Here is a 57,671-nt window from a genome sequence, read left to right as displayed (position 1 = left end):
AGATTCGTAACTGTTGCGAATCGGCGCAAGTTTCGGGCTGTCGCTCTTCACCATACTATGGCAATTCATACAAGTGGAAGCGGCGGGAACATTTGAGTGCTCCGAGCGGTCCACAAAAGTGTGACAATAGAGACAATCCATGCCCAGTTGGTCAACGTGCAGCGAGTGCTCAAAAGCAACGGGCTGTATCGGCTGGTAGCCAACGCGCAAATATTTGGGCGTGGCCCAGTAAGTAACTCCTGCGACTACAGTGCCGACTGTGAGCGCCAAACAGATCAAAATTTTGATCGGCGCAGTGTTGCTCCATTTGGGAAAAATATTAGCCATCGTTCGAACCGAAATCTGCGTTACAACCGCAGGTTAGCGACTTACGCGCTCAATGGCGCGTGGCGCTTTGCGTACTTCCACTGGGAAGTTCGCGCGTTCGGATTCAGCCGACGCTAATTCACGCGCAGGGGCAGCCCCCGATTTACGGGGCAAGAGCAGGACGCCTGCCGCGATCGCAGCTAGTGCCTGCAGAAAAGATTTCCGATGCGTATTCGTGTCAGCCATGAGCAAGAAAGTAGAGCAGTGAAGGATGATTCGTTTTTCTAATCAACCCCAAAATGAACGTAAAAATGGACTTTCCGCCATTAGCGCAAATTCATAAGGTTTTGTTGTCCCGAGCATTAGCTATGCTGCACGACCAATGCTGATTCAAAAATGCCCTCAAAGCCTGTCTATCAAAGGATTAGCCTTCTTACCTCAGGTCATTTCGAGTGATTTTTTCACTGAAAATCTCACGAAACCGACTCAAAAGCCTCTTGAAAAAAAGTTGCCAGCATGAGGCGAATCGCCCTCTACCTGGCCTACCAATCAAACAATGACTCAATAAAGCTCGGTTCTGACTTTTTAAACGAGCTTGTTTGATTAATATTCTGAGCACCTTGCTCTTTATAATCCGTTACTGTGCTTTCTGAACCTTGTATCCGGGCCATCACACGGCGCTGCTCATCACTAAGTTGCGGGCCACTGTTGCTACCGGCCACCTGCACTGGAATGCCATCGTCAGTCTTATTCTGCCAAAATTGATAGCGGTTAACATCCCTCAAAGACACTTCATCGACCATTTCAGAAAATTTGCGGGCATCCGGCGTGTTGAGTTCAGTCCCACTGAACTTGTGTGACATCACATTATCACGAACCCGGTTCCAATTCTGCACACTGGCCATCTTACGCTTATCGGAATCCAAGGATATATGCGCCTCCTGCCGTTCAACCGTGTCGAATTCGACATCCTTCGTTGAAAACTCCTTACCTCCCCGCTGCTTAAGCGAGTTCACCTTCTTATCACCCAAAGTAGAGTATGTCCCGTGCCATTCCCCAAACTTAATACGGTCACTGCCTGCACCGAACATCTCATCTGATCGAGGATTTGAAAAATCGCCCGTGTCGAACTTCTTGTCAGTCAGGTTATTAGTGCCGCCCAGATTGGATAGGCGACGCGGCGTAGCATCCAACGTCACTAGGGAAAAGGTGGCGAGGGCAATCAAGGCAAAGCTGGTCCGGGGAAATTTCATTAGACTAATAATGTATCACATCGCAGCCGAGCTGGAAATCATTTTCTATTGCTGGAAACGGCACAACGGCTTCCAGCGGCCAGTAGAGCCTCGTGGCTCTCATAAGAAACATCTCCCTGCCCCTTTCCCCTCTCGCTTGACTCCGCCCTGCCTCAGCGAAATAGTCGCAGCGTATGAAGGCATATCTCGACCTACTGCGGCACGTAATGGAGAACGGCGAAAACCGCGGCGACCGTACCGGCGTCGGCACGCGGTCCGTTTTTGGCGCACAGGCGCGGTATTCGTTGGCACCCGGATTCCCGCTGTTGACGACTAAAAAGGTGCATTGGAAATCCGTCGTTTATGAGCTGCTTTGGTTCCTGCGCGGCGAAACCAATGTCAAATGGCTTCAGGAACGCGGCGTATCGATCTGGGATGAATGGGCGGACGAAAACGGTAGCCTTGGCCGCGTCTATGGTGCCCAATGGACGGACTGGCAAACCGCTGATGGCCGACGCATCAACCAGCTAGACGAGCTTGTCAACGGCCTGCGCAACAAGCCCCAGAGCCGCCGCCACATTGTTAGTGCGTGGAACCCCGCTGATCTACCGGATGAAACCCGCCCACCCCGCGATAATGCCCGTGAAGGCAAAATGGCGCTGCCGCCCTGCCACGCGCTTTTCCAGTTTTATGTCTCCGAAGACGGCGGTCTGTCCTGCCAACTCTATCAGCGCAGCGCGGACCTCTTCCTCGGCGTGCCGTTCAACATCGCCTCCTATGCCCTGCTCACCTGCATGGTGGCACAAGTCGTCGGCCTGCGACCCAAGGAGTTCATCCACACCTTCGGCGACCTCCACATCTACAGCAACCACTTTGCCCAAGTCGAAAAGCAGCTCACCCGCGAGCCGCGCCCCCTACCCCAAGTCAAACTCAACTCGGCCATCACTCGCCTAGAAGACTTCGACTACGACGACGTTGAGCTTATCAACTACGCTCCCATGCCCGGCATCAAAGCCCCCATCGCCATCTAGGGCAGCATGTCGCTGCCTATAGACGCGAGATCAGCAGTTCGCGTTCAAAGATCAGTTCCTTCGGCAGGTGATCCGAGAGTTGAAGGAAGAGTTCTTCGTGCTGGAGGATGGACATCCGGGTGCGCTGGCGGTCGTAGGACATTGCCTTTTTGAACTTATCTTCGCTGTACTCGATTCCACGCCAGTCGATATCGTCGTAGTGCGGCATCCAGCCCAGTGGCGTTTCTTTGGCGAAGCTTTGGCCACTGGAGCGATCAACAATCCACTTGAGCACGCGCATATTGTCGCTGTAGCCGGGCCAGAGGAAGTTGCCGTCTTCGTCGCGACGGAACCAATTGACGTGGAAGATGCGCGGAGTCTGGTCGAGGCCCTTTTGGAAATTGAACCAGTGGCGGAAATAATCGCCCATGTGGTAGCCACAGAATGGCAGCATGGCCATTGGATCGCGGCGTAATTCGCCCTGTTTACCTTCGGCGGCGGCAGTGCGCTCGCTGCCCATCGTAGCCCCCAAGTAGACACCGTGGCTCCAGTTGAAGGACTGGAATACGAGCGGGATGTCCTTCATGCGGCGCCCCCCAAAAATGATAGCCTTAATCGGCACGCCTTCGGGCTTTTCCCAATCTGGGTCAATCGCCGGGCAATTGGCGGCGGGCGCAGTAAAGCGGCTGTTCGGATGAGCGGCAGGCGTATCACTGGCGGGCGTCCAATCCTTACCCTTCCAATCGATGAGGTGCTTGGGCTTTTCCTTAGTCATCCCTTCCCACCAGATGTCACCATCATCGGTCAGCGCGACGTTAGTGAAAATCGTGTCTTTGGAGCAAGAAGCGATGGCGTTCGGGTTGGTGTCCGGCGAGGTGCCTGGTGCCACGCCAAAAAAGCCGGCTTCAGGGTTAATGCCATATACGCGTCCATCAGGGCCAGGCTTGAGCCAAGCAATGTCGTCGCCGACGCAGGTCACCTTGTAATCGCTCATTTCCTTGGGCGGGATGAGCATCGCAAAATTCGTCTTGCCGCAGGCGCTCGGGAAAGCGGCGGTCACGTAGGTCTTCTTGCCACTGGGCTCTTCGACGCCGAGGATGAGCATGTGCTCCGCCAGCCAACCTTCGTCTCGGGCCATGGTGGAAGCAATGCGGAGCGCGAAACACTTTTTGCCAAGTAAGGCATTGCCCCCATAACCAGAGCCATAAGAAACAATTGTGCGTTCTTCGGGGAAATGGACAATATGCGTGTTATCCGGGTCACAGGGCCAGGCAACGTCCTTCTGACTGGGCTCCAACGGCATGCCGACTGAGTGCAGGCAGGGCACGAAGAAACCATCTTTGCCCAAGGTTTCCAACACGGCGGCTCCGACTCGGGCCATAATGCGCATGTTGACCACCACGTAAGGCGAGTCTGTCACTTGCACGCCGATCTGGGAGATCGAGCCGCCAATCGGGCCCATGCTGAAAGGGATGACATACATCGTACGCCCCTTCATGCAACCGTTGAAGAGGTTCTTCATCTTACGGCGCATCTTACGCGGCTCTTCCCAATTATTCGTGGGACCAGCGTCGTTCTTATTCTGCGAGCAAATAAAGGTACGGGACTCCACGCGGGCGACATCGCGCGGATCGGAGCGGAACAAATAGCTGTTCGGGCGCTTCTCTTCGTTGAGCTTAATGCAGCTGCCCTTGGTAATCATCTCGGCAAATAATGCATCCGCCTCTTCCTGCGAACCGTCGCACCAATGCACCGCATCGGGCTGACACATAGCGACCATTTTATCGAGCCACTTCAGGAGCGCCTTGTGATTTGTTTTCGGTTCAGATTTTGCGAGTGACGATGTCATTAGAAGAACTGTTGTTTGGTGAAGCCAAGTCTTCATGCTGAATCAAGCGGGCCTTTGAAACAACCTTAACTTTAGAAAAATACCCTACTAGCGCCTATTAGAAACCCTAATCAAAACCAAAGTTGTGGTATCTCCTCAAATCTCCCCCCCTCCTCCTAAAGGATGCGGCGGGGATAACGGTTTTAGAAGAACCTCAACAGCATGAATTGACGACTCCGCTCGCATCGCATTCAGTCAATCCATGGATTTTGGTAAACGTGAAGTATTTGCCATCGAGGCCTATGCAACCAAGGTAGATAGTAAGCGACAATGGGTCTTTGGACGCATGTGTTGTTGGGTCAACGGCTTGCCCTTAGGCAATGTCAATCAGCCCATGTGCATGCTCAACGTAACGGCAGATTTCCTTCGCGTGAAGCTACGCACGCTCGATAACCTGTCGAATTCCACGCTCAGTTCGCTAACAGCCCGCATGGCCTTTAAGTGCCTTGATCAAGCGCTTTATACCGAAGGCATTGAACCAATCGATGACCCCCTGGGCGACAATTTCGATTACCGCTATGACTTCCTGACCAATGGCGGCGAATCCTTTGACGGCTCCAAGTCCTTCATTGTACGCGCCGAACAACAGGTCCAGATTATCTTCTGCAATGATGGCGACGAAATTCAATCCGGCACCGTCAGCGTCGATGCATTTCAAGAAAGCGTCAGCGCGTTTTTACGTTGGATAGAAACGCCTGATGAGTAATTGACCGCCCCCCCCTCTTTCCAGTAGCTCGCCAGATTTCCACCGTCTGAAGACCAACGCTAAGGCAGCGTGATGAGTTGACGCGCTCGGGGAATTACTACAACATAATCCCATGGCCACGCCGTTACACGAAAAGTCCACCATTGATGAAATCCGCGGGCGCTTTGACGCCGATGTTGAGCGATTTTCGAATCTCGAAACTGGTCAGGCGGCGACCATTGATGCCCCACTGGCGATGGACCTCATCACTCAAGCAGCAATCGCAGCAACGCCAACTATCCGGCGAGTGCTCGACATCGGATGTGGCGCGGCAAACAACACCATCAAACTGCGGCGAGAATACGGCGAGGACTTCGATTGCGACATTTGCGACCTCAGTTTGCCCATGTTGGAACGCGCGGAAGAGCGCTTGAAAGCCGAGAACGATGGCGTCGTACGTGTTTACCAAGGCGACTTCCGCGACATTGCCTTCCCGACGGCCACCTTCGATGTAGTTATCGCAGCAGCGGTCATGCATCACCTGCGCGACGATGCCGATTGGGAGGCTGCTTTTGCCATGATCTTTAGCCTGTTGCGGCCCGGCGGTTCATTTTGGATCACTGACTTGGTCGCCCATGAATCCGAGCAAGTACACTTGCTGATGTGGCGACGCTACGGCGAATACCTTACAGGACTTGGTGGCGCAGACTACGCAAAGAAGGTCTTTTCATACATTGACCGCGAGGACTCCCCTCGCTCCGTAACTTATCAGATCGAACTGATGCACCGTGTCGGCTTTCGCCCTGTCGACATCCTCCACAAAAATTCCTGCTTCGCAGCCTTCGGCGGCATCAAGCCTATTACCGGACATTGAGCCAGTAGGCTCAGAATCGTGCTAGCCTCGGAGTTACACAAAAAAAGTCAGCACCAAGGTCTAGTGAATGCTTCGCGACCAAGAGTGAAAAACAATCGTGGTGTTCCATACACCGAAAAAACCACCTACATCCAGTCTCGATAGAAATCGTAGGCGTGGTCTGACCAGTTCGGAAGTCCCTCGTGGCCGTAGTCGTAGTATATAATATGGCGCTTGGGGGCGTGGATGTTGTTGTAAGCTGCAAACTGCGTGGATGGCGGGCAGATTTTATCCATCAAAGTAATAGCCATCAGTGTATTGCCCTTAATGCGCGGTGCCAGATTCTTTACATCGATGTAGCCAAGCGTGTTAAACGTTTCTTCCTCCTTCTCGTGAAGAGGATCGACCTGACGGAAAAATGCGCGAAGTTCATCGTAGGCATTCTCCGCGAGGTCCATCTGCCAAACGCGATAGTAGTCCGACAAAAATGGGTATTGTGCAACCACCTTCGCAATACGCGGCTCAAGTGCTGCGCAAGCCAGTGAAAGCGCCCCCCCCTGACTGCCTCCCTGAGACGCCACACGGGTGGCGTCAACTTCGGGCATGTCCATGACTAGCCCAGCGAGTTGCGCCGCATCGAGAAAAATCGAACGAAAGGCCAAGTGCTTCGGACCATTGCGTAACCCGCGGATGATGTGTCCCTTGAATGTGCTAAGGTTTGCGGAAACGATTTCCTGCGACTCACCCGCTTGGCCCCGGCAATCCAGCGCAGCCATGACAAATCCAGAAGCCGCCATCGTCAGCAGGCCAGACCATTCGGTGCTGCTACCACTATAGCCGTGAAACTGCACGATGGCCGGGCAGCCCCCCTTGGGAACGCTCTTGGGTACAACAAGTTTGGCATGCACTCGGGCACCGCCAACACCAGCGAAGTAAAACTCGTAGCAGTCGGCAAAGGCCGTCGAAAAGCTCGCAGCAACGCGTTCTGGTTGGGCGTCCACTGCCTTCATCTCTTCGAGTGCCTCCGTCCAGTAGACGTCAAAATCAGCCGGGCATGGGCTTTGCCCCATGTAAGTTTTTAGTTTCTCAAGCGGATAATCGAATGCGGGCATGGCAGGAAGAATTCAAAATGATCGAGACAAAAGGCAAAACGAAAATGCGGGCAATATCAGTCCTCCACCGTCGGCGATTGCTTGAGCTGGGTATTGGCCTCCTGAGCGTTAGGGAGCGCAGGGGAGGAGGTTGCGTGCATATCCTTAAAGCGGCGCGCAGAAACCAGCACACGGCTTTCAAAGGATGAGACCGCACCATTGTAGGCGCTGGTAGCGTTATCGAGGCCACGGCGTATTTTATCAAAATGCCCGGCCATGGTCGCGATGCGGTCGTAGAGCTCGGCCCCAAGTTCACTGATCTTCTTGGCCTCCTTGGCAATCTCCTCCTGTCGCCAGCCATAGGCCACAGCCTTGAGCAGTGCAATGAGGGTCGTAGGTGTCGCGAGAATCACGCGGTTGTCTGAGCCAAATTCGATCAGCGTTGGGTCCTGCTCCAACGCTGCACTGAAAAAGGCCTCGCCTGGTAGAAAAAGGACCACGAACTCCGGCGTTGCTTCAAACTGGCTCCAGTAGCGTTTTTCGCCGAGTTTCTTCAAATGATCGCGCACTTGGCGTGCATGGTCTGCCAAACGAAGCTTTTGCTCGTCCACATCGGTGCAATTAAGCGCGTTGAGGTAGCCTTCGAGCGGAGCCTTGGCGTCGACGATCATCTGGCGCCCGTTGGGTAGGCGGATGATCATATCGGGCCGCAAGCGCCCTTCATCAGTGGTCACGTTTTCTTGCTCAAAAAAGTCACAATAGTTCAGCATACCAGCAACCTCGACGGTGCGTCGCAGCTGCATTTCCCCCCATCGTCCACGGACCTGCGGGGCACGGAGAGCACGGACTAAATTAGCCGTCTCAGACTCCAAGGAACGCTGGGTGACAAGCATACCCTTGATCTGCTCGTTCATGCCCTGATAAGCCCCCTCGCGCGCCTTTTCAAGCGAGGTAATCTTCTCCTGAACCTTGTCCAGAGATTCCCGAAGTGGTGAAACGAGCTGCTTGATCGAGGTCTGACGTTGTTCGAGATCGCCCTTAGCCCCTTCCTGATAACGCTCCAGATTTTGCTTTGCTTGCTTAAGGAATTCGTCGTTGTTGGCACGGAGGGCATCGGCCGAAAGGCCCTTAAAGGCATCAAGAAGCTTGATCTGGGCTTCGTCGATCAGCCGTATTTTTTCTTCGGCAGACTGGCGCTCCTGCTCTCGCCGAGTCTCGGCCTCGCGCAAACGCAAAGCGCTTTCGTTAGCAGTCTGAGTTCGTACCGCGAGTTCTTTTTCCAGTGCATCAGCTCGGGCGGCATGTTGTTCGCTCTGCTGCTGGGCAAGCGCGAGCTGAGTCCCAGCCTCGGCCTGGCCAAGCTCACGAGCAGCCTTGAAGCCCTTGCTCATCACCACCCACGCGACACCCGCCCCAATAATGAGACCGATTACGAATACGACTATGCCCAATGTTGCATCCATAAGGGAACCTATGCCAATCTACCCCGTCCAACCTTAGCGTTGCTGGCAACGATAAACCACATAGATGAATACCCGATCTCTTTTTTTCTCCGCTTTTTTCTTCATTTGCGTACTGTTCGCTGGCTCTGCTCAAGGCGAACGACCTCGCGAAATTTGGGAGCGCTACACCGTAGCCTTTATCGGCGAAGACACCACGAATCTGATTAATGGTCCAGCTCGACAGGGCGCACTGGACGCCGCTAAGGTTCTGGAACATCAGCATCACTTGGCAATCACGCTTGTCGATCTGACACCAACACCTGGAAACGGCCAGTCATCTGCGCTACGCGAAGCATTTATTAAGGGAGCACACGCGGTCTTGATCAGCGTTTCTGAGCCGAAAACGATCGAAAAGGAGTTCGATCTGATGGCCCGCCAAGGCGTCCACATTGTCACCTTCGACCAAGATGCGCCAGATAGCCCACGGCTGGCAACAGTCTCCACAGACAACGCAGCAATCGGCCAAATCGCCTTCGATCATGCCGCCAAAAAGCTACCACGCGGTGGCAATTTGGCGGTTCTCGTGGGTAACGCCGATGCCCCAGTTAATCAAGAGCGCCTTGCCGCAGTTCAGCTTGCAGCAGAGGCAAATCCTCAAGTTAGCATTCAAGCTGTCTACCCCTGTATCGAGACCGTTGACGGCGCAATCAACGTCCTACGCGAAGTTCAGGCTACAGATCAAGACGAAGCGATCGATGGATGGATTCTATTAGGACCATGGCCGTTGTTGGGCGTAACTCCCCTCCCCTGGAAGCCTGGAGAACAGGTCTGTGTAGCAGTAGATGCGCTGCCCCCAATGCTTGCCTACGTTGGCCAAAAGCAAGTAGATGCGCTTGTCGCGCAGCTTTACTATCGCTGGGGCTATCTCGCAATGGAAGCGGCGATCAATGCAGTCCACCTCAAACAGCCCCCCCCCCTAAGGGTCATTCAAACCGGCGGTGAAGTCATCAGCCGAAACAACTTAAAGAGCTACAGCCAAGACTGGGTTCAGTGGATGCAGTGAGGCAGTTCCCGCACAATGTTCTTAGTCGCCTGTCCTCAATTTGACGAATATAGCATCAATGCCCAGTTGGAGCCGGATTACTGCGGTCCGGATTTTTGCGCATAAAGACGATCAATGGCACAGCAGCTAGCAAAGCTAGGCCGAAGATTGTGAAGATCCGATCAAAAGCGATACTCGTCGCCTGCTGATGCGTGTAGTCATGCAAGAGTTTAAGCGCCGTATAGTGAGCAGTTGGATTGATAACCCCCTCGCTGTGAAGCATGTTCATTACATCTTGGCCTACAATGGTCAGCTCTGGCGAACTACTGGTTGCAGCGTCGATTAATTGCGCTTCAAATTGCCCCTGCATACTACCGAGAACCGCCGCCGCAACCGCGACACCGACACTCGCGCCGAACTGGCGGGTCAGGTTTAACAGCCCAGTAGCAGCAGCTTGTTTACTGGGGGGGAGGTCGGCAACCGCCAACGCATTGAGTGGCACAAAGATCATCCCCAAGCCAATGCCCCTTAATAGTAGCGGAAAGGTAAAGGCAGTGTCCGGCGTCAAAACGTCAAAGTAGCTGTATTTCCACATTGCGTAGAGGAAAATAGCGACCCCGCCCAAGATTAGACCATAGGGGTTACATAAATGCGAAATACGTCCCACAACGAACATCACCAGGCTCGTGCCCACGGCAACTGGCAGCATGATAAAACCAGTTTGCAGAGCACTGTAGCCCATCAGGTCGAGTAACAGTAATGGCGTGACAAATACGATCGCCAACGTGCACAATGCTTGCACAAAAGTAAACAGGCAGCAGGCAGAAAACTGGAGATTGCCAACGATCCGTAAATCCACGACCGGGCTTTCAAAAGTCAGCTCTCGCCAAATGAAAAGTCCGAGGCAGAACAGTGTAAGCCCTGTTAATTCCCAGCCAGCCGCGGACGCAAGCCAGCCGATTTTGTTTCCATCTTCCAACAATAATTGGCAGGCACCCAAACCAATCGCCAAGAGCAACAGCCCTAGAAAATCCACTTTGCGCACCTTTTCGCGATACTTCGACTCTGGCACTAAAAACACCACCAGAATAAGCGCCGCGATACAGACCGGAATATTGATGTAGAAAATCCATGGCCATGACATGGTCTCTGTCAGGTAGCCACCGAGCACGGGGCCCATCGCTGGGCCGACCATGATACCCATTCCCCAAATCGCCATTGCTCGAGAGTGCTCCCGGGGGGGGAATACCTCGTAAAGAATCGCCTGCGATGTGGCGACCAACGCTCCCCCGCCAATCCCCTGCACCACACGCCAGAAAATCAGGGACTCCAGTGAACCCGCGTGTCCGCAAAGGAAACTCGCCAGAGTGAACAGTGCCAATGAACCCGTAAAATACCGTTTTCGTCCAAAGAGCGACGCCAACCAACCCGTCAATGGGATGATAATCACATTAGAAAGAATGTAGCCCGTCGAGACCCATGCGATGGCGTCGAGGGACACGCCGAAACTCCCCATCATCTGCGGCACCGACACATTGACAACCGACGTATCCAAGCCCTCGACGAGCGAGGAAAGCGTCACCGCCAAAGCAATCCAATACCGCTGAGGGTGCCCCTTTGCTTCCTCAGTGGGCATTAGCCGTATCTACGTTTGCGGGGGGGGGGGCAGGCTCCGCGCTGACGGGTGTAGCTGTGTCGACCGGCTTGGCTGTCTTAACCGGCGTGGCGATATTGACGGGTGTAGCCGTGTTAGTGGGCTTCACTGAGGCTGTTGGTGTTGAAGGAATAGGGGTCGGTGTTTCAGGAGGTGCTGAGCTGGCGGCTTTATTACTGTCCTTAGCTGGTGAGGCTTTAAGCGGTTTGCTTGGATCGATAACCGGCTCCCATTTACGCTTGGCATCCACACTGATTGTCACCTCTGCGCTCATGCCTGGGACAAGTTTTTCAATGTCACTGAGTGGTTCCGTAAAGCGAATCACAACAGGGATAAGGGCTTCGACCTTGATAAAATTACCACTGGCTGCATTTCGCGGAATGATGCTAAATTGGTTGCCCGCAGCGGGGGCTAAACTAGCTACTACGCCTTTGAAATCCGTGCCTGGAAAAGCGTCTATCGTGACATCGACCTTATCGCCGAGATAAATGCGTTCAAACAGAGTTTCCTTAATGTTGGCCACAAGCCATTTATCGTCGTCCGAAACCACGGTCATCAGATACTGGCCCTGCTCAACCATTGTGCCGGGGTTGACCTTGAGCTGGGCAATATGGCCGTTGATTGGCGACTTAATTTCCGTGGATGAGAGGTTCAGTTGGGCTTGGGCAAGCTCTGCCTTGGCCTCCTCAATGTTGTAATCGAGGAGCTGGGCACCAGCCATCGCTTCTTGAACCTCCTGTTGGGCGGCATAGGCCTCTTTCTGCAGAGTTAGTAGACGGGCGTTTGCTTGATCCGCACTGCCCTGAGCCATATCTAATTGAGACTGCACAAAGGTCTGGCTGATCTTGTTGGACTGCATGCGCTGAAGCTGAGCAGTGGACTGCTTGGCGGTGGACTGCGCTTCGGAAAGCTGAGCCTGAACAACCTCCAGATTAGCCTGTGCTGTGGCCAATTTAGCCTGAGCTAGTCCGCTGCCATCCTTCGTGCCAGAGGTTCCCTTACGCGCCTGCAACGCATTCAGTTTAGCTTGGGCACGCTCCACCTCCAGTTGGTAATACTGGTTCTCCAGTTCGCCCAGAATGGTGCCCTCTGTAACGGGTTGGTTTTCGAATACCGATACAGTGTTCAGCCAACCTCGTTCGGGTGCCAGAATTTTGATCAATTGTCCCTGCACCTGAGCATTGTCGGTGACAATGTGCGCCTCATCGAATTGAAGCCGCTGATAACCGTAGATCCCTGCAGCAATGAGTCCGATGATTGCCACAGGCCAGATTAACCAGTTAAATCGGCTACGGACCGCTTCCTTTGTTTTCTCCTTTATTTCAGCCATTAATCAATTAATTCGTCAGTTCATATCGTCGTAAAAATGCACGCATAGAAATTAGCGTACCTATTTACTAATGGATGAATGAAACGGCTGACGAACCTATTTATGCAATTCGTCCCCAGAATACACGCGTATCGTATTCCAACGTAACACGGTTGCTGATATGGTGCTGGAGGAATATCTGCTCTAGCCGACGCAGCATCGTTAGACAATCGGGATCACCTGGAGCGGGCACATAGGAGCACGACAAGAGCCGACCACGCAGCTGTTCCCAATTGCAGTCCTGACGGTTTGGAAAAATGCGCGACTCCACATGGCTATCACCAATGAATTCTGCGAAATCTGAGCGACTTGGTCCTTGGTGATCAACTTGATGGTAATCCGTGCCAAATTCTTCCAGCAGGCATTCATACGCGCGTTGGAAAGCCGAGCCCTCCATACGCCGATGATTCCAGATGATGTAAACCCATCCACCCGGCTTCAGAATGCGACGAAATTCGCGGCGGGTCGCGCTTCGGTCAAACCAATGAAAGGCTTGTGCCGCTGTGATTGCCTCCAAGGTCCGATCAGGCAAGCCTGTCTCTTCCGAACGGCCATCCCAGCTCTGATAAAGCGGGTAGCAACGTAATTGACGAGTACCTGCCTCGCGCATTTCGCGGTTTGGCTCGACTCCGATCACGCGAAAGCCTTGGCGCAATAACAGCCGAGAAAAAATACCAGTTCCAGAACCGATATCGGCAATCGGCGCTCCTGGTTCAAGGCCGCATTCATCCCGCAAAATTGCGGCGGCGGCACTTGGATAGCTGGGGCGATACTTGGCGTAATCGTCTACCCGCTGACTGAATCGCTGGGTGGGTTCGCTCATGGGAATATGGTGAAGACTATCATGGATTTCTGGTGGCGCAAGCCAATCGACATCAAAGGGAACAAAAACTTTGCTCCGCATTTTCCATCCACATTTCTCCTAATTATTAGATACCCAAACAGCGCATCTAATTCCCGTATTTTCTCGTTTAGCCCATTAAACGCACTGACCTCGTCGTCGACTGTTACAACGAAATCTGCGTTTAAAAAATCAACACAACAAGCTTGGCCTCAACGCGCACTGCTACACAGGCTTACGTGCCGCCCAAAGTGCGCCATCGACGATAAAATTCCAGACGTGCAGATGTTCATCGTATTCCTCCGGCTTATGACCAAGCGCACAGTAAAAAACTTTACCAATGCCCCAATTCTTCGTCCAGGCAACGGGCATATTGATCGTCTTACCCTCGTAATGATAATCCGTGGCCAACAACACGTCATTGCCCGGATCAACGTGCAGGTAGTATTGCTCGGAATTGTAATTAAACTGTTGAGGCAAATCCGCGGTCAACGCGTGCTCTGCCTGTGTCACCCGGACGGTGTAGTCCCCAACATGAGGGTGGGAGACAAACTGCCCGCCCATCATGTGACAGTAGTTCAAGGCACCACGAAAAGCGTCTCCAGCTCCATGCGTGCCAGCCAGACCAGTCCCGTTATGGATTGCTTGCGTTAGTGCTGATTCGCGCTCCGCCGAAAGCTCCGCCATGGTAACACAGGGTATGATAAGATCAAACTCAGCTAGACGCTCCGCTTCGTCAAGGCAGTCAAGCCCTTCACATAACTCCACATCATAGTCATTGCCAGTGAGTGAATCAGCAAAACGGCGGGCAATGACATCAGGGGAATGGCCAGACCAGCCTCCGTAGAATATTAAGGCATTTTGAGACATGTTTCCATTCATTGCATCTGATTAATCAGTGCAATCAAATTGGTTGATTCCACGTCATAAACGAGGCGCGCAACTCGCTAAAGGCGGAGTGACACCTCGTGCCCGCTGTGATGTTTCGACCCACCTAGCGTTAGCAAGGGAGTGGAAACGTAGCCGTTAGCCGGATCATGTAGATAAGCTAGGAAATTCTCCACGCCGTCGTGGTCGGTGTTGTCCGATGAAATGAGGCAGCCAGACTTCATGTGCGGCTCTAGCACCTTGAGTATGTCGAGATACATTGATTTTTCGCCGTCGAGAAAAACGAAATCCACCTGCCCAGGCAGGGGCTCATTCAACGTCATCAGAGCATCGCCAACTCGAAAATCAATTAGGTCAACTAAATCAGCATCGGTGAGGTTCTTCTTCGCCGTTTCGGCTTTTTCTGGAATGAATTCCGAGGTAATGACTTTCCCCGCCCCGTTGTCACGCACCGCAGCAGCCAGATAAATCGTCGAAATGCCGAACGACGTGCCGAACTCAACAACCGTCCGAGCCTGAGTCGCACGGATCAGCGAATACATCAGGTTTCCGAAGGGCCGATCGATCGGCATGTAGAGGTCTTTACGCGCAGAAAAGCGCTCAAAAGGCGTCTGATCGACTGGCTCGGGCTTAGGCTGATTTTGTGCCGCATCGCGGAACTTGGCCATCTGCTGCTCCGCATCAGCAAAGAGTTTATCCAGCACGTGAGCGGCAGGGGAATCTAGAAGTGTATTGGTCATGGATTTTTGTTTTTCAATTATGATTCAGTCAAAAGCCAATTGAACGTTTACTTTTGTGTCCACGCCCACTTAGTTGACTTTGACAACAATATGAAAAGCCAGAAGGTTGACATTATCAACAAAAAATCTCAGAAAAATGCCGAAGCAGTTTTTGAGGCAATCCACACCCTAATGCATTTGATTCGCTCAGAACAGTATCGGGTGCTGCGTGACAGCCCCTATCAGCTGACACACATGGAGGGCAAAATGCTGGCTTACTTCTCCCAAAATCCCGGGGCAACACTCCGCGAGCTTGTTATCCATACCGGACGTGACAAAGGACAGCTTGCCCGCACGATAAAGACCCTCAAGGAACAAGGTTTGCTCATTGGTGAAGAAGATCCAAACGACCGCCGCAGCCAACTTCTTTCTTTGACTACCGAAGGAACGAAAATCAATGAATCCCTGATTGACCAGCTTAACCACTTGACTGAATTAGCCGTCCACGATCTTTCTGACGCCGACTGTCAGAAATTGCTCCAATTACTCACCCAAATTCGGGCAAATATCCAGCGGTCAAACGACAAAAAAGACAGTAAATGAAACACCCTATTTTCTTGCTTGTTCGGGCAAACGAATTATAACCAAAAAATGCATATAAAACAGCAAATATCTTTAGGTTTCATCTGCGCTAGCCTACTCTCATTGGCATTAACTGGCTGCCAGAAACCCACACCCGAAGAGCAAATGGGCATGGGGGCAAAACAGCTCGTTGAAGGCCACCAAGACCGAGATAATGGTTTAGGCGACATGGAGACCGCACAAGGCACTGAAAACCTCGTCGAAGGCACATTGAACTATCTCGACGAAGGCAGCACCCCAAGCAGCTCAAACTAAGACATTAATAAAAAAGCGCATGGCCAAGTTTAGTTGAACATGCGCTTCCCCCCCCCCCTGCGACTGCATTGGTGGGTAAGGTCGTGATCGTGCCTTAGTCTTCGAGCTTGGTCACCGCGATATGGAGATCGCGAAGCTGCTTGTCGGTCGCTGGACCAGGAGCACTCGTCATCAAGTCTTGGCCCTTTTGAGTCTTCGGGAATGCAATAACTTCGCGGATTGACTTAACATTGCCGAGAATCGCGGCCAAGCGGTCGAGACCAAGCGCAATGCCACCGTGAGGCGGGGCACCGAATTTGAAGGCCTTCAGCATGTAGCCGAAACGGGATTCCACGACTTCTGGCGACATCGCGAGAACGTTCTTAAAGACCTTGTCTTGCAGCTCGGGTTGGTGGATACGAATCGAGCCGCCGCCGATTTCCGAGCCGTTCAGCACGACGTCGTAAGCTTGTGAACGGCAGTTCTTCGTGTCCGTGTCGAGTTTGTCGATATCGTCCGGATGCGGCGCAGTAAACGGGTGGTGCGCAGCAACATAGCGGCCCTCGTCCTCATCAAACAACATGAGCGGGAAGTCCACGACCCACAGGAAGTTATACTGGGAGTCAGAAATTTCCAGCTTACCGCGTTTCTTGAGTAATTGGGCGCTTTCCAAGCGGATACGGCCGAGAATTGCACAGGCTTGCTCCCATTTCGAGGCAGCGAACAAAATCAGGTCGCCGTCTTCGATACTGAGCTTGGTCTTCAACGCATTGAGCTCGTCTTCAGAGAAAAATTTGATGATCGGCGAGCGCCATTCCTTAACGTCGTCACCACGCACTACGATGTAGGCCAGGCCCTTGGCGCCGAGCGACTTGGCCACGTCTTCCATCGCCTTGACTTCGCCTTGGGAAATGTCACCGAGGCCCTTGGCGTTCATGGCCTTGACTACCCCCCCCCCCTTGATGACGGAGGAGAAGACTTTGAAACCAGTGTCTTTAAGATCTTCTGAGAGGTCGACCAACTCCATATTGAAGCGAGTGTCAGGCTTGTCGACGCCATAGCGGTTCATCGCGTCTTTATAGGTCAAACGCTGGAACGGCGTGGGCACATCGACGTTGAGCACGTCCTTCCACATCTTCTTGAGCATGCCCTCAATAAGCGTATACATGTCTTCGCGCTCAATGAACGACATTTCCAAGTCAATTTGAGTAAACTCAGGCTGGCGGTCGGCGCGAAGGTCTTCGTCGCGGAAACAACGTGCGATCTGGTAATAACGCTCGATCCCGGCAACCATCAACATCTGCTTGTATTGTTGCGGACTCTGGGACAGTGCGTAGAAGTCACCCGGATTCAAACGGCTCGGCACGAGAAATTCGCGCGCGCCTTCGGGGGTAGACTTGAACATGGCCGGGGTCTCGATTTCGAGGAAGCCCTCGTCGGCCAAATAGTCACGACAGCTCTTGGCGGCGGTGCTACGAATCGTCATCATCCGACGCATTTTCGGGCGACGCAGGTCAAGGTAGCGATACTGCAGGCGGAGGTCTTCATTGACCTTCTCAGCCTTCTCGTCCTGCAGCGGAAACGGCAGCGTTTCGCATAAATTGTGAATGATGATCTCGCGTGCGGAGACTTCAATTTCCCCGGTAGGCAGGCCCGAATTAACCGTCGACGGCTCACGCAACTTTACGATGCCTGTCACTTGAATGACTGATTCATCTTTAAGACGGCCCGCCTGCGTATGCAGCTCGGGATAGTCTGGATGAAAGACAATTTGCGTGAGGCCTGCGCGATCGCGCAAATCTACAAAGAGCACACCGCCGTGGTCGCGCACTGATTCCACCCATCCAATGAGTGTGACGGTGTCGTCTGCGTTGGCTTTATTTAACTGGCTGCAAGTATGGGTCCGCTTCATGAGAAAAGCCCGCTAAGTAGGCAAAGTCTGAACCGTATGGCAAACGAAAACCAACAGCGTATCAGATCAGTCCGAATTGCCATTGAGACCGAAACGATCGGTGGTAATTAGAACACCACAGCGTAAAAGAGCTGTTTGGGTGTTGATTTTGCCAAGGAACGTCGCACGCTGGCCCGTCATGTCACGATCCAAGCTGCTTTTCGCATTCAGTTTCATGCTTGCCGCCACAGGAATCCTGCGGGCGCAAACGACGACGGGGGGGGTGTCTTTCCTCGACATCATTTCTTCTCAGAAGGAACTGGGCTTTACAATAACTCAGAACTATGAGTACGACTTCGCCTCGGATCTACAGGGCAATTACAACGGAGACCTCGCCTCCAATGTCTTCACTACAGCAATCGATTACGCCACCTACTGGGATCGTGGGTTCTGGCGCGTTGGTTTCGCTTTTGAGTATACGGATTGGCAATGGGGGGGGCCAACTTACCTGAACGACACCTATGAAATGACGCTTCAGACGATTTTTGGTCAGCGTTTTGTTGATTCTGACTGGGGCATGTTTGCTGTGTTGGGCGCGACCTTGGGTGCTGAATATGACGGGGGGAACCTCGCGGGGGGGGGGTCTTATCGCGCTGGAGTCGGCGTCACCTACTTCTGGGGCGAGCTAAACTCCTTTAGTCTCGGAGTAATGGCAATTGGCCAAGAGCAACGCGAAATGTACGCCCTGCCCTTGCCCATTCTCAACTGGTACATTACCGATGACCTCATTCTTCGCACCTTCAACGGCTTTACGCTCAGCTACGACGTTTCGGGCGATATGTCGACCGTGCTAGACTTTACTACCGAATACGAAAACGACCTCTTCCGCATGAAGACCCAGACGCTCGCTCCCGGCCTTACGCGAACACCAGTCGCCGAAACAGAATCCATCGTAGTTGCGGGGGGGGTAACCCAACGTTTTGAAAATGGTCTCTACATCCGCGGTTATTTGAAGGGCATTCTCTATCGCAAATTTGAGTTTCGCCAAAACCAAAGCACCTACCAGTCCATTAAGACCGACCCGGCTCTCGCCATCGGTATCCAAGGCGGCTGGAATTTCTAAAGGTGACAAAAAAGGAGCGAGCGGCCTACGTTGACCAGAGATTGGCGGAGTTATACCCCGACCCGCCGATTCCGCTTGATCACCGAGACCCCTATACTTTGTTAGTAGCGGTGCTGCTCTCGGCGCAATGCACCGATGTACGCGTTAATTTGACCACTCCTGCGCTGTTTGCATTAGCAGACAACCCGGCTGACATGGCCCAACAGGACGTGGATGCAATCAACGCCATCGTGCGTCCCTGCGGCTTGGCCCCACGAAAAGCTCAAGCAATCCAAGGGCTTTCGAAGATCCTCGTTCAGAAGCATGGGGGGGGGGTCCCGGCGGATATTGAGTCACTGGAGGCCCTGCCAGGCGTCGGGCACAAAACAGCGCAAGTCGTTATGGCACAAGCATTTGGCATTCCAAGCTTCCCCGTGGACACGCACATTCATCGTTTGGCGCAACGCTGGGGGCTGACCAGTGGGCAAAGCGTCAAACAGACTGAACGCGATTTGAAGGACCTTTTCCCTCGTGAACGTTGGAATAAACTCCATTTGCAGATCATCTATTATGGACGGGAACATTGCAGCGCCCGCGGGTGCAATGGAACCGTGTGTGAAATCTGCCAGACTCTTTATCCGGCCCGCAAAAGCCCGAAAGCAACGCGCAAAGCGTAAAACTCCAGTAAAAGCGAAACCTGCGACTGGGCGCGAGGTTAATTTGAGGTCCACCAGCGCCGTTATGGCAACGTCGGAGGATTGCATTTCCCGCGGTCTTGCTTTAGATCAATCTACATAACTATGCCCCGAATAGTCACATTACTCGTCATGATGGCCTTCCCCCTTGGGTCATTATTGGGCAATAGCATCATCGATGGCTTTACCAACGCGACCAATGACCGCTTCACTAACGACCCTGCGTTTATCGCAAATAGTTACAATCTTTCGGGCATAGGCCGGTGCAGCAATGACCGATGGGGCACTTTGGTGAGCAGTAATGTCATCATCTCCGCCAACCATTTCCATCCAATTATTGGTCAAAGTATCGTCTTTTACGCCACCAACGATCCGAATGGCGCAAGTGAAACACGCACTGTTGTTGCCGGCGAGCGCTTTGGCGTCTCTGACGTATGGGTTGGCGTGCTCAATGCCCCGCTCCCTGCCAGTTACGAACCGCTGGCCTTTACCACGGATAACATCAACAGCGCCATCCAGTTCAATTTCTCCTCACATCATGACGCCACTGCTTTCCTTGTCGGAATCTCCTCCACCAGCCCGGACGTTGCGCTGGATATGGCCGTTGGCCAAAACATTCTGACCGACTGGTATAGCAATATCACGGTAAACGGCGCGGGTGGCTATTCCGCAACCGGCAACGCCATCCGCGCATTTCAAGACCAGTCAGGGGACCCGAACTTCATTGCTTACGAAGCGTATTTACAGGATCACGACTCGGGCGCGCCCATGATTCGTGATGTGAATGGCGAGCTAACGATCATCGGCCTCAACTGGTTTATCCACAATGACTTGACGGCGCTTGGAACACGTAACTACAGCGCGTTCTCCTACGTGGGCAATTTTGCCACAGAAATCCAAGCCGTAATCGACGCCTTTGCGGGCCTCAACCTGAGCAAAGAATATGGCACATGGATCGGTACCTCATTTGACGGGGAAACTGACCTGACGCTCATGACGCCCAGCTATGACTATGACAACGACGGGATGACGAATTATGAAGAATATGCGCTGGTCTCCGATCCCATTGCCTATGACCACGCCACCGAGACCACCGTTGATACCATCGACGCGGCCGGAACGATTTATACGGAGATAACGGTACAATTACGGGAGGCCGATAATTACATTGGCTACACGGTAATGACCGGTAGCGATTTAGACGGTTGGAACACGACCACTCTGGCCTATACGGGTAGTTGGGGAACTGGCAATGCTGGCGTTGCCACCGTGACTGCCGCGACCGACCATGGCAGCACCTGGACGGTTACCGTGCGCGACGCAGTCCCCATAACATCGGGAGCGCCTCGCTTCATGCGAATTGGTTATTAAAAATCCAACGCTCAGAACAGAAGGTCAGCCGATCCCCCAAGCTGCATTCATATCGAATTGGGGTAATGATCGCCAAGCGCCTAAAAATATTTACGCGCCTTCAATTCACCGCCTAACTATTGCTCATGAATGCCCCGCTCAACGCGATTTCCAAGATAACCGCCCGCCGTAGTCGCCACAATCCGCTAATCACTTTCAACAGCTCCCCTACCCTCGGCCAGAATATCAACGGCCCAACTGCGATCCGAGTCCCCAGTTGGCTACCCAATCCCCTCGGCAAATACTATCTGTATTTTGGGCATCATGGCGGGCAGTTTATCCGTTTGGCTTACGCAGATAATCCACACGGTCCTTGGACAATTTATGACCCCGGCGTACTGCCTGTAGCAAACGTCCCAGCAATTTTCGGTCACCTGGCTTCGCCCGATGTACATATAGATCACGAACAGCGCCAGCTACGGATGTATTTTCATGGCCTCGTCCCAGGTAGTAAGGACCAAAAAACCCTGCTCGCAACCTCATGTGATGGGATTAACTTTACTGCCGGCAAAGACTTTCTGGCATGGTCTTACTTGCGAGTCTTTCAGTGGGACGGTTGGCTCTACGGTGTCGATGTCTATGGTAATCTCTATCGCTCCAGGCACGCTGACAGTGGATGGGAAATGCGGGCAAAAAAAATCGTTTTCCCAGTCATGATTCAGGACAAATTTGGCCAACGCGAAACCAGTATTCGCCACTGCGCCATGCTGCTTAAGGGTGACACGATGATCCTCTTTTATAGCCGTAAACAAGACGCGCCAGAACGCATCCTCGCCACCACTGTGAAACTAACGAACGACTGGGGCGAATGGCTTGCATCTACACCGATCGACGTAATTCAACCTGAAATGGATTACGAAGGTAGCATGTACTCCAATCAGCCTTCCGTCCTCGGCGCTGGCATTGGTGTTCGCCAACTGCGCGATCCCTGTATTTTGGAGGACGAGGGCCTAACCTATCTCTATTACAGCATTGCGGGCGAAGAAGGCATCGCACTGGCGGAGCTAGATATCGAGCTACGTTAAGAGGCCTTCTTGACGCGCTTTTTCTTGGCAGGCTTTTGTCGCTTGAGAGGCGTACCGAGTACCACATTCGGCACCTCTCGCCATTCGCCTTGAAGCAAGACAGCGGTGGCGGGGTCCGGTATGCCGCGCTCATTTCGATGCAATTGCGCCAGCACTAAGTCCACAGCAACACCGGCAATTAAATCGTATCGAGTGCAAATCCCAGGCACAACGCCAGTCTCTCCCCAATTGAGCGTGAAGTAATGTTTTACTGTCGGAAAACACTGTCGGAGAATGCGATAAAATCGATCATCCGCCCCCATTGCCAATAAGATGGCGTCTGGCTGAAAATCCTTGGGCCAGGGTTTTAGTTCCGGCTTTTCGCTATCATCTACATATTGAATCAGAGAATCTGCAATCGACGGATCAGGATGCATCGTACGAAAAGCCGCAAGCTGCATATGGTGCAGGCGATCGTCGATACTCCGGCTCATAATAAATGCTGGCTGCTTTAAGCCCGCCTCGCGCATACGCTGCATACTAATCCAGACACTGCGGTAGTAGTCATGGCCAACCCGGTGTAACACTGGGCTCCACTCTGTCATCCCAATAATAGCGCAAGCAAACGCTGACCAATCCCAGTCAACCGTCATGTAATTGCGCTCCATCTCCGGCGATAAAAGAATGCCAGAAATGCCTCTCGTTCTTAGGATTTTGTGTAGTCGCTTGGGTGTCATGCCTGCCCCATTCAGCCAAAACGGTTCCAAGGAACAGCCCAACTGCTCGGCGCGGCGTTGAGCTCCGGCAAAAACCATTTGGCCAAAATGCTGCTCCGATATTTTTTTCGAGGAAAGCCAAATCCAGCCAAGCACCTCACGCTCTCTTGGCGATTGGCTACGGCGAATCTGCGCCATCAGTGTCGATAAACGCGGGTCTGGACGATAGTCCATTTCCACCGCCAACGCACGGACACGCTCAATCGTAGCATCAGAAACAGAGGGGTGTCCCCGCAATGCATAAGAAACTGCGCCCACGCTTAAACCTGCCACCTCAGCCAGTTCTCGAATCGTGTACGCCTTCGGCTTACTCATTAACTTAACGAGTTCAGCCAGCACTTGATTTTAGGCAAGGCAAATCCCCGTGGAGCGATTCGTTGGCCCAAAGTAGCGCCTTCAGGCCATCGAAGCGTTCCCGTTGAGATGGCTTAATGAAAGCCAGTGCGATAATTTGATCGATCAGTCTCTTCCGAGGAAAATATCTTTCACCGCCGCGTGGGCTAGCTTCGGACGGCGGTATTCGTCGAATGTCCCTTTGTTGTTAAAAGTGCGTGGACGACCAATCGAATAGCCTGCGCTGTAGGTGCGGGCGTCGCTAAAATGCCACAGACAGATTCCGCACATACGTGGATTATCCAGCACTGAACGACAGGCCTCAGCCAAAAGGCGCGCCTGATATTGCTCCGTGAAGAAATCTTCGTGCGCATCACGCCAGCCATAGAGTGCCTCGGCCCCAATCTCAGAGACCATCAATGGCTTGTCAGCAAACCCGCGGCTATTAACCGATTCAATGACGGCCTCAATTCTTGGCGCAACCTGAGAAACTGGATCTTCGACGTCCAAAGCACCATACCAGCCCGGATAAATGTTTATGCTGATGATGTCCACGAGGTCTAACATCTTATCGCCCTCAACAAACATGGTAGCAAAGGTGATCAGTCGTGAAGAATCCAAGGCACGCAGCGTCTGAACACTTTCCTCGAAGACCGGACGAGCGTAGTCCTCATTACTACCGCATTCATTCAGGAATCCCCACATGATGATCGACGGATGGTTGAAGCTCATGTCCACCATCGAGCGAAGGGCTTTGTCATGCTGTGCGGCAAAGTCTGGATGCTTGAAAGTCTTTTCTCGCTGCCCCCAGCCAAGATTTTCTTCCCACACGAGCAGGCCAAGTTCATCGCACAAATCGAGGAAACGCTGGTCCTGATGGTAATGCGACCCGCGGACAAAGTTACAGCCCATGCCTTTCATCAAGTGGATGTCCTGGAACATTTGTAGTTCCGGAGTCGTCGGGCCAAAATTCGGGTGGAACTCATGGCGATTGTAGCCACGCAGTTCCAACGGTTCACCGTTCAAAAAGAGATTCTGGCCGCGTGCTTCAATGCGACGAAGGCCAAAGCGGACTTGGGCGTCGTCATAAGCAGCTTCATTTTCGTCAAGTAGCTCGGCGCGGGCGATGTGCAGGTTGGGAGTTGCCGGCGACCAAATGGTCGGATCGGCCACTTTAGTCGTGAAATGGATCTTGCCGGTCGCGTCAGGCTGGCCGACCTCGACGGGGATCGTTTCGCCATCAATGGAGAAATTGAAACGCTGCTTGGCCGCTGCGTTATCCAGATCAAGATCGACGCGAACTTCACCCTCACGATACCCGGGTAGTGGCGTGATATAGAGGCCACGAATCGAGGATCGTTCAACAGGTAAAATGTGGAGCGTAACGCCGCGAGTAATACCGCCGTATTGATAGAAGTCAAAATACTCCTCGTGCATCGGACGCGCCCCGAAATCGAAGCGATTGTCAGCCAATACAATAAGTTCGCGCGATGCATTATCGCTCATCGGAACGGTGACTTTGAACGGCTCGTATCCGCACTTATTTTCGGCACACAGTTGGCCGTCGATGTAGATGCGACCTGTCATCGAGACTGCCTCAAACATCAAATACGCCGGGCTGCCAGCAGGCACTGAGATCGTCGTCCGATAGCAGCCAATACCGCGGTGCTTTGGATACATCGGCAAAGCGTCGAAGGCCATCGGAACCGGAATACGGTCATTGAAGGCAATATCCGCCAGCGTGATAGAATTGAGCGATTCACGGCAGAACGTAAAGTCCCACAGGCCGCTGAGGCTTGTTGTAGAGCGAAGGGTATGTGTTGTGTTCATTAGAAATTTGTGACTTAGTCAACAATCTCACACGTGTAAGTCAATGACTGTATCGCTCAATGACATGTATAAACGGCACGCTTGCCATAATGAACTTGGATCGCCAACCTACGAGACATTCCTCAACAAACTCGCCTATGAAACCCAACGTCATCGTTTTCTTCACCGACCAGCAACGCTGGGACACCCTCGGCCTCAATGGCTGTCGGGCAGGTCTCACTCCAAACTTTGATCGTTTCGCACGGCAAGGAACCTTTTTTAAGCATGGCGTAACACCACAACCGGTTTGCGGCCCAGCGCGCAGTTGCCTCCAAACTGGACAATATGCAACAACGACAAAATGCTTTGCCAACGGCATAGATCTGAACGACGACTCTCCAAAGCTTGCAGAGTTATTCAGTGGAGCAGGTTACCGGACGGCATACTTCGGCAAGTGGCATCTTTCAAACAGTACCGGAAAACAAGCCGTTCCCAAAGAAAAACGCGCAGGTTATCAGGACTGGCTCGCGGCCAACACCATCGAAACCACCAGCGGCCCTTACTCAGCTCGCCTCTGGGACGTGAATGACAATGAAGTCCAACTGCCCGGCTATCGCTCCGATGCACAAACAGATGCTATGATTCGCTATATTGGCGAACACGCTGCCAAACCAGATGAATCGCGTCAGCCTTTCCTCCTCTTTCACTCCTATATTGAGCCGCATCACCAGAACACGGATGACTCCTACCCTGCCCCTCATGGCTATACGGAGCAATACCGTGATACGCCACTGCCGCCCGACCTCCAAAGCCTGACCGGTAGTGCGCCGGAACACTGGGCTGGCTACTGTGGCATGATCAAACGGCTTGATGAAGCCCTCGGGCGACTAATGGACTCCTTGGAATCCACTGGCTTAGCCGAAAACACCATTGTGGCTTTTATCAGCGACCACGGTTGCCATTTCAAAACCCGTAATTCGGAATACAAACGCAGCCCGCATGAGTCGTCTATCCGTGTGCCCTTTGCGATTTGGGGACCGAAATGGAACGGCGGCGGCGAGCGGCTAGAATCGGCTAGCTTAGTCGACCTGATGCCCACGTTACTCGACAGTGCAGACATCGCCATTCCAGAGGGTGTGGAAGGCCGTTCGCTACTTCCGTTAGCTCGAAATGATAACACCAATTGGCCCGAGGAAACCTTTATCCAGTTTGGCGATAACTTCATGCCTCCAGGCCGCGCAATTCGTACCAATCGCTGGAAATACGCTGTTACTGCACCCGATGACTCTAAGGGCCAACCGAATGCCAGCATTTATCAAGAAACCCATCTCTATGATCTCCAAACGGACTCATATGAGCTGGCAAACCTTGTGGACAAGAAAAGCCATGCGCCAGTCCGAGCGGCAATGCGTGAGCGCCTAATGCGCTACCTACGTGATATTGAAGGCCAATCTCCCACCATCGAACAAGCAGAATCAGGTAATGGCGGTGCGCAACTCACCATCGAATATCCTAACTCGATAACGGTCAGCTACTAAACTGCTTTGGTTTTTTGACAGACTTAATAAACCACAATAATCTGTGCAGTGAACCAATCGACATGAACACAGTGCCTAATGACATTGAGCCGATTTGCTGCTTCACCACTCACTGATTCTAAAGATCAATCATACTACTGACATCGATGACATCTGAAACTCCATCATCTGCTCTGCAAAAAATGCTGGCAGATAACCAAACGTTTGCCGAAGACCTTCCGCCGGATGAATTCGACCACATCCAACATGAGCAGAACCCCTACATCACGGTGCTTACCTGCTGTGACTCACGTGTGCGAATCCGGGCCTTCCTCGCTGACGAGCAACCATCCGATGACGTCTTTGTTATCCGCAACATCGGCAACCAATTAGCCGCCACCTGCGGCTCTGTAGACTTTGGCGTACGTCACCTCCATACGCCCCTGCTCCTCATTCTCGGCCATACCCGGTGCGGTGCGATCAAAGCAGCCTGCTCCGACTATCGCGGCGAATCCCTCCACTTGGTCCAAGAGCTCAACGGCCTTCACCTGCCAGTGCGTGACATCGATCCCAACGGTGATCCCGAAATAGAATGGCTCCGCGCCGTCGAGCGCAATGTCCACTATCAATGTGATTTGGCCATGCAACGTTATCGAGAGAAAGTCGCTGATGGCTCCTTGGCCATTGTGGGCTGTGTCTATGATTTCGCCAACCTCTATCAGCGGGGCATTGGACGTATTATCCTACTCAACGTAAATGGAGAATCGGGCCCCGACATCAGCCGCGACTCGCCGCTGCTGGCACCTCTTTCCAAGGAGATGCTCGATTTATCGCTTGTAAGAAATCCAATCACTTCTGCTTCAAAGTCAACCTAGACCAAAGAGCGATTGCATTGATCACATACAGCGAAACGGTGCTCTCTCTGGGTTACGATCTGTAGGCCATTAAATATGGTGTCACTCTCCGCTGCTATGAGAACGCTACGCTTGCGCCTTTCGAACGTAAGCGCAGCATCAAAAAAAACGCAATTCTCGATTTTGGATCAGGTAAAAATCGCCTTTTATCCTAGATTCGATTTGTACGGGAAAACCACGGATACAGCGCGGGCACGACGAGTAGTGTCAGAATCGTTGAAGAGACAAGTCCGCCAATGACCACCGTCGCCAAGGGGCGTTGCACCTCGCTGCCCGAGCCATCGGCCATCAGCAGCGGGATCAGCCCCAACGCCGTTGTCGCCGCAGTCATCAGCACCGGACGCAAACGTAGGCACGCACCATGAATACTCGCCTCCACCACTGGCATACCGTCAGAGATCAGTTGATTCAGGCAGGTGACGAGCACCATGCCGTTACCCAACGCAATACCGAATAAAGCGATGAAGCCAACACTCGCCGGCACAGACAAATTTTCTCCGGCCAACCAAAGTGCAACCACGCCACCAACCAGCGCCAGCGGTATATTCAAAAGGATCAACGCCGTATTTTTGATCGAGCCTAGGCTCAAGTAAAGCATGATCGCAATCAAGGCCAACGTAACCGGAACAACCACAATCAAGCGTTTGTTGGCCTCCTGTTGGAGCTCAAATTGCCCGCCCCAGGTCAACACGTAACCTGTCGGCAGCGTCACGGATTTATCCAGCGCCTTTTGCGCTTCGGCAACGAAACTGCCAATGTCGCGGTCCACCACGTTGGCTTGGACTTCGATGTAGCGCTGGCTGTTCTCACGAATAATCTGTCGCGGTCCAACGACCTCTTCGATCTCCGCAATCTCATCCAGCGGAATCAACGCGCCATCAGGCGAGCGCACGATCAACTGGCCCAAGTCCTCCACCGTATCACGCGCTTGCTCCTGATAGCGCACGTAAATGTCGTAGCGCTGGACGCCTTCGAATACTTGCCCCGCTGCCACACCACCCACGGCGGCCTCGATCAGCTCTTGGACTTCGGCAAGGTTCATGCCGAATCGCGCAATCGCAGCGCGGTCTGGACGGACCACAATTTGCGGCGAACCAGTCACTTGGCCGGGTTGGACATCTGCCGCGCCGGAGATGTCGGAGACCACCGCCGCAATTTCGTCAGCCTTGGTTTTCAGGATATCCAAATCGGGCCCGAATAACTTGATCGCCAGTTCGGCCTTCGACCCGCCCACGAGCTCATCCACGGTCAGTTGAATGGGCTGCGTCATGTTCGCCAGTACGCCGGGCATGTCCTCCAACGCCTCACGCATTTCATGCTCGATATCCGCCTGCTTCACACCCGCTCGCCATTCATTGGATGGCTTAAGGACGACCATCATGTGCACGGAGTTGATGGGGTCAGCGTGCGCGCCAACTTCGCCGCGCCCAATCCGCGAATGCGTCGAGACGACTTCAGGAATCTGCATGATGCGCTTTTCCGCGAGCATCGTGTTGCGTTTGGTTTCCTCCAACGACACCGAGGGTGCCATCGATAAATTCGCAATGATCGCCCCTTCTTCCAAGCGAGGCGTGAACTCAGAGCCCAGTTGTGGAAAAACCCATGCGCCCAGCCCAAGCAAGGCAAATGCAATCACGATTGCCGCCAAACGAAGCCGCACGAAAAACGAAACGATCGGCCGATAAATGGCCACGAGCACCCGCACGATCAGGATTTCCTTAACCTCAGCCGAGTCGTCTTTCCGCTTGGGTTTTCCCATAAAAACCCAGGCGTAAACGGGTGCCGCAAGCACCGCGTAAAGCAACGAACCCAACATCGCCAGCGACACCGTGTAAGCCAGCGGGCGGAACGTTTTGCCTTCAACTCCTTGTAATGTAAAGAGCGGCAGGAACACGAGGATCACGATCAGGATCGAGAAACTCAGTGGTTTCACGACTTCACTACAAGCGCGGGAAATCACCTGCGCCTTGGTTTCATCACCGTGCGCGGAGCGCAGCATGCGGTCGGTGTTTTCCGTCATCACGATGGCCCCGTCAACCATCATACCGATCGCAATCGCCAGACCGCCCAGCGACATCAAGTTCGCTGAGATGCCGAAAAAATGCATGGCAGTCGTCGCAAAGAGCACCGAAAACGGGATCGATAACGCAACCACCACACTCGGGCGAAACCCGCCCACGAAAACCAGCAAAACCAGCGCCACCAGCACGATGCCCTGCGTCAGCGCAGACGTCACCGTGTTGACCGAATTCTGCACGAGTGTTTTCTGCTCATAGTAAGGTTTGATAATCACGCCTTCGGGCAATGCGGCTTGAATCTCCACCAGCTTCGCTTCGACGGCGTCGATCACGGTCGACGAGTTCGTGCCGTAGAGCTTCACGACCATCCCGGACACGACCTCACGTTCGCCGTTCATTGTCTCAAGCCCTTGGCGAATTTCGCCGCCAATCTCGATGGCGGCCACGTCGCCGAGTAGCACAGGAGTGCCATCCTCATGCGCTACGACGATGGTTTCTAGGTCTTCAATTCGCTGCGCCAATCCCTCCGAACGGACAATGAACATCTCACCGTTGCGTTCAATAAATTGCCCGCCAACGTTCTGGTTATTCGCCTCAATCCGCTCAATAACTTCGTGTAAGGTAAGGCCGTAACGCAGCAAAGCATCAGGGTTGATATTAACCTGAAATTGCTTCACGAAGCCGCCAATACCGAGCACCTCGGTAACACCAGGCACAGTCTGCAAGTTGAACTTCACAATCCAATCCTGCATGGTACGCAGTTCTTCAAGTGAATACTCACCGCTTTCATCAATCAAATTATAATAAAGAACAAGGCCTTGGCCGGTTGAGATCGGCCCCATCTCAGGCTCGCCAAATCCTTCGGGGATCGCCTCGCGTGCTTCAGACAAACGCTCTCCGACGACTTGGCGGGCAAAGTAAATATCCACGCCATCCTCGAAATACACGCTAACTACCGATAGTCCGAAGTTCGATACTGATCGTGTCTCCTTTACCTTGGGCAGGCCGCTCATCGCGGCCTCTACTGGGAAAGTTACGAACTTCTCCACTTCCTCCGGCCCTAGGCCATCGGTCACCGTAAAGACCTGCACAAGCACTGGCGATACATCAGGAAACGCATCCACCGGCAACTGTTCATAACTCCAATAACCGCCCGCCATCACCGCAAGGGTGAGCAGCACAACGATCAACTTATTGCGGAGAACCGCATCGATTAATTTCGTCCACATGGTTGTTATCTCCACTTAATGAGCATGACCTTCGTGGCCACCGAAGGACGCCTTACCCAGCTCTGCCTTCAGCGAGATCGGGTTTTTCGTCGCGATAGTTTCACCGAGTTTGAGCCCACTCAGGACTTCAAAAAACTGCGCATCGCTGTGACCGAGCACAACTGGTCGCGGTTCGAACCCCTCCGCTGTTTGCACGAAAACGACCTTCGCTCCTTCGTGCGTAAGCACCGCGGTGCGTGGCACGATCATGGCCGCCTGATGCTCATCGACCGCCACGTTTCCTTTGATAAATTGGCCGGGTTTCCAATCCCGCTGATGATTTTCGACAATGACTCGGGCAAGCCCTGTGCGCGTATGCTCGTCTACTGTTGGCGCAATGTAAGCGATCTTGCCGCGAAATGGCTTCAGGTTATGACCACCGTCAATAAGTACACTTTGCCCTTTTTCAATCTTGGCCATATCGCGTTGGTAAATGCGTAAATCCGCCCAAACGGTCGACAGATTGGCAATGGTGTAAAGCGGCGTGCCGGCCTCAACAGTTTGCCCCGGCGTCACGTCATAGTTAACGATCGTTCCATCAATCGGGGCCTTGAGGTCAAAGGGCCGCAGCGTGTCCGTGCTTTCCAGTGTGGCGATTACTTGACCAGCCTCCACGTGATCGGCTAGGCGTGCATTGATCTTAGTCAGCACGCCATTGTAGCGCGGCGTCGCATATGCCAACGCCTCTCGGTTAAACTGAATTTCCCCCGGCAAAATGATCTCCTCGTGCAACACTCCTGGGCCAACCTTGCTCAACACTACACCAAACTCCTGTAGGACAGCGGGCGACACGCGAGCAGCGTGATCGGCATGATCCTCGTGGCCATGATCATCGTGGGTATCTTGATCGGCAGACTTGGCGGCGTATTCCTCATGGCCGTGATCCTTGTGATCATCATGGGCCGCTGGCTCCTTTTTAGCAGCATGATCGTGCTCATCGGCGGCTTGTGTTACAGAGCTGATAAAAATGCTGAATACCAGCACTTGAAAGAAACGTTGTCGCGTAAAGTGAATAGAGAAAGGTTTCATTGTCATTGAAGGATTAACGTTATTAATTAAGTTTCGCCGGGCGCGTCAGGGCATCGAGTTGAGCCTTGGCCTCAGCATAGCGCCTCAGGGCGTTCAGATATGTCTCGCGAATATCAAAGAGCATCTCGCGACTTTCCAACACAGCGAGCTGGTTGTATTGCCCACGTTCGTATCCAGTCTGAGTATCAGTCAGACTTTGCTGTGCGGCTTCGAGTAGTTCACTTTGCACGGCAAAGGCTTCCGCGTGTGCGGCCGTTAATGCCTGATAGGCACCACTGACACTCTTCAGCAATGCCCGTCGCGTGACCTCTCGTTCGTGCTCAACAGCACGTAACTGAGCCCGCGCCGTGCGGATATTCCCTTGATTGCGATCGAAAACCGGTATTGGAATTTCAAAACCAGCAATGAAGCCAAAGTCGCCGTCTCCCTCATTGAAGTAGCGCCCACCAGCAAAGATTTCCAAGTCCGGTGCCGCGTTCGACTTTTCCAAGTCCAATACAGCTTCGCGAGTACGCGCCAAAGCAGCGTATTGCGCGAGCATCGCGGTCTCAGACAATCGGCCAAGGATCTCGCGTAATACTGGCAGCTCAGGCTCTAATTGAATTTCGCCATCAACGGTGAATTCCGGAGCGGGCGCGAGCCCCCATAAGACCGCAAGCGCCGTCCGCGTTGCCAGCAAGTCGCGCTCAGCCTGTCCCAAGGCGAAACGCTGTTTGCGTATCTCTAGCTCCGCCCTAGTCTGCTCAAGCAATGGCACCCTCGCCGCTTCGACGAGTCGAGTCGTTTCCCTTGCGCTTTCTTCGGCCAACGCTAACTGCTCTTGACGCAACTCCATCGTCTCTTGAGCAAGCAACAACTGGACAAAACTTGTGCGTACGTCGGCCTCAATTCCGGCTATGATCAACTCATACCGCCAATCGACAAGCTCACGTTCACGGCGAGCTAGCGTAGTGCGGCGCTGCTGTTTTCCCGCCGTCTCAATGACCTGGCTGGCGGCGAATGTTACCTCAATGCCTTCCGCTCCATCAACCGGACCGGATCCCCAGAAGTTCTCCATGTCGAAGCCGAAAATGGGATTAGGCGGGAGGTCTGCCTGCTCGATCTGTCCTTCCGCAGCCTCCGCTTCCTCCCGGGCTAAGGCGACTCGAGGGTCGCGCGCCACAGCCCATTGCACAGCGGTCGCGTAGTTTACCGGATGCGAAAAATCCGGTGGTTCCATCTGGGCGAATAACGCTCCTACGGGAGCTAGAATAAAAAGACAATTTCTTAAAAATGAGTACATGATAAATCCTGATGCGTTGAGTTAAAATGCCAGCCGAGGCTAGCAATCAACCGGCGAAAATCCGCCGATAACTACATCAGGATTTTACAAACGCAGTACCGTCGTCTGTACGACGAGAATCGATTGCGCCAGGGCCAGCGGTGGCCCACGATTTGGCAAGCACTTGATCCACACGCCCTCAAATCGTGGAAGGTGCTCAGGCACGAGACCAGTAAGGGCGCATTGCGATGCCATCAGCACGAGTCGTTCATGCCGCGATGATGTTAACAGATCAACACCAGCTAACTCAAAATCATCGCAATGGCTAAAGAACGCAGTTTCTGCTTCATTTTCCCCATGACAATCAACCATGTATTCACCCACCAAATGGGCGTCACCATCATGATGACTACAAAGCAGCAAATCGCCTGCACCGCCGAGGACGGTGTTCCAGACGATGAAGCTGAACAGCATAAAGCTGATGATGCGCTGGCGAAGCATGATGTGATTGATCAGACACTGACACGCATGAGTCAAGTAAGTTCAATCAAATCGATCTCTCTGATATAAGTTTTCCCGACTCACGCAATCCAATAGAGGTTCGCTTATCGCAACAGCGCACCAGTCTAGATACACATCTACCATCGCCTTAAGCTGCAGTATTTGCTTCAAAGAAGACCGACATTTTTTAGTAAACGTCACGCACATAGCGCTTCTGCTTCCGTAAATCATCGATGTAAGCGGCGGCCTCTTCTTCAGTCTTACGACCCACAGTCTTGACGATCTCGTGCAGAGCGGCGTCTACATCTTTAGCCATGCGAGAGGCGTCACCGCACACATAAAAGTGCCCACCCTCTTCGAGCCAAGTAAACAACTCCTCTCCCTGCTGAATCATAAGATGCTGCACATAAAATTTCTCAGCACTATCCCGTGAAAAGGCTAGATCGAGACGATGCAACTTTTCCGCTTCTTTAAGTTCGTTGAGCTGATCTTCATAGAGGAAGTCGAATGCGCTCTTCTGGTCACCAAAGAACAGCCAGTTCTTTCCCGGCGCATCGACCGCGTGTCGTTCTTCCAAGAAGGCACGAAACGGGGCAATGCCCGTGCCCGGCCCGACCATAATCATGGGGCGATTCGGGTCGGCAGGCGGCTTGAAATGTTTATTGGGGTGGACATACACCCGAACCGGCGTCCCGGCAGGCAGGTCTGCCAGAAAGGTCGAGCAGACACCTTTGCGCGACCGACCATGTGTTTCGTACCGCACCGCACCAACGGTCAGGTGAACATGCCCTGGATGCGCCTTCGGGCTGGAAGAAATCGAATACAGACGCGGGGCCAGCTTCTTGAACATATCGATAAACTCCGCCGCCGAACTCCACTTACCTGGAAAGTCGACTAGCGGGTCAATGATCTGGCGTCCCTTGATGTATTCGTCTATGTTGCCGTTGCCATCCGCAAGTAGCTTATTGAGTTTCTCATGGTTGGAAAATGGTGCCAGATTCGCCAGAAATAGCTTGGACAAATTGGTGATGTCATAGTGCTCGGCGAGCGCTAAACGTAGCGCGACCTCCGCCCCGTCCATTCCTGGAACAGCCTCCTCACCGTCAAAACCAGTGAGGGCAAGCAACTCCTCGACCAAATCCGTGCAATTGACCGGGAACACGCCCAATGCATCGCCGGCCTCGTATTCCAAACCAGAGCCTTCCAAGCAAATTTCCACATGGCGGGTTTCTTTAGCCGAGCCAACCTTGTTCAGGTTGTAGTTCGAAAGTAGTTTGGCGGGAAATGGATTTTTGCGGCTATGACCAGCAGGCGCTTCAACAGCTACTGGAGCTACAGTTTGACTTTGCGTTGCAGAGCTCGTGGTAGCAGTGACGTCTCCTGCAGCGGCCAGTGTGCCCGTGAGCCACGCCTCGAAGTCGTCGTCGAAATCAACATCGCAGTAGACGCCATCGTGCATACGCTGGGCACCTAACTCGGCTAGACGGACGTCAAACTGCTTCGCGCACTCATTGAAATCTGGATAATTGGAGTCGCCCAGACCCAGCACCGAGAAGTGAACATTCTCTAACTTCGGCGCGGCATCAGACAAGAGAAATGCGTGCAGCTCCATGGCGTTGTCGGGTGGTTCACCCTCGCCATAAGTCGACGTGATGATCAATAGGTTCTGCTCTGCCGCAAGATTTTCCTTCGGGTAGGCTTCCATATCGAAGACCGTCGTCTGAAAGCCCTGCACGTTTGCCTTCTTGGCAGCCTGCTTAGCCACAGACTCGGCGTTGCCTGTCTGCGAGCCAAAGAGGATCGTGAGTGGCCGCGCCGGTGCGGAGTCTTCCGCGAAGTCCGACATCGCAGGCGAGCTGGAGAACATGCCAGCAAGCAAGCCGTTGAGGTAAGCTCGCTGATCCGGCGAGAAAGGTGCGTTGTCCGGTAAAAACGGAAATAAAGCCTGAGGGTTAGTTGAGGACATGGTCAGTAAAGATTTGCTTGAGTTCTTCAGTGGTGTGACGACGCGTGAATTCAAGGAAGCTTTCGTCCTCAACACGCGACTGCATGTAGGTTTTCAGAACGCGCTCCAGCAGTGGAGGCACGTCCGCAAAAGGCACGCTTGGGAAAACTTCTTGGCCAATTCCCTGCTCGTTATCAACGCCGCCACCCAAAACAATGTGATATCCTTCGACGGACTCGCCATCCACTTTGACTTTCACGCCTTGCAGACCAATGTCCCCCACGTAGTGCTGAGCGCAGGAGTTCGGGCAGCCGGTAAGGTGAATATTAATGGGCTGGTCGAGATTGACAGTTGAGCGTAGGTGCTCGCCGAGCAGCAGTGACTGCGCCTTGGTGGCGGACGCCGCAAATTTACAACCAGCACTGCCCGTGCAGGCAACCAGACCGTTGGTAATCGGGTCGTGGGTGTAATCAAAACCCATTGCGCGAAGCTCTTCCGTAAAAGCGTCGAGGCTCTCCGTAGGGATGTGTGGGATGATTAAATTCTGCCAGACGGTCAGCCGGATTTCGCCCTTGCCATACTTGGCGGCCAGCCTTGCGGTGCCTTTCATCTGGTCAGGCGTCATATGGCCCACTGGCACCGTGATGCCGACATAGTTGAGCCCTGCCTGTTTTTGCGGATAAACGCCGATGTAGCCGTGGCGAGTGATCGGATGGCGAGGCTCACAGCTTTGCAGTGCAAAGTAACGTAGTTCAAAGGCGAGCTTCTTGCCCACCTCTTCCAAATACTTCTCAACACCCCATTTATCGACGAGGTACTTCAGGCGTGCCTTCTTCCGGTTCGTGCGATCACCGTGCTCCTGAAAAACACGAAGCATCGCAGCGGCGACCGCCACGCATTCGTTCGCCTTGAGCAGAAGCCCGCAGTCCGTAGCGAATTGCTTATGGCCCGTGATGCCGCAAAGTTGCACTCGAAAGTAAACGCCGGGTTCGACATCCTGCCCTTCACCGACTCGCACCGCGTAGAACGCAATGTCATTGGTGTCAGCGCAAACGCTAATCGCGCCCCCATTATCAAAGGCGATATTGAACTTACGCGGTAGGTCATAAAGATCACGATTATTAAGGATGTAATGATGCATCGCCTTGGCCAGTGGCAGCACGTCAGTTAGCTCAAGAGCATCGAAGCCACTCGTGGGCGATGCGGTAATATTACGCACGTTGTCTGCGCCTGATCCTTGAGCCGTCAGACCAACTTCGCGCATTTTCACCAGCACATCGACGCTGTACTTGGGCATAATTTCACGTATCTGAAAATTTCCACGCGTGGTAATATGAGCGTACCCCCCTCCCCAATCTTCCGCAATCTCCGCCAGGCCAATCATCTGCTCCGAGCGCAATACACAACCAGGAATGCGGCAGCGCAGCATCATGGATTCTTGAGCTGGCGTCACAAAGAACAAACCATGAAACTTGTAGCGAAACACGTCTCCGCCTTCGGGGAATTTATTCTTGGCGGCGTTGTCAAGCATCTTGTCCCACACGTCGAGGCCATTCTGTTCATACTTGATTTTCTCTTCCTTACAAAGGTCATCAATTGGCGTACCATGGACGGTCTCCTCGATCATGTTGCCTCCGGCTGAGGAGTTGGGATCGTTGGTATATTGCCCATTGGCAGTCTGTCCGACGAAGAATTGTCCACGCTGGGACACTCCGGCGAAAAAGCCTTGTAGATACTGCTTCTGAACCGTGCTAAATTCCTGATTCGAGCTCATGATTGTCAGTCGTTAAATTTGAAAATTTCAGGCCTTGCAGACCTGCACCGCACAAGCCTTGTAATTTGGCTGGCGCGACTGCGGATCGAAGGATGAATGCGTGAGTTGGTTCACCTCGCGATAATGCATAGGAGCAAATATCGAGCCTACTGGCGTAATTGGCGTGAGGTGAGCGGAGGCAGTGATTTCGCCTCGTCGGGAGCTGATGACCACCTTGCTTTCGGACTCTATACCGAGGCGCTCCGCATCTTTGGGATTGATTTCTATATAGCTTTTCGCGGGATAAAGTTTGCGCAAAACGTCGGACTTTCCAGTGCGTGTCTGCGTGTGCCATTGCGACGAAGAACCGCGACCAGTGAGTAGCGTAAAAGGATACTCTACGTCGGTCGCTTCGGGCAGTTTGCGAGGCGCTTCAAAGATCAATTTTGCTCGGCCACTCGGATAGAAAAATTGACCATCGGCGAAGAGGCGGCGCTGCGTGTCAAATGCTTCTGTGCCTTCGGGTAAAGGCCATTGAATGCCCCCCTCCGACTCGATCATGGCGTAGTCTTTGATGCCCGAAATATCGCAAGGCTGGCCTTTAGAAACCTCGGTTAAAATCTTAAACACCGCCTCGGGCGAGTTCCAACGATTAAACAATTCCCCACAGCCCCAGTAATGCGCCACGAGTTGAAAGATGTGAAAATCCGCCAAGGCCTGCCCAGGTGCGCGACTGACTTTGCGCGTCCGGCCAATGCGTCGCTCGCTATTAATGAAGGTGCCTTCCTTCTCACCCCAACCTGCAGCAGGCAAGACGAGATCAGCCATCTGCGCTGTTTCTGAAGTGTGATACATGTCTTGCACCACCATGAAATCCAGTTGTTCACGGAGCTTGTTCCAGCGGTTCTGGTTAATCCAAGAGTGCGCAGTATTGGTTGCAATAATCCAGAGACCCTTGATCTCACCGCGTTCCACGCCTTCCAGAATTTCATCGTATGCCCAAGAGTCTTCTTGCGGGATGCAGTCTTCCTCAATGCCAAGTATCCCTGCTATTTTTGAGCGATCTTTAGCGAGGGTAAACTTGTGGCCACCGAGCAAGTTTGTCGAATTGCTGAACAAGCGCGAACCCATGGCGTTACACTGACCAGTGATCGAGTTAGCGCCCGTACCGGGCTTGCCAATATTGCCGGTTAACAGCGCCAAGTTAATGATCGCTTGGGCGACCCGGGTACCTTCGTAGCTTTGGTTGACGCCCATCGTCCACCATAGGGAAACGCGCTTACCGCTACCTATCATGCGTGCGACCTCGAAGATCGCGCCTTGATCCAGTCCAGACAATTCCGCCACGGTAGCAAGATCGTATGGTCCGTTGAGGAGGAACTCTTTCAGTTCTGAAAAACCTTCGGTGTGCGCCTGGATAAAGTCGTTGTCCAACCAGTCGTTCTCAACCAACAAACGGGCAAAGCAATAGAGCAGCGCCAAGTCAGACTTCGGACGCAGCGGCAAGTGCTTGGTTGCCGCCATTGCTGTTTCCGTGCGACGCGGATCGAGGACGATGATCTCAGGATTACGGCGATTACGCATGACGCGCTGCCACATGATCGGGTGCGTGATACAAAGGTTCGAGCCGACAAAAACCAGCACGTCCGACTCTTCAAAATCTTGGTAGGTGTAGGGCGGCGCGTCGAAGCCAAACGATTCTTTATACGCCGCCACTGCTGTCGCCATGCACTGACGAGTGTTGCCATCTCCGTGAATCATGCCCATGCCAAATTTGCACAGTGCACCGAGGAAAGCCATTTCCTCAGAGGGAATTTGCCCAGTGCTGAGCCAGGAAAGTGCGCGTCCACCATGGCGCTGTTTGATCGACTTAAAGCGCGTGATCATCTCCAGCATTGCCTCTTCCCAAGTAATCGGGTTCAGTTTGCCGGAAGCATCACGGAGTAGCGGGGTCGTAGCGCGATCCGTTGCCTTAAGCGGTGCGAGGGACTCCCATCCTTTCGGACAAGCCATGCCAAGGTTTACGGGATAATTTGCGTCCGCCGAAAGGTTGAACGCCTCGCTGTCCTTCAAGTGCACTTTTAACGAACAGCCCGTTGCGCAATAGCCGCAGACACTTTCCGTAGTAGCATCGGGCTGTTGCGGGTTAGGTAATTGACCAAGGCCGAACTCCGCCGGACGCAAAACAATCTCTTCGGTCAACGGGCCCGTCCATTGGCGAAATGGCGTGTTCTTATCCGAGCGTGGAGTTAAGCGAGTCTTCATGGGCGGATACCTCCTGGCATTTTCGGTGCTGCGACTGCGCGGAAGAATAGGTAGCGCTCGGAAACTTCACCGCCAATGAGCAACAAAGCACCGCCAATGGCGAAAGCTGAGAGCGGTGACAACGCCACCATGACGGTGCCCGCTACCGTGAGGAGCCAACGCGATATGAAGACCTTGCGTTCGCACTTCATTTGGATCAGCGCGGAATGCTTGTCGGGGGAAAAGTCTGCATTGAAAATCTCGATCATGCCCACGACATCAACAGCCACTTTGGCGATTAAGCCCAAGCCAAGTAAAAGGATCGCCGAGAGCCCGACACCGAACACACAACCACCCGCGCCAAGAGCAATCATCGTAGACCCGAAGAATCGAGAGGCCGTCAGCTGAAAGCGCCAAAACGGACGTGGCGTGTCCGCGTAGATCATCACCGATGTGAAGACGCCAGCGAGACCGATCAAGACGGGCAGCCAGACGGCCGCAGTGGGTAACTCTATCGGCAGAGATATAAATTGAGCAGCAGTTAGGCCGATCAAGATGGGTGCGTAACCACCAAAAGTCACGATCTCACGACTAAGCCAGGAATGCATAATTCCTAGAAAGGCGCGCCAGGCTTTAAGCGGTTGTCCCAAGTGCAAAGCACTTGCACCAAGGCCCATCATGCAGATCACACTGGAGACGAGCAAAAGGAAACGTTGGTGTGCGGGCCAAAGCGCGGCAGCTATTGTAAGGCCAACCGAAATTTGTGTGAGGCTCAGCATGATAACCAGCGGCCAATGTGCATGCTGCGGGCGAAGAACAGTGGCATCGCCAGCTACAGCGTTTTGCGGAATATGTTTGACCGAAACATAAGCAGTCGTCGGCTTCGTGAAAGACTGGTGCGGCGAAGCAGGCAAAAACGCAGGGGTATTTGCTTCTTCAGCTTTGCGTTGTACCGCATCCTTATTGACGGTGACAATACGGATTGCCTCCGTCGGGCAGGACTGCACGCAAGCCGGAGCTTCGCCAACCGAAAGGCGGCTGTAGCACATATCGCACTTGCGGACGATTCCCAACCGCTTGCTGTATTTCGGCACATCGTAAGGGCACTTGAGGACGCAGTACTGGCAGCCGATGCATTGGTCGTCCAAGTGCAGCACGATGCCAGTAACCGAATCTTTTTCGTATGCATTGACTGGGCAACCATTCAGGCAACCAGGGTCAGCGCAATGGTGGCATGCGGTGGTAACCGTCTGCTGATAAGCCTCACCTTCGACAAGCCCTTGAATCAACCCGACATCGCGCCAAGTTTCATTTTCCTCCAGTCCATTTAAGCTGTGGCAGCCAGCAACGCAGGCTTTGCAGCCAGTGCAACGATCGAGGTCGACTTCGAAGGCAAACTGTTCGTCTGCCTTCGGATTCTCCAAAGGAATCAGCTCACGGAACGGACCGCTCACGTCCCCCGCATCATAGCGCCGAGAGAAGTCGGCTACGGGCGTTTGCAAGCGCCCCTGTTCACGAAGGAGCCGATCGATCGGAGTACCCTCGCTCGATGACTGCAGTTCAGAGATCATGAATAGTTACTCTGATAGTTACCCAACTTGGACAACGGCCGGTTCGGTGGGCTGATCAAAACGGATTGGACCCTTGCCATGTTTCTCGGCTTCGCAGTCGTCGAGGAATTGCAGGAGTCGTTGGCGATACTGGTAGAACTCGTCCGTCTCCATGATTTCCTCACGGTTGCGGGGGCGTTCGAAATCAATCGACATTACTTGCCCTACCCGCGCATGCGGCCCATTAGTCATCATGCAAATACGGTCGCACATGAAGATGGCTTCGTCTGGATCGTGCGTGATGATCATCGTGGTAATTTTCTCGCGATCAAGAATGCCCAAGATAACGTCCTGCAGTTCCATACGAGTCAGCGAGTCGAGACGGCCAAAGGGCTCGTCAAGCAGCAACACCTTGGGCTTGAGCGCAATGGCGCGGGCGATGCCAACTCGTTGCTGCATACCGCCAGACATTTCCCGCGGATACTTGTGCATGGCGTCGGCTAGGCCAACGACACTTAACGAGTATTCCACGATAACGCGGCGTTGCTGCTTGGAGGCATGTGGATAGACCTGCTTCACGCCCATCATGACGTTCTGAAAAGTCGTCATCCAAGGCAGGAGGCAAGGTGCTTGGAACACGACTGCACGGTCGGGCCCTGGGCCATCGATTTCCTTACCCGCAACGACGATGCCGCCGTCGGAGATTTCATTGAGACCAGCGACCATCGTTAGCACGGTGGATTTACCGCAACCGGAGTGTCCAATGACTCCGATGACTTCGCCTTTTTGCATGGTCAGGTTAAAACCATCAACAACCCGGATTTCCTCACCGAATGGATTTGGATAGGCTTTTACCAAGTTGGAAATTTCTACGTATCTGTTGTCAATCATAGTGTGTCAGCGTTGATGATTGAATAGGTTGGAGCCGCGATTAAGCGGCGGTAAAATCGAAGGGTTTCACGTCCGGCATGGAAAGGCCTCGGTCGACGCGGAGCATCTTGGCTTCCTTGTTCATAGCGGTCATGAAGTGGATAATCTCATTGCGGAGCTTCTTAAACTCCGGGTTGGTGTTGAGCGATGTGCGGTCCCGTGGGCGTGGTAGCGTAACGGGGAACGACTCGGCTAACGTCGCTGCTGGGCCCATCGTCAAGGGCACTATACGGTCAGCCAGCAGAACGGCTTCGTCCACGTCGTTAGTGATCATCACCACCGTACGTTTGTCCTCCTCCCAGATTCGGACGAGTTCGTCTTGCAGGTTGGCGCGGGTCAAGGCGTCCAGTGCACTTAACGGTTCGTCCATGATCAACACTTCAGGCTGCATACAAAGCGTTCGTGCGAGAGATACGCGTTGGCGCATCCCACCGGAGAGTTCGCCTGGCTTTTTATCGCGGGCAGGCGTCAAGCTCACCATTTCGATATAGCGCTCGATATGTTCCTTCCGCTGGGCCTTGCTATATTCTGGGAAGACCTTCTTAGCAGCCAGCTCGATGTTGCCGTAAACCGATAGCCACGGCAGCAGGGAGTAGTTCTGGAAGACAATGCCCAGATGAGGACCGGGCCGGGTAATTTCTTTACCCTTAAGCTTGATCACTCCCTTATCAGGCCGCAAAAGGCCAGTCAGCATTGAAACCAACGTGCTCTTGCCGCTACCGGAAAAACCGATCACAGCGATGAATTCATTCTCCTCAACCGAGAGAGATGCGTCGCGCAAGACTTCGGTCCGAAAGCCTTCCAGACCGAAGCCCACGCTGACATTTTCCATTTCCAGGAAAGACATAAATTGAAGTGTTAAAGTTGCTCTGGATTGCAGATTATATAGCAGTTGGTGCGCCATCGAAGGAGACCGAGCGCTGGAGCACGATCATGATGCGGTCGAGCAAGAGCCCGATAACGCCCACCACAAAGACCACCACGAACATCTGGGCAAAAGTCTGTGAAGAGCCGTTGTTGAACATATCCCAGACGAACTTGCCAATGCCTTCACTGGAGCAAAGCAGCTCTGCGGCGATGAGCACCATCCAGCCCACACCTAGCGAAATGCGCAATCCGGCGAAGATAAGCGGCAGTGCGGATGGCAGGACGATTTTGAACAATCGGCTGAAGAAACCCAAGCGCAGCACGCGGGCCACGTTGATGTGGTCCTTCTCCACTGAAGCTACGCCGAGAGCAGTATTGACCAAAGTTGGCCACAGTGAGCAGAGCGCCACCGTGATCGCGGAGGACAGGAACGCGGGGTGGACGAACGCGGTTTCCGGATCGGAAATGAAGCCACCTACGATGATGAAAACAATCGGCAACCAAACTATCGGTGAGACTGGTTTGAACAGCGCAATGAGTGGTGTGAGCGCGGCCATAAACACGCGGCTGATACCACAAAGAACACCGAGTGGAATCGCGATGGCTGAGCCAATAAAGAAGCCGACAAAAACGCAGGCGACGCTACGTACGATTTGCCGAGGAAAAGTCCAGGGCCGAGAGTAAGAACTCTCGGCAATACGCGCGATAGACTCTTCTTGCTTGAGCACCTTCTCAGCCGCCTTCAAGGTCGCCTTGCCCCCCTCAGCGGTTAAAAATGCTGATTGCAGATCGACAAGCTCGGATTGTCCTTCGCTGATTTTCACCGACTGGTTGCCCTCGGTCAGGTAATCCAAACGCTTGCTTAGATATTGCAGCTCTTCCTCGTAGGCGTTGTATTGAATGCGAACACTTTCCATCTCCGGGAATTTATCCGCATAGGCAGCGTCGATCGTGGACTTAAAATCTTTCAACGCCTGCTTCTCAGTCCCCGACTTGACTTCGTGTTCAGAAACCTTGGCAAGGAAGGCATCACGGGCCTTGGCATCTCCGATCGGCAGTGAATCGGCCTGAGCAATCAACGCCTCCTCGCGTGCTTTTTCGTCGGCACGGGTTTGCTTACGCAAGGCATTATACTTCTCTTGGAGCGGGCCAACTTGCTGATCGATTTGTGACTTGGATGCTGTTTCTAATTCACCAAGCTTCGTGCGAGCAGCCGAGGCGAGTGGCGTCAGTTCTGCAATTCTCGCTTGGACTCCAGCTAAAGCCTTTTCCCGGGCAGGACCTTCGAGCAGAAAGTCCTCAGCTTTCTGGTTCTCACGCACATGGAAAACCCAGATACCATCAGCAGCATTTTTCACGACACCAGGCGTGGGCACTTCTCCAGCTTTGGTTGTGTGACGCGGTGCCAGATAGGTCCAGATGCCGATGAAGATAAGAAAAGTGATTATCGGAATGCCGATAAACAGCAGGATTTTACGGAACTGCTCAGGTGGATTTTCGCCGCAAATAAGGCGGACGACTGGATCGAAGACTTGTAGGCCTGCGACATCGAGTGCTTTTAGAATTTTGAATTTCATGGAAACGGTCAGCGTTTTATGTGAAATGTCAGGTCAAGGGCCCGGCGGCAGAATGAAACCAACCGCCAGGCTTGGACTATACGGGAAGTTAGTTAGCGGTCAGTCCGGCTGGATCCTTGTTGCCAATTTTATGCGAGTTCAAGTAGCCGATCGGGTCGTGAGCATCATAGACAACGCCGTCAATAAATTCGTCCGTGGCAGGTTTGAAACCATCGCTATCCCACGGCACTTCGGATTTCTCGATGAGACCCTCCTCTAGGAGGAGCTTGGCGGCGTGCAAGTAGATGTCGGGCTTGTAGACCTTCATCACCGTTTCAAGATACCAAGTCGGCGACTTGGCCTCGTTGATTTGGCCCCACCGACGCATTTGCGTGAGAAACCAGATGCCATCACTATACCACGGAAATGTGGCGTAATCATCAAAGAATACATTGAACTCCGGCATCGAGCGTACATCGCTCTTTTGGAAAGTGAACGAGCCTGTCATCGAGCTTTTGATCACGTCATAGTCTGCCCCCACATAATTGGGCTGAGACAAAATGCGGACCGCCTCTTCACGGTTGACAAAATTACCGCTGGCGTCCTTTTCATCCAACCATTTACCCGCGCGGATCAGCGCCTTCACAACAGCGACATGGGTGTTTGGATTGGCATCAGACCATTCCTGAGTTACGCCGAAAACTTTTTCCGGATTGTTCTTCCAGATATCGTAATTAGTGGTGACGGGCACACCGATTCCTTTGACGACGGCCTGTTGGTTCCAAGGCTCACCAACGCAATATCCCTGAATATTTCCGGCTTCGAGCACGGTTGGCATCATAGGGGGGGGGGTCACCGACAGCTCGACTTCCGCATCCGTGCGACCGCCAGTGTCACTTTCGGTATACATTCCAGGATTGATGCCCGAGGCAGCCAACCAATAACGGAGTTCGTAATTGTGCGTGGATACCGGGAATACCATACCCATCTGGAGTTTCTCGCCGGCATCGAGTTTTTCTTTAACAATCGGCTTGAGCGAGTCGGCGGAAATTGGGTGCTTCGGCGTAGGTGTATCGAGGGCCGGATCGTTATACTGCATTTCCTCCCAAATCGAGTTGGAAACGGTGATGCCGTTACCGTTTAGATCCATCGTGAAGGCGGTGATGACATTGGCTTGAGTGCCGATGCCAATCGTAGCAGCAATGGGCTGGCCCGAGAGCATGTGCGCACCGTCTAGGTTTCCATTAATGACATTATCGAGCAGCGTTTTCCAGTTTGGCTGAGCAATGACTTCGGCCTGAATGCCTTCGTCTTCGAAAAAGCCTTTTTCCTTGGCAATGACGAGCGGTGCGCAGTCCGTCAGTTTAATAAAGCCGAACTTGAGCTCATCCTTCTCCAAGTCGAGATCGGCGTAGGCCGGAGATAAACTCAGAGCGAGCGCAGCGGCTGTGTTAACAATAATGCGTTTCATATGCGTTTTTGAGTGGAAGGTGTGCAGATAGTATTTGCGTTCGTCCCCTTACATTGCACTGCACATGCCAAATTGGATTTGTGAGCCCAAATCCACAGGTGATAAAAATCATGCCACTCATGAATTTTATTCATTTATTCAAAATCTAGGCATAAACGTTATGCATGAATGCCTGTGTTTTGTTTTCAGCACATTGATGAAAGGTGCTCATGTGTAATTCCGCCTCAACAGGCATACTGAGTGCCTATTTTTAGGCAGCAGAAACGACAAAAATTGACCGCAGTGGCCATTTATTTGGCTGTTGGATAGACCTTGGAGGCCAATTCTATGATCTCGCTCGCGCTCGTTCCACGCCACTCGGCCAACTTTGTGCTAAGTATTATCCAAGCCACATCCGCCGCAGAAATATCTGTTCCGCCATTGGCACCAAAATCAATCACTGGCTCGGGCAAGAAATCTAAGCCAGTTCCGCGGTCATACTCCCCTCGCAAGATTTTCTCTATGCCTTGCGCCGTTGTTCCGAGGACTTGGGAGCGCCGCATCTGGCGGGCAACGCGTGAATTATTTTCGGGATTTGAGCAAAATTGACAGGCACGCTTAAGCGCTTTAATCAACCCCTCGTACTGATCCGGTCGATCAGCAATCTTGGATTCCAGTGCAATTAGAACTTTCTCTGGATGATTCGGGGCAAGGTCATTGCTCATCGCCACGGTCCAGCCCAATCCTTCACGCACAGCAAGGCTGTTCCACGGCTCACCGACGCAGAAACCGTCCAATGTAGCCGCTCGCAGGTTGCGAACTGCCTGGCCCGGTGGAATCACAACAATCTTAACGTCACGGTCTGGATCCAGCCGGATGCTCGTCAGCCATTGTCGGAGTAAAAAGTAATGACACGAGTCAAGTGAAACCACACCCAGCTTATATAAACGCTGACCGCGCATGGAACGCACTTCGGCGCGAAAATCATCGGAAGAGCTTACTCCACGTTCTCGAATGTTATTTGAAAGTGTAATACCGTTGCCCAATCGACTCGTCACCATCAGCGCTCGGCATGGGCGTGCGGCAACATCATATCCGACCGAAATTGCTAAAGGCTGCGGAGCAAGCGCGTGTGCGGCATCCAGCTCACCATAAGCAATTTTATGCTTTATCGTGGCCCATCCGAGTTCCCAGTGCAGTTGTACTCTTAGGCCCTCTTCTTGAAAATATCCCAGCTCACCCGCCAAAATGTAAGGTGCAGCGTCAAGCAGCCGCACCAACCCGATTTTCATCGTGCTAGTATTATCTGGAGTAGAAGCCATGAATGGTATGGCGAATGCTAGCTATTCCCATGCCATCATGATCGCACCACTAGATACCCGCCAGTTAATGACCGTCGTCGCCGTTGCCCGAACACGAAGTTTTACCGAAGCGGCAAAGTCCCTGCATTTAACACAATCCGCTGTTAGCCATGCAGTAAAAGCGCTTGAAAATGACATTGGCCACCGCCTTTTCGAACGTGAAGGCCGACGTATTCGCCCGACTGAACCCGGAGAATTTATTATTCGTGAGGCGACGGAGATCCTCGCCCGGCTGGAATCCATGCGTGAACGCATTGGCAATTTTGATGGTTGGGGCCGGGGACGCCTGCGAGTCGGTGCCACGCCCGCCTGCGCTCACCTTGTTTTACCCGAGATCATCCGCGAATTTAAGCAGAGTTTTCCAGGCTGCTCGATCAGTATCAGCCCAAGCTCCGGCAAGCAAAACATTGAACGGCTTCGTCGCAACGAGGTCGACCTCGTCCTTGCATTCAATGTTGGTTCCGATGCCACAGACCTCGAATCACTCGAATGGTTTGAAGACGAGCTTCAAGTCGTGATGCCTCCTTTCCATCCCTTAGCGCAAAAGAGTGAGATCGACCTCAATGACCTCAGCGGCGAAACACTGCATTTGCACGGCGGTGGCAATCCAGCGGATGAAATCATTAAAGATAAACTACACAGTCAAGGCGTCCGCCCGGCCGAGTTGATCGAAGTAGGCAGCATGGAAGCCATTTTGGAAATGGTTAAAATTGGCCAAGGCTTGGCCTTTGTGCCCAAATGGGTTGCCGGTCTGGATTTAACCAAAGGAAGCCTGACGCTCCGACCAGTTGTCGATAGTGGCCTAAAACGGAACTGGTCCTGCTTTTGGGCGCGCCAGCATGAACTGACGCTGTTTGAGGAAACCTTTGTCGGCCTCTGTTTGGAGGCGAAAGAACGTCTGCTGGGACGTAATATACTGGAATACGCATAAGAGCGTGGTCAAATCCAAGCTACCTTAATTGTTGACCTTTGGAAAAAAATTGCCGGCCCTCGCAATCATGCAAAGTCCGGCAATAAGATGAAAATATACACCTAGGGCTAGAAGCTGTAGGCGATACTAAACTTCCCGTAAACAGTGTTTTCGGGGCCTAGATCAATGTTCTCGATGCCCCTTGTGCCATCGTTATTGCCGGTGTAGCCAATACCTGCGGCAATCGTGCCGTTCTTGATCGGCGTCCAGGAAATCTCGGCCGTGGTCAACCAATAGGTGTAACCATTGCGCCATTTGCCACTAACCGGCGACTTACTGTCACCAAGGTAAGACTGCGAACTAAGCTGACCAAGACGAGCTTCTGCGAAAAGAGTCCACTCCTCTGCAAGCTTCCATGTTTCCGAAACACCGACGATAGCCTGAACCTGCTCCAGTTGGGAGTCATAAGTGACATATGCCGCAGGGTTCAGCGGAAGCCGACCAATGATACCAAAGAAAAAAGCACTGCGATAGTAAGAACCAAGTTGGCTGGGCTGGCCGGCACCAAAGCTATTCTGATCATAAAGGGCCAAACCACCGCCGACATCAATGTCGAGGTATTCCAATAAGCGATATTTCCAGCCGCCAAGTGTGTTGAACTGGTAAGTATCATCTCCATCAAACGGCAACACGCCTGATAGTGTCAAATAGCCGTCACCGCCAAAGAGTGGGCCGCTGGTTGAAAAGCTGGGCACAATTGTGCTCTTGGACAAACGCTTACCCACAGAAGTATACGATGTGTAATAACTGGCACTCGGCACAAACATATGGTCTGCCGGGTCACCCATGATCCGCGCTCCATTGAAACTGATAAAGCTGTCCCATGCTTCCGTGTTGACCGCAAACTTCTCATCTGGCGGCGCTGATGCCACGTCCCCTGCAGGCTGCAGGTTCTGCGCATAAAGGCTGCTTAGGGTGAGAGTGAGAAGAGCAGAAACAATGAGAGGTTTTTGTATTAACATGCGCGCAGCAAATCGGTTTTTTTTCGTTTTAGCAATCCTGATAACGTCGATAATCTCCCCCCTTCTTGGGGAGTTCTACTTCCGCTGGAAAGGCTCCACGAGTTCCCAAAGCAAGGGATTATCGCCGGTATCCTTAATCCCATCAAACATTTCAGCTTGTGTCGTCTTCAGCTCAATTTTGCGCTCCACGACTTCCTTCAGATATTGTTTCCACCCGCTCCAAGCATCAGCGTAATTATTGTCGAGGCGGCTAAGTTCACCCTGCCAATAATAGACATAGGGCGGCGGATTCTTAAGCTTCAGCAGTTGCTCGATCGTCCAACGCGCACCTTCGGTATCCTGATTGTTCAGTTGAGTCTGCAGAAGAATTCCACCGCGCACGACATCAGTGGTCCGCGATGCAAAAAGTGCCCGTTGTTCGCGTATATCGCGCAACATCAGCGACTCCATTGCGGGAATCTGTGGAATCGGCGCATACTCTTGGGCAAGCTGAATCGCTGCGGGATAGTTACCCATGCGGGCCAATGCGTTGGCCCGGTAATACCAAGAATTCGGCGCAGCGTCGGGGTTCTCCTCAAGAAAACGGATTAGACGACCGGAATCACCTCGTTCCAGCCAGATTTTCATGATGCGTTCGCGCTGTTCAGGGGTAAACCCAGTTAACTGAGGATCACGGCGTAAGTCTTCGCTGAGCGCCCGTAGAAAGTCTTCCTTTTTGAGCGATGCTAGGTAGTTTTTACGAAATTCAGGCGTAATCTGACTGAGTCTGTCCAAATCCCGGGCAAAGCGGGGATTCTTGGTCGATTCCAAAATAATGCGGTGGTGTAGCTCACCGGGGTTCTCCGATTGGCGCGTTAGTGCATCTGCCCATGCTTCGTATGCGTAGTGTGTGCTTCGCGGCAACCACACCTGGCCCTCATAAAGCGCTGGGGCAACCAGCACAGGCTCAATCGCACGTGCGCGCTGAAAGTCTTGGCGAGCACCGTTGGTGTTGTTCTCGATGTACAAACGTGCCTGACCACGCTGCAGGTAAAGCTCCCAATCCATCGGCAGGAAAATCAGACCAGTTTCAATATCGTCGGCAATTGTCTCACTTTTTCCAACCTCAAGCGCTTCGGCAACGCGGACCGGGATTTCCTGCTTCACAATCGAAGAATGCAACATCAGGCCGGTCGTATCAGCCGTTATCCAGAGCCCCCCAGCGAGGATCAGTAAGCCACCAGCAGCTTGCCACGACCAAGTTGGAAATTTACATGGATAATCGTTTTTGAGATGCGGCATCGCCATCCGAAACAACCAAATGGCAATCAGCACCACACCCAGTTGATGACCAGACACGTCGAAAAATGTATGTAACAGGAAGACCGAGACCGCGATCAAGGCGGCCATTCGCACCAAGGCTAAACGATCCGTTCCAAGGGGAAAAGCCATCCAAAACAGGTAGAATACCAATGTGGCCATGATCGAGAAACCGGGCGCTCCCATCTCGGCGGCAATCCACATCCAGTCACTTTCCGGATGAATAATCGGCTGAGGCGAAAGGGACTGATCCCGATAATGTGGAAAAACAGCAGCAAAATTACCTAGCCCGACTCCAGTTGCTGGCTGCTCCGCAATCAGGGAAACAGTGTCCCGGTAAACAACCCAGCGAAAATCGTCGAACATGCTCTCTTCAGAACCGAGCCAATCACTGAAGCGCGATAAGGTCTCCTGCCCAGTTATCAGCATCAAGCTGAAGCTCAGTGCAACCAGCGGCACCACCACCCGAAGGGCCCCCTTACCACCGAGAACGGTAAAACGAAGGATTATCCATACCCCGCAACCCAACACAAAAAGTAGGAGGCCAGCCCGAGATAGGCTCATTGATATCGCCAATGCGCACAACAGAAACGCGAGGCCTGATAATACTGCCCAAATCCAATGCTTCGTTGCCCCAAAGAACGTCATCCCCAGCGCCACGATGCCAATCGTCACCAAGAGGATCGATGTTTGGTTCCGGTTATCAAAAAAGCTGAAACTAGCGGCTCGGTCCGTATCAAAATACTGCGTACCAGATAGATTCCCGACGACCACCAAACCTGCCAATAATCCACCTAGCAGAACAAAGCATTGGAGCAAACGCCAACGATCATCCAGTCGAAAACGCGAATTAATCAGCAGATACAGGTAAGATAAACCTGCCACCAATAGAACTAAATGTTCCAACGACTTCAACGGCTGTGGCGAAACCGTAACGGGCAGTTCTACCCCTGATCCGCTAATGGATTTCCACCAGCCAGAACGCCCAAAAAACATACTTGGAAGAAAATCCAAGTATCCAGCAGGAATAAAGGCAAAGCTGGCAATGACCAGTAAGATCATAACCGTCCAGTCTAGCTTAGGGTCTAGCGTCGATTGAGGAGGCCGCAGAATCAACAGCAACCCAATGATCCCCACAAACAGACCTTTAACCCAGAGGAATTTACCACCACTGAGCAACACCAGCCCAATCAGGCCAATGACCACCAAGAAATGAACCAGATGAGTTGGGCTGGTCGGCAATGGAGATTCAATCTCCTTTTTGCGACTCGATTCCATAACAACGCCAATATGAATATCGGCGTATGGTCGACTGCCCGGTTTATCTTCCATAAAATTTGCCAGCTTTAAGGGCCAGTCGCTATTGGCAACACAAACTTATATAATGAATCAGGAAGCTGAGAATTTTGCTTTATCCTTTACAGGATCCTTCTTCTTGGCGCGGTAGTTGTAATAATCGTTGTAGCGGTTGTAGTAGTAATAATGACTAGGCTGACGAGTATCCACGAAGTTCAGCACAAATCCGTCTACTTGCACACCGCGCAGCTCTAAGATGTCCAGAGAGGATTTAATCTGGCCAGAGCGGGTATAATTAGACCGCACCATGAAAATTACTGCGTCGGCCTTGGTCGCGAAGCTCGGGGTGTCATCTGTCGCCAACACAGGCGGGCAGTCGAAGATCACATAATCATATCTCGAACGCATGAGCGCGAGAAGCTCTTCGAAGCGCTTACTCAGCAACAGTTCGCCTGGGCGCTCAGGATAATCCCCACATGGAATGACATGCAGATTCTCTGTTTCAGTCTGGATGGTGACATCTTCCAGCGTCAGTGACGGATCTTCGATTAATTCGGCTAGCCCAGGAGTTACCGTAATATCGAATTCTGTATGAATGCGTCCGCGGCGCAAATCCGCATCGACCAATAGGGTTCTGGACTGAGCAAATGCGAGCGTGATGCCCAAGTTACTTGCCAAGGTCGATTTCCCCTCAGCAGGCACTGAGCTGGTAAGCACGATCATCTGAGGGCGCTTGCCATCTAAATCCATAAACAGCAGCGAAGAACGAATATTGCGGCACGATTCCGCAAACATTACCCGATCATCACCTGGCTGGAGGAGTTGCAACCGCGCCCCTTTCTTTTGCTGTTGTAGAGGGATGACTCCCAGAACTGGCGGCGTATAGCGTGCACCGATATCCTCGGCAGACACGATTCGCGTATCCAGCATGGAGACCATTGCCAAAATGCCGGAACCCATCATGAGGCCCATCAGCGCACCAAGAGCAATTTGCTTGTTCTTATCCATGACAACCGGATACGCCACACTGGCATACTCCAGAATCGAAATCGTTTCCTGGTGAGTATTTTGCGTAATATCGATCGAATCGATGGAGGCCAACAACCGTGCGTGGACAGCCTTGGCGCTTTCCAGCCGTGAATTCAGCCGACCAAATTCAGCAAGCAGCGTGCTAAATTTCAGCGCCTTGATTTCCCAATCGGCAATAATGGCGTCAAGATTCACTAATTCCGCCTCCAACTGCTTACGGCGGTCTTCTAGCTGACCAAGAGTCTGGCGGCGAAAAATGTTAAGCAAATTCGCCTGACGCTCGATCTCCTGATTAAGCCGGCGGATTTTCGGGTGCGCGGGCTTCATGTAGATTGCGAACTCGTCACGCTCAGCACGCAATTGCTCGACTTGGCGTTTGGCCCGCTCGTAGCCATTGTCCAGTGAACTAAGTTTCGATTCAGTGAGTGCATCGAGATTCGTATCCTTCTCATGTCCCATGGAATTGAGAATCCGGATCTCCGTCCGCAAACCAGCCCGCTGATTGTTCAACTCAGCCAAATAGGAACCCGCATTGTTCCCCTGCTCCGTGATAAAGACGATATTGTTGGACCGCTGAAAATTCAGTTTCTGTTCTTCCAAATCCTCAATCTCAGCTTGTTTTTCGAGGACTTTCTCCATGATCGTCAGGAAGAATTTTTCTGTGGTCTGATTACGGCGCTCTTCCTTATAAGCGAGGAATTCATGCATGACCGCATCCAAATAAGCGCTGACATATTTAGGTTCTTCGCCAACTGCCGAGAGATCGAATGCACTGGCGTCGACAGACTGTAAAACGCTAACATGCACATAGACGGGCTTAAGCTCCGGGTGAAGCGCCGCCACTCGCTGCTCCGCACGTTCTTTGACTTGCTGACTATTCATCAGCTTGATCTGGGTACCAAAGAAATTGAGGAAGACTTCCTGATAACGCGCGCCCTCGGGAATCGTCACTTGACCGTCAATGACCATCTGCGCGTTGGACTGGTAAACCGGCTTCCGCTGAGACTGCTTGAACCACTGAATACTGATACCAATGGCCAAACAAAGCACGATCACCCACCAGAGCCGCGCAAGCACCAGGCGGCCACGAAAATAGAATGAACGGAGCATCTCCGACCATTCGAAATCTTTATCTTGGTCATTAAATCCGCTCTGCGCCATAATTTAGAAAGTGACCCACTTTTCGTCCACGATTATTCGGTCTCCGGGTTGCAGCAGCACATCGTTGTCCTGCCGTCCCTTTTCCAATATCTCGTTTACATTGATTTCCCGCTCGGTACGCGATCCATCTTCGCCATAGCGCATGAGCGTAACATCGCTACCGTCGCCAAATTCCGTGAAACCACCAGAGATCAAAATCGCCTCGCTAAGTGTAATTTTTTGACCAATTGAAATTGGGTAAACGCCTGGCGAGCGCACAGCACCGCTCAGTGTATACTGACCGCTAGAATCACCACGGCGTCCAACAAAAATCCGGTCATTGGCTCGAAGAATCAAATCTTGATCCAGACGACCGGTTTCCAAAATTTGGCCCACATTAATGTCAAAACGCTGCGATGATTCTGGATTCTGCGCATTTGGGCGAATCATTGAAACCCGCGTTGGGTCAGCATAGAGATTAAACCCACCAGCACGCATGATCGCGTCACTCACACGAAGAATGTCCCCCGAAGGGATTTCAACGACGCCTTCCCGCTGGACTTCACCCATCACAAGCACGATGCCTCGTCGATTTGCCGCCTGATGCTCTGATATCAACACCGTCGCCTGATAGTAATGTTCCTTTTTGAGCGCTTCGCTGATTGTGAACGCAAGATCTTGGGCAGTGTGGCTGTCTGCTGGCATTTTGCCTAAAAGCGGGATTTCGATTTGTCCATCTTCATCCACTAAAAGCACCTCTGGAGGCTCACGGTCTTCAACCACCATATATTCCAGCTGATCGCCAACTTTAATCTGCTTTTTATTGTCCAGCAAAGTCATCGCATCATGCGAATCATTTTGATCGATCGGCGGGGCGGGTGGCAGATAAGCGTCCGGGACTGGCTCAGCGACAGGACTCCCCGCATTATTAGTCCCCACAATATTAGTCCCCGGAGCGGTGGGCAAAGTCTCCGGTTGCGCAAAACCCGTGGGCAATCCCACCAACGCAAAAATCACCAGCAACCTAAAAATCATAACGCAGACCAAGAGTGACCTGGTTCTGGTAATAGGACCGGTTAAACAAGTTGGATTTTTTATGGGTAAAGGCATAATCCAAGCTGGTTGTGATTTTTGTGGATAATCGGTAATCTATGCCAACACCGATGCCATAGCGACTATAATTTTCCGCAGTTGATACCGGGAAACCGAGTGCGTTGAAGCCAGAACCACCGGAATCTGAGCCCAATTCCCAATAAGCCTGCCCTCGTGGACTAATCTTACTGTTCATACGCCAGTTAAATGCATACGTGAGTGAAAAGACAGAATCGACGTTGGAGAGGTAACCGAAATTAAAACTGTGCGCTGCCGACAAGGAGTGCTCAAATACACTGGACCACCGATGGCTAACCGCGGCAGCGCCAACCAAACCACTCGGCTGGCTAGAATCATTGATCGATCCTGTGTCGTCGAAGTAAAATTCCTGATATGCAATATTGCCTGAAAAACTGAGATTCTCCGAAGCCTGCCAAATCGCCATCGGGCCAGCCGACCAACTCCAGCTGTTGTTATTAACATTCTCATCGTAGATATTGCGTGATCCAGTCGCGGTAACGCCCAGTGTCAAGTTATCGGCCACGAGAAAACGAGGGCCGCCAACCAAGCTATAATCGTGGCGACGTGTGTAGTCAAAAGTTGAAGAAGTAGGAATGATGTCCATTCTACTGAAACCAGCGAACAGAACAATATCGTTGAGATCCCAATCAACATCTACACCTGCGATATTCGTGAATCTTCCATAGTCAAGAGGGTTGGAGGAAACCACTGCTCCATTTAGCCCAAAGGCGTCCGAGGCATCGACACTATAGGCCAATCGGTCATAAAACTCGATTGTTACATCATCAATGAAAATAGTGAACGCAATTTCCGTATCTGGATTGATATTCAGAAAATTGTTAATCGAGTCCAATTCCGGTGTACGGAGATACTTAGAGTAACCAATGCCTACATTGACGCTCAGTGTATTCAATTCTGAGACCTGATAACGTCCATTTAACGAGATTCCAGGCTGGATGATAATGTCCCACCGCGGATTGTATTCTGCGTAATTGATGTTATCGTCGTAAATAACCTCCAGAGTCGCTGCTAAGTCGAAAAGGAAGCCCCCAAGCTTAAAATTCTCATTCTGAGCATGGGCGTACTGGATAAAGCATAGCCACACTAGGGCAAACAAGCCCCATGATCGCCTGGCCCTTTTACAGCAATTCAAATAAAACATACACCCCATTTTCATAAAAGATATTTATCTAGACAAGCTTTACGATAGAATAAATTTTCTATGCAACATTTCTTTAAGAGAATCAACAAATCTGACGATAAACTCCCAATTATAAAGAGGAGAACGGCTGAATTTACTATCAATTTAGCTGAAAATAGATATATTATAGAGGTTTAATTGATGAGAAGTATAACCAAATTTCACAAGCGCTTCGCTATCGGACTCATTTCGATGGTGACTTTGTCGCTATGGGCTGACACCTCAACGAGCAATTCTGATAAATCGGAATTGACGCTGCTAGAAGTGCCCGATGTCAGCAAGGAGGAACTCTTAGATAAACAGAAAAACTTGGCCCGATGGCACATGGGGGCAACTCTTTATGATGCGTCGGAAAATTTCCTAAGTCCCGTCAGTTGGCAAGAAGCGGACAGTACAGACACGATGGGTTCCTTAATGACCGATGACCCCACCGCCTCGTTTGATGTTAAGCCAGGTGAATACCGCTTTGTCGTTGATCTCAATGATTCCTTCATGGTTAACCGATTTAATTTCAAGAACTTCACCTCTCTAGGAAGCGTGCAGCTCTATTATTCGCCCTCCCTCGAGGCTCCTGACGCCAGTAGTTGGAAAAGTGCGGCTCCGGCAGACAAATTTGGTCTCAATCAAGTTGTTAGCCCGAAATTCAAGCCCTTCCAAGCTCGCTACCTAATGGCTCACCTCGTCATCGATCAGGCTGGCGTCATTGGCAACATGGGGGCATTTGGCAACCTATCGGTTGCCGAAGTCAGAATGCGCGAACAGAAACGAGATGAAAATATTGCCGCCAACACCGCCAGCTCAACCAAAAGCAAGCCCGTTAAGTTCAACTATGCCTCCGCCCATGCGGACTCACGCGTCAGCTACGTCAGTTCCGGTCAGGCCGATTATGCAATGTCCATGATCGACGACGACGTAGAGAGCTTCTACGACTTCGATAGCAGCGATCAAGAAAACGTCGTTATCGTCGATCTCAGTGATCAGCGAGAAGTCAACAGCGTCTCTATGCTGTTTGAATCCGGCCCCGGCAACTTCGACTTCTATGTCGTCAATAAACTGCCCGACGATGTGAAGGATGTCCTCGATCGTCAGGAAAAAGATGCCGCCAAAAAGGCCGATTCCTCAACGACAAAAGCTGACGACGACATGGCGATGATCTTCAATCGAGGCCAGTGGGAGCCACTCTTACTCGCTCAAAATGGAGACGATGCTCTCAGTTCTATCGTCAATTTCGCAGGAGACGCCATCTTTAGCACTATTTCACTACCCGGTGACTTTTTCAGTGAACTCTCCCCCACTGTGGAACAGAAGGTCGACGGAAGTGCTGAACGCTTCCGCATTGATTTCTCCAACCTCACTGGCCGCTTCTTAATCATTCGTTTTATGCCCGATCCGGGCTCCGGGGCAACCTTGCGTATTTATGAAATCAGCCTCATGGGCGACATCATTGCCGACGAAGATGGCCCAGTGGAGCGGATTACTGCTTTTTCCTTATTTGGTGGAGCCGGAGCCGCAGGCTTAGCGCCGCCTCCCACTCAAGTACTGGCTCCACCCGCCCCCCCACCAAATGTCCGCCCCCCCCCC

At 52.5% G+C, this 57,671-nt stretch carries 46 protein-coding genes (1 of these 46 running past the window's edge); 14 read left to right on the top strand and 32 right to left on the bottom strand.

The features are described 5' to 3' along the window. The 3 genes from IE065_RS12285 to IE065_RS12275 form a co-directional block, all read right to left on the bottom strand. Positions 1-327: the 5' portion of a cytochrome c3 family protein gene (locus tag IE065_RS12285; RefSeq protein WP_189515488.1), read on the bottom strand. It extends 327 nt beyond the left edge of the window; only the first 327 of its 654 coding nucleotides appear in the window; its start codon is at positions 325-327; the stop codon falls past the left edge of the window. 33 nt (positions 328-360) lie between these two features. Further along, entirely contained in the window at positions 361-552 is a 192-nt protein-coding gene (locus IE065_RS12280; RefSeq protein ID WP_189515486.1) for a hypothetical protein, read from the bottom strand. A gap of 296 nt (positions 553-848) precedes the next feature. Further along, positions 849-1,559, bottom strand: coding sequence for a hypothetical protein (locus IE065_RS12275; RefSeq protein WP_189515484.1), 711 nt, complete (start codon positions 1,557-1,559; stop codon positions 849-851). Positions 1,560-1,732: 173 nt separating this feature from the next. Here IE065_RS12275 and IE065_RS12270 point away from each other — a divergent pair, with 173 nt between their 5' ends. Then, positions 1,733-2,569: a thymidylate synthase gene (locus IE065_RS12270; RefSeq protein WP_189515482.1), complete on the top strand. Its 837-nt coding sequence runs from the start codon at positions 1,733-1,735 to the stop codon at positions 2,567-2,569. Positions 2,570-2,585: 16 nt separating this feature from the next. Here IE065_RS12270 and IE065_RS12265 read toward each other — a convergent pair whose 3' ends face one another. Further along, a complete protein-coding gene (locus IE065_RS12265; protein WP_189515480.1) occupies positions 2,586-4,397 on the bottom strand; it encodes a phosphoenolpyruvate carboxykinase (GTP) in 1,812 nt (603 codons plus the stop codon). Positions 4,398-4,638: 241 nt separating this feature from the next. On the opposite strand from IE065_RS12265, the gene IE065_RS12260 reads away from it, so the two are divergent. Both IE065_RS12260 and IE065_RS12255 read left to right on the top strand, forming a co-directional pair. Beyond that, complete coding sequence (locus IE065_RS12260; protein ID WP_189515478.1) at positions 4,639-5,142, top strand: Imm42 family immunity protein; 504 nt, start codon at positions 4,639-4,641, stop codon at positions 5,140-5,142. A gap of 112 nt (positions 5,143-5,254) precedes the next feature. Continuing rightward, positions 5,255-5,995, top strand: coding sequence for a class I SAM-dependent methyltransferase (locus IE065_RS12255; RefSeq protein WP_189515476.1), 741 nt, complete (start codon positions 5,255-5,257; stop codon positions 5,993-5,995). A 125-nt stretch (positions 5,996-6,120) separates the two neighbouring features. On the opposite strand, the gene IE065_RS12250 is transcribed toward IE065_RS12255, so the two are convergent. Beyond that, a complete protein-coding gene (locus IE065_RS12250; RefSeq protein ID WP_189515475.1) occupies positions 6,121-7,086 on the bottom strand; it encodes an acetylxylan esterase in 966 nt (321 codons plus the stop codon). A 56-nt stretch (positions 7,087-7,142) separates the two neighbouring features. Further along, positions 7,143-8,528, bottom strand: coding sequence for a DNA recombination protein RmuC (locus IE065_RS12245; RefSeq protein WP_189515473.1), 1,386 nt, complete (start codon positions 8,526-8,528; stop codon positions 7,143-7,145). 64 nt (positions 8,529-8,592) lie between these two features. Between IE065_RS12245 and IE065_RS12240 the strand changes: the two genes are divergently transcribed. Next, on the top strand, positions 8,593-9,570 hold the full coding sequence (locus tag IE065_RS12240; RefSeq protein ID WP_189515471.1) for a substrate-binding domain-containing protein: 978 nt from the start codon (positions 8,593-8,595) through the stop codon (positions 9,568-9,570). Positions 9,571-9,625: 55 nt separating this feature from the next. Here the strand turns inward: IE065_RS12240 and IE065_RS12235 are convergent, their stop codons facing one another. The 5 genes from IE065_RS12235 to IE065_RS12215 all read right to left on the bottom strand — a co-directional run bounded on the left by IE065_RS12235 (position 9,626) and on the right by IE065_RS12215 (position 15,041). Beyond that, on the bottom strand, positions 9,626-11,185 hold the full coding sequence (locus tag IE065_RS12235) for a DHA2 family efflux MFS transporter permease subunit (protein ID WP_189515469.1): 1,560 nt from the start codon (positions 11,183-11,185) through the stop codon (positions 9,626-9,628). Continuing rightward, complete coding sequence (locus IE065_RS12230; protein ID WP_189515467.1) at positions 11,175-12,533, bottom strand: HlyD family secretion protein; 1,359 nt, start codon at positions 12,531-12,533, stop codon at positions 11,175-11,177. The genes IE065_RS12235 and IE065_RS12230 overlap by 11 nt, the downstream gene beginning before the upstream one ends. 100 nt (positions 12,534-12,633) lie before the next feature. Then, entirely contained in the window at positions 12,634-13,395 is a 762-nt protein-coding gene (locus IE065_RS12225) for a class I SAM-dependent methyltransferase (RefSeq protein ID WP_189515465.1), read from the bottom strand. Positions 13,396-13,638: 243 nt separating this feature from the next. Continuing rightward, positions 13,639-14,283, bottom strand: a complete 645-nt coding sequence (locus IE065_RS12220) for a ThuA domain-containing protein (RefSeq protein WP_189515463.1) — start codon at positions 14,281-14,283, stop codon at positions 13,639-13,641. Positions 14,284-14,360: 77 nt separating this feature from the next. Next, entirely contained in the window at positions 14,361-15,041 is a 681-nt protein-coding gene (locus IE065_RS12215) for an O-methyltransferase (RefSeq protein ID WP_189515461.1), read from the bottom strand. A 90-nt stretch (positions 15,042-15,131) separates the two neighbouring features. Here IE065_RS12215 and IE065_RS12210 point away from each other — a divergent pair, with 90 nt between their 5' ends. Beyond that, positions 15,132-15,623 carry a MarR family winged helix-turn-helix transcriptional regulator gene (locus IE065_RS12210; RefSeq protein ID WP_189515459.1) on the top strand — a complete coding sequence of 164 codons (492 nt, stop codon included), beginning with the start codon at positions 15,132-15,134 and terminating at the stop codon, positions 15,621-15,623. Positions 15,624-15,671: 48 nt separating this feature from the next. Next, on the top strand, positions 15,672-15,917 hold the full coding sequence (locus tag IE065_RS12205) for a hypothetical protein (RefSeq protein ID WP_189515457.1): 246 nt from the start codon (positions 15,672-15,674) through the stop codon (positions 15,915-15,917). A gap of 94 nt (positions 15,918-16,011) precedes the next feature. Here IE065_RS12205 and aspS read toward each other — a convergent pair whose 3' ends face one another. Further along, entirely contained in the window at positions 16,012-17,808 is a 1,797-nt protein-coding gene (gene aspS / locus IE065_RS12200; RefSeq protein ID WP_189515455.1) for an aspartate--tRNA ligase, read from the bottom strand. A 178-nt stretch (positions 17,809-17,986) separates the two neighbouring features. On the opposite strand from aspS, the gene IE065_RS12195 reads away from it, so the two are divergent. From IE065_RS12195 to IE065_RS12180, 4 genes are all read left to right on the top strand, one after another. Next, complete coding sequence (locus IE065_RS12195; protein WP_189515453.1) at positions 17,987-18,910, top strand: hypothetical protein; 924 nt, start codon at positions 17,987-17,989, stop codon at positions 18,908-18,910. A gap of 2 nt (positions 18,911-18,912) precedes the next feature. Further along, positions 18,913-19,566 (top strand): endonuclease III, encoded by a 654-nt coding sequence (nth, locus tag IE065_RS12190; RefSeq protein ID WP_189515451.1) that lies wholly within the window; start codon positions 18,913-18,915, stop codon positions 19,564-19,566. A 123-nt stretch (positions 19,567-19,689) separates the two neighbouring features. Beyond that, a complete protein-coding gene (locus tag IE065_RS12185) occupies positions 19,690-20,955 on the top strand; it encodes a hypothetical protein (protein WP_189515449.1) in 1,266 nt (421 codons plus the stop codon). Positions 20,956-21,080: 125 nt separating this feature from the next. Continuing rightward, entirely contained in the window at positions 21,081-22,019 is a 939-nt protein-coding gene (locus tag IE065_RS12180) for a glycoside hydrolase family protein (RefSeq protein WP_200163421.1), read from the top strand. Here IE065_RS12180 and IE065_RS12175 read toward each other — a convergent pair. Beyond that, positions 22,016-23,089 (bottom strand): LacI family DNA-binding transcriptional regulator, encoded by a 1,074-nt coding sequence (locus tag IE065_RS12175; protein WP_189515447.1) that lies wholly within the window; start codon positions 23,087-23,089, stop codon positions 22,016-22,018. The two genes, IE065_RS12180 and IE065_RS12175, sit on opposite strands and share 4 nt — an antisense overlap. A 144-nt stretch (positions 23,090-23,233) precedes the next feature. After that, positions 23,234-24,937, bottom strand: coding sequence for a glycoside hydrolase family 2 protein (locus IE065_RS12170; protein ID WP_189515445.1), 1,704 nt, complete (start codon positions 24,935-24,937; stop codon positions 23,234-23,236). Between the two features lie 137 nt (positions 24,938-25,074). Here IE065_RS12170 and IE065_RS12165 point away from each other — a divergent pair, with 137 nt between their 5' ends. Beyond that, positions 25,075-26,454, top strand: coding sequence for a sulfatase-like hydrolase/transferase (locus IE065_RS12165; RefSeq protein ID WP_189515443.1), 1,380 nt, complete (start codon positions 25,075-25,077; stop codon positions 26,452-26,454). A gap of 146 nt (positions 26,455-26,600) precedes the next feature. Further along, complete coding sequence (locus tag IE065_RS12160; protein WP_189515441.1) at positions 26,601-27,308, top strand: carbonic anhydrase; 708 nt, start codon at positions 26,601-26,603, stop codon at positions 27,306-27,308. A 190-nt stretch (positions 27,309-27,498) separates the two neighbouring features. On the opposite strand, the gene IE065_RS12155 is transcribed toward IE065_RS12160, so the two are convergent. The 13 genes from IE065_RS12155 to IE065_RS12095 all read right to left on the bottom strand — a co-directional run bounded on the left by IE065_RS12155 (position 27,499) and on the right by IE065_RS12095 (position 47,011). Further along, positions 27,499-30,594: an efflux RND transporter permease subunit gene (locus IE065_RS12155; RefSeq protein ID WP_189515439.1), complete on the bottom strand. Its 3,096-nt coding sequence runs from the start codon at positions 30,592-30,594 to the stop codon at positions 27,499-27,501. A gap of 15 nt (positions 30,595-30,609) precedes the next feature. Next, the gene (locus tag IE065_RS12150; RefSeq protein WP_229792108.1) at positions 30,610-31,668 is read right to left on the bottom strand and encodes an efflux RND transporter periplasmic adaptor subunit; all 1,059 of its coding nucleotides are present in this window, start codon (positions 31,666-31,668) and stop codon (positions 30,610-30,612) included. Positions 31,669-31,684: 16 nt separating this feature from the next. Beyond that, the gene (locus tag IE065_RS12145) at positions 31,685-32,881 is read right to left on the bottom strand and encodes a TolC family protein (protein ID WP_189515436.1); all 1,197 of its coding nucleotides are present in this window, start codon (positions 32,879-32,881) and stop codon (positions 31,685-31,687) included. A 147-nt stretch (positions 32,882-33,028) separates the two neighbouring features. Continuing rightward, a complete protein-coding gene (locus tag IE065_RS12140; protein WP_189515434.1) occupies positions 33,029-33,424 on the bottom strand; it encodes a hypothetical protein in 396 nt (131 codons plus the stop codon). Between the two features lie 187 nt (positions 33,425-33,611). After that, a complete protein-coding gene (locus IE065_RS12135) occupies positions 33,612-35,390 on the bottom strand; it encodes a sulfite reductase subunit alpha (protein WP_189515432.1) in 1,779 nt (592 codons plus the stop codon). After that, positions 35,377-37,143 carry a NirA family protein gene (locus IE065_RS12130; RefSeq protein ID WP_189515430.1) on the bottom strand — a complete coding sequence of 589 codons (1,767 nt, stop codon included), beginning with the start codon at positions 37,141-37,143 and terminating at the stop codon, positions 35,377-35,379. Before IE065_RS12130 ends, IE065_RS12135 begins: the two co-directional genes overlap by 14 nt. A 27-nt stretch (positions 37,144-37,170) precedes the next feature. Next, positions 37,171-39,387, bottom strand: a complete 2,217-nt coding sequence (locus IE065_RS12125) for a molybdopterin oxidoreductase family protein (RefSeq protein ID WP_189515428.1) — start codon at positions 39,385-39,387, stop codon at positions 37,171-37,173. Next, positions 39,384-40,937: a DmsC/YnfH family molybdoenzyme membrane anchor subunit gene (locus tag IE065_RS12120; protein WP_189515426.1), complete on the bottom strand. Its 1,554-nt coding sequence runs from the start codon at positions 40,935-40,937 to the stop codon at positions 39,384-39,386. Before IE065_RS12120 ends, IE065_RS12125 begins: the two co-directional genes overlap by 4 nt. An 18-nt stretch (positions 40,938-40,955) precedes the next feature. Next, on the bottom strand, positions 40,956-41,807 hold the full coding sequence (locus tag IE065_RS12115; protein WP_189515420.1) for an ABC transporter ATP-binding protein: 852 nt from the start codon (positions 41,805-41,807) through the stop codon (positions 40,956-40,958). A 40-nt stretch (positions 41,808-41,847) separates the two neighbouring features. Then, positions 41,848-42,693 (bottom strand): ABC transporter ATP-binding protein, encoded by an 846-nt coding sequence (locus IE065_RS12110; RefSeq protein ID WP_189515418.1) that lies wholly within the window; start codon positions 42,691-42,693, stop codon positions 41,848-41,850. Positions 42,694-42,727: 34 nt separating this feature from the next. Then, positions 42,728-44,290, bottom strand: coding sequence for an ABC transporter permease subunit (locus IE065_RS12105; protein ID WP_189515416.1), 1,563 nt, complete (start codon positions 44,288-44,290; stop codon positions 42,728-42,730). A gap of 88 nt (positions 44,291-44,378) precedes the next feature. Next, a complete protein-coding gene (locus tag IE065_RS12100) occupies positions 44,379-45,740 on the bottom strand; it encodes a CmpA/NrtA family ABC transporter substrate-binding protein (protein ID WP_189515414.1) in 1,362 nt (453 codons plus the stop codon). A 290-nt stretch (positions 45,741-46,030) separates the two neighbouring features. Further along, a complete protein-coding gene (locus IE065_RS12095; protein WP_189515412.1) occupies positions 46,031-47,011 on the bottom strand; it encodes a CmpA/NrtA family ABC transporter substrate-binding protein in 981 nt (326 codons plus the stop codon). Position 47,012: 1 nt separating this feature from the next. Here IE065_RS12095 and IE065_RS12090 point away from each other — a divergent pair, with 1 nt between their 5' ends. Beyond that, positions 47,013-48,011 (top strand): LysR family transcriptional regulator, encoded by a 999-nt coding sequence (locus tag IE065_RS12090; RefSeq protein ID WP_189515410.1) that lies wholly within the window; start codon positions 47,013-47,015, stop codon positions 48,009-48,011. Between the two features lie 107 nt (positions 48,012-48,118). Here IE065_RS12090 and IE065_RS12085 read toward each other — a convergent pair whose 3' ends face one another. From IE065_RS12085 to IE065_RS12065, 5 genes are all read right to left on the bottom strand, one after another. Further along, the gene (locus tag IE065_RS12085) at positions 48,119-49,012 is read right to left on the bottom strand and encodes a hypothetical protein (RefSeq protein WP_189515408.1); all 894 of its coding nucleotides are present in this window, start codon (positions 49,010-49,012) and stop codon (positions 48,119-48,121) included. Between the two features lie 75 nt (positions 49,013-49,087). Further along, entirely contained in the window at positions 49,088-51,643 is a 2,556-nt protein-coding gene (locus IE065_RS12080; RefSeq protein WP_189515406.1) for an O-antigen ligase family protein, read from the bottom strand. Between the two features lie 57 nt (positions 51,644-51,700). Continuing rightward, positions 51,701-53,797: a polysaccharide biosynthesis tyrosine autokinase gene (locus tag IE065_RS12075; protein WP_189515405.1), complete on the bottom strand. Its 2,097-nt coding sequence runs from the start codon at positions 53,795-53,797 to the stop codon at positions 51,701-51,703. Positions 53,798-53,800: 3 nt separating this feature from the next. Continuing rightward, a complete protein-coding gene (locus tag IE065_RS12070; protein ID WP_194500035.1) occupies positions 53,801-54,811 on the bottom strand; it encodes a polysaccharide biosynthesis/export family protein in 1,011 nt (336 codons plus the stop codon). After that, positions 54,801-56,006 carry a hypothetical protein gene (locus tag IE065_RS12065; RefSeq protein WP_229792107.1) on the bottom strand — a complete coding sequence of 402 codons (1,206 nt, stop codon included), beginning with the start codon at positions 56,004-56,006 and terminating at the stop codon, positions 54,801-54,803. Before IE065_RS12065 ends, IE065_RS12070 begins: the two co-directional genes overlap by 11 nt. Before the next feature lie 225 nt (positions 56,007-56,231). Here IE065_RS12065 and IE065_RS12060 point away from each other — a divergent pair. Further along, positions 56,232-57,671 (top strand): hypothetical protein (locus IE065_RS12060; protein ID WP_229792106.1); only part of this gene is annotated, 1,440 nt, incomplete at its 3' end.

The sequence above is a fragment of the Cerasicoccus arenae genome (assembly GCF_014651635.1).
In the GTDB taxonomy this organism is placed as follows: Bacteria; Verrucomicrobiota; Verrucomicrobiia; order Opitutales; family Cerasicoccaceae; genus Cerasicoccus; species Cerasicoccus arenae.
This window is presented reverse-complemented; position numbering and strand designations above follow the sequence as displayed.

Excerpts from the sequence above, each read along its gene's own strand:
- IE065_RS12075 (WP_189515405.1), bottom strand. The coding sequence starts at position 53,797 with ATGGCGCAGAGCGGATTTAATGACCAAGATAAAGATTTCGAATGGTCG.
- IE065_RS12210 (WP_189515459.1), top strand. The coding sequence starts at position 15,132 with ATGAAAAGCCAGAAGGTTGACATTATCAACAAAAAATCTCAGAAAAAT.
- IE065_RS12120 (WP_189515426.1), bottom strand. The coding sequence starts at position 40,937 with ATGATCTCTGAACTGCAGTCATCGAGCGAGGGTACTCCGATCGATCGG.
- IE065_RS12250 (WP_189515475.1), bottom strand. The coding sequence starts at position 7,086 with ATGCCCGCATTCGATTATCCGCTTGAGAAACTAAAAACTTACATGGGG.
- IE065_RS12175 (WP_189515447.1), bottom strand. The coding sequence starts at position 23,089 with ATGAGTAAGCCGAAGGCGTACACGATTCGAGAACTGGCTGAGGTGGCA.
- IE065_RS12180 (WP_200163421.1), top strand. The coding sequence starts at position 21,081 with ATGAATGCCCCGCTCAACGCGATTTCCAAGATAACCGCCCGCCGTAGT.
- IE065_RS12160 (WP_189515441.1), top strand. The coding sequence starts at position 26,601 with ATGACATCTGAAACTCCATCATCTGCTCTGCAAAAAATGCTGGCAGAT.
- IE065_RS12095 (WP_189515412.1), bottom strand. The coding sequence starts at position 47,011 with ATGAAAATCGGGTTGGTGCGGCTGCTTGACGCTGCACCTTACATTTTG.
- IE065_RS12150 (WP_229792108.1), bottom strand. The coding sequence starts at position 31,668 with ATGACAATGAAACCTTTCTCTATTCACTTTACGCGACAACGTTTCTTT.
- IE065_RS12230 (WP_189515467.1), bottom strand. The coding sequence starts at position 12,533 with ATGGCTGAAATAAAGGAGAAAACAAAGGAAGCGGTCCGTAGCCGATTT.
- IE065_RS12220 (WP_189515463.1), bottom strand. The coding sequence starts at position 14,283 with ATGTCTCAAAATGCCTTAATATTCTACGGAGGCTGGTCTGGCCATTCC.
- IE065_RS12100 (WP_189515414.1), bottom strand. The coding sequence starts at position 45,740 with ATGAAACGCATTATTGTTAACACAGCCGCTGCGCTCGCTCTGAGTTTA.
- IE065_RS12205 (WP_189515457.1), top strand. The coding sequence starts at position 15,672 with ATGCATATAAAACAGCAAATATCTTTAGGTTTCATCTGCGCTAGCCTA.
- IE065_RS12215 (WP_189515461.1), bottom strand. The coding sequence starts at position 15,041 with ATGACCAATACACTTCTAGATTCCCCTGCCGCTCACGTGCTGGATAAA.
- IE065_RS12195 (WP_189515453.1), top strand. The coding sequence starts at position 17,987 with ATGTCACGATCCAAGCTGCTTTTCGCATTCAGTTTCATGCTTGCCGCC.
- IE065_RS12245 (WP_189515473.1), bottom strand. The coding sequence starts at position 8,528 with ATGGATGCAACATTGGGCATAGTCGTATTCGTAATCGGTCTCATTATT.
- IE065_RS12170 (WP_189515445.1), bottom strand. The coding sequence starts at position 24,937 with ATGAACACAACACATACCCTTCGCTCTACAACAAGCCTCAGCGGCCTG.
- IE065_RS12080 (WP_189515406.1), bottom strand. The coding sequence starts at position 51,643 with ATGGAAGATAAACCGGGCAGTCGACCATACGCCGATATTCATATTGGC.
- IE065_RS12140 (WP_189515434.1), bottom strand. The coding sequence starts at position 33,424 with ATGCTTCGCCAGCGCATCATCAGCTTTATGCTGTTCAGCTTCATCGTC.
- IE065_RS12260 (WP_189515478.1), top strand. The coding sequence starts at position 4,639 with ATGGATTTTGGTAAACGTGAAGTATTTGCCATCGAGGCCTATGCAACC.
- IE065_RS12270 (WP_189515482.1), top strand. The coding sequence starts at position 1,733 with ATGAAGGCATATCTCGACCTACTGCGGCACGTAATGGAGAACGGCGAA.
- IE065_RS12240 (WP_189515471.1), top strand. The coding sequence starts at position 8,593 with ATGAATACCCGATCTCTTTTTTTCTCCGCTTTTTTCTTCATTTGCGTA.
- IE065_RS12135 (WP_189515432.1), bottom strand. The coding sequence starts at position 35,390 with ATGTCCTCAACTAACCCTCAGGCTTTATTTCCGTTTTTACCGGACAAC.
- aspS (WP_189515455.1), bottom strand. The coding sequence starts at position 17,808 with ATGAAGCGGACCCATACTTGCAGCCAGTTAAATAAAGCCAACGCAGAC.
- IE065_RS12165 (WP_189515443.1), top strand. The coding sequence starts at position 25,075 with ATGAAACCCAACGTCATCGTTTTCTTCACCGACCAGCAACGCTGGGAC.
- IE065_RS12255 (WP_189515476.1), top strand. The coding sequence starts at position 5,255 with ATGGCCACGCCGTTACACGAAAAGTCCACCATTGATGAAATCCGCGGG.
- IE065_RS12265 (WP_189515480.1), bottom strand. The coding sequence starts at position 4,397 with ATGACATCGTCACTCGCAAAATCTGAACCGAAAACAAATCACAAGGCG.
- IE065_RS12155 (WP_189515439.1), bottom strand. The coding sequence starts at position 30,594 with ATGTGGACGAAATTAATCGATGCGGTTCTCCGCAATAAGTTGATCGTT.
- IE065_RS12110 (WP_189515418.1), bottom strand. The coding sequence starts at position 42,693 with ATGTCTTTCCTGGAAATGGAAAATGTCAGCGTGGGCTTCGGTCTGGAA.
- IE065_RS12235 (WP_189515469.1), bottom strand. The coding sequence starts at position 11,185 with ATGCCCACTGAGGAAGCAAAGGGGCACCCTCAGCGGTATTGGATTGCT.
- IE065_RS12280 (WP_189515486.1), bottom strand. The coding sequence starts at position 552 with ATGGCTGACACGAATACGCATCGGAAATCTTTTCTGCAGGCACTAGCT.
- IE065_RS12125 (WP_189515428.1), bottom strand. The coding sequence starts at position 39,387 with ATGAAGACTCGCTTAACTCCACGCTCGGATAAGAACACGCCATTTCGC.
- IE065_RS12275 (WP_189515484.1), bottom strand. The coding sequence starts at position 1,559 with ATGAAATTTCCCCGGACCAGCTTTGCCTTGATTGCCCTCGCCACCTTT.
- IE065_RS12185 (WP_189515449.1), top strand. The coding sequence starts at position 19,690 with ATGCCCCGAATAGTCACATTACTCGTCATGATGGCCTTCCCCCTTGGG.
- IE065_RS12115 (WP_189515420.1), bottom strand. The coding sequence starts at position 41,807 with ATGATTGACAACAGATACGTAGAAATTTCCAACTTGGTAAAAGCCTAT.
- IE065_RS12225 (WP_189515465.1), bottom strand. The coding sequence starts at position 13,395 with ATGAGCGAACCCACCCAGCGATTCAGTCAGCGGGTAGACGATTACGCC.
- IE065_RS12085 (WP_189515408.1), bottom strand. The coding sequence starts at position 49,012 with ATGTTAATACAAAAACCTCTCATTGTTTCTGCTCTTCTCACTCTCACC.
- IE065_RS12130 (WP_189515430.1), bottom strand. The coding sequence starts at position 37,143 with ATGAGCTCGAATCAGGAATTTAGCACGGTTCAGAAGCAGTATCTACAA.
- IE065_RS12145 (WP_189515436.1), bottom strand. The coding sequence starts at position 32,881 with ATGGAACCACCGGATTTTTCGCATCCGGTAAACTACGCGACCGCTGTG.
- IE065_RS12070 (WP_194500035.1), bottom strand. The coding sequence starts at position 54,811 with ATGATTTTTAGGTTGCTGGTGATTTTTGCGTTGGTGGGATTGCCCACG.
- IE065_RS12105 (WP_189515416.1), bottom strand. The coding sequence starts at position 44,290 with ATGAAATTCAAAATTCTAAAAGCACTCGATGTCGCAGGCCTACAAGTC.